Origin of the sequence: Aliivibrio sifiae (genome assembly GCF_002954705.1) — a bacterium.
Classification (GTDB): domain Bacteria; phylum Pseudomonadota; class Gammaproteobacteria; order Enterobacterales; family Vibrionaceae; genus Aliivibrio; species Aliivibrio sifiae_A.
Genome location: NZ_MSCO01000001.1, coordinates 1,446,066 through 1,503,483, shown reverse-complemented (window position 1 = coordinate 1,503,483; position 57,418 = coordinate 1,446,066). Strand labels below are relative to the sequence as shown.

The following is a 57,418-nucleotide window of genomic DNA, read 5'->3' as shown; positions in this document are numbered from 1 at the left end:
GCCGTAACTTGAGTATTGTTCGATACTGCGATTAGCATTGATGGCAATCTGATCGGTTTGAGGCGTTAGTATCTCTATTGCATGTTCGATAAGAGGTTTGTTTTGAAATGAAACAAAGCCTTTATCTTGGCCACCCATGCGACGGGCTTGTCCGCCCGCTAAAATCACCCAACTAGTTTGCTTTGGCTGGAGCATACTTATCCTTGCTAACAATCACTTTTAATGGGGTAGATTCTATCAGCTTTGCGTCTGAAATGGTCCATTGGCGATGACAAATTTCAGTTAAGGCGTTAGTTTGATGGCTAGTTACGACAATACTTGAACCGCGTTCGAGCAGATCTTTTGCCATAATAACCAATAAATCGATGGATTCTTGGTCAACGCTGGCGCTTGGTTCATCCATTAATAAAATAGAAGGTTTTAATACCCACGCACGAGCCATAGCGACACGTTGTTTTTCACCACCAGATAATACGGAAATGTGTTCATCAGCTAAGGTCTCAAGGCCTACCATACGTAGCGCATTGATCACCATGTTGCGTTTTTCAAGTTTATTCATGGTGGTGTATTTCATGCCATAAATAACGTTGTCGAAAACCGTACCATCAAATAGAAATGGATTCTGATGTAAGTAGACTATTTGATTATTTCCAGATCGTCCTAATAGGCGAGCCGTCCAGTGTGGTTGATTAAGGTTGAGCTTACCTGCCGTCGGGGTTTGTAAACCAGATAAAATCTTAAGCAGTGTTGTTTTACCCACACCATTAGCGCCACGCAAATAGACTGATTCTTTTGGCCCTAATGACAAATGCGGGATGTGGAAAAGCACACGATCATTAAATCGCATTGATAGATTATCGGCAGTAATTCTTATTGTCATTTTTTATGCCTACTAAGTACGTAAATACCCTTTACCACGAGTGATAGAGAGTAAAAAGTTTAACACTAGCGCTAAGATTAATAACACCATACCAAGAGCAATCCCTTGAGCAAATGCGCCTTTTTGGCTTTCCATAGCGATTGCGGTTGGAATGTTTCGTGTAGCATTAAAGATGTTACCGCCGACCATCATAGAACAACCAACCTCGGTAATGATCCGAGAAAATCCAGCAATAACGGCGGCTAGGATAGGGAATCGAGTTTCCCAAATTAAGCTACCAAAAGCACGCGGTAATGAAGCGCCGAGTGTAAACGCAGTTTCCCATACTCGGCGATCACTGTGTTGAAATGCACCATGCATCATAGCAACCATGATAGGGAAGCAGATAAACATTTGGCCAATGACCATTGCTTCTTGCGTAAATAGTAGCTGCCAATCTCCCAGAGGTCCTGAGCGAGAAAGCATCATATACAACAATAAACCGATAACGACGGTAGGTACTGATTGTAAGGTATTAATAATAGAGAGCAGCAGCCACCGTCCCGGAAACGAGCCATAAGCAAGCGCAAATGCCAGTAATAAAGCAGGGAGTAATACAACCGCCATTGCAAATAATGACACAGAAAATGAAACACCAACGATGCTCCATAATGCCGTATCACCACTGAACAGTAATTGAATTGCTTCGTGAGAGGTGGCTAATATACTCATGAATTATTTAGCGTCCGCAGTAAATAGTTGTTTACCGCTTAGTTTAAAGCTGTTGATCATTGCTTGGCCTTTATCGCTAACTAACCAGTCACTAAATACTTGCGCACCTTTGGTGTTTAAGTTGTTGTAACGTTCAGGGTTAATTAGGATTACTTGGTATGGGTTAAATAGACGTTTATCGCCTTCAACCATGATCTCAAGATCTAATTTGTTTTGGTAAGCTAACCATGTACCACGGTCTGTTAGTGTGTAAGCTTGCAGTTCAGAGGTCATGTTTAATGTTGGTCCCATACCTTGGCCTACCGCTTTGTAACCACCGAAATTAGGTTCGATCTTAGTTTGAGCCCAAAGATTCAATTCTTTTTTGTTTGTGCCTGAATCATCGCCACGAGAAACAAAAGTTACGTCAGTCTCTGCCATTTTTTTGAATGCTGCAGTAACATCTTTCATACCATGAATATGTGCAGGATCAGCTTTAGGACCAACAAGTACAAAGTCATTGTACATTAATGATTTTGGCTCAATACCATAACCTTTTTCAACAAAATCAGCTTCGGCTTTAGGCGCGTGAGTCATCACTAAATCAACGTCACCGTTTTCGCCCATTTTAAGAGCTTTACCAGTGCCAGCTGCAAGCACTTGAACTTCGTAACCTGAATCTTTTTTAAACTCAGGCAATAAATAATCTAATAAACCTGAGTGGTAAGTACTCGTTGTTGTTGCCAGACGGATGGTGCTTGCGTCATCTGCATATACGTTCGCAGCAGAGAAAGAACCAAGAGCCAGTGTAGCCATAACTGAAAATGTACTGATTTTATTGTTCATGTTATATCCATGTAATGAAAGGTAATATCGTTAGTAAATGTCTCAAACGAATAGACTCATTGGCATTAAAGCAATCACTATGCCAAAATTTGAATTGATGCTTTTATCTATAAAACAATGGTATATAAATAATTGAATGGCATTCTGCCATAAAAACCTTACAAAAAATGTGATTAGGACAAAATGTCTCATTAGAAAGGATACATTTTGTAGAATACAGGTTAGAATAATTAGGACATTTTGACCCACAAATCCCTGTCAGTACTCTTAATTAGGAAACATTATGGTCACGAAATCAGATTGGCACGCATTCTCAGTTCTTGTTGTTGATGATGAAATAGGTATGCAAACCATACTTAAAAAAGCATTAAGCAAACAATTCGGTCAAGTTCATACCGCGGGAACTATTGAAGATGCAGAAGCTATCCGTCAATCTCACCATCTTGATCTTATTATTTTAGATATTAATTTACCGGGTCAAACGGGATTAGAGTGGCAAGAGAGTATTGCTTGTGACTCTCGAAACTACGACGTTATATTTATGACGGGATACGCAGAGTTAGATACCGCGATCCAAGCGCTTCGTTTAGGTGCGGCTGATTTTATTTTAAAACCATTTAATTTAGAAAACATGTTGCAAGCAGTGAGGCGTTGTATGGATCGTCGCCTTGTTGAACGTACTAATTTTGCATTGCAAAGAGAAATTGAAAAGAATAATCCAATAGAGATCATTGGTAATGCAGATAAAACCTTACAACTAAAACAAATGATCGCTCAACTTGCACCATCAAATGCAGCGGTGTTAATTGAAGGGGAATCTGGCACGGGTAAAGAGTTGGTTGCACGTGGTTTACATCAATTAAGTAATCGAAATGGTCCGTTTGTTCCTCTTAACTGTGGTGCTATTGCCCCAGATCTTTTAGAAAGTGAATTGTTTGGCCATACATCTGGTGCATTTACCGGAGCCAAAAAAAGTCGGGAAGGGCTATTTAGAGTTGCTAACGGTGGAACTTTATTTTTAGATGAAATTGGTGAAATGCCGATTGGGATGCAATCATCATTACTTCGAGCGTTAGAGCAGAAAGCTATTCGACCTGTTGGATCTGAAAAAGAGATCCCCGTTGATGTTCGTATTGTTGCCGCAACTAACCGTAATTTACTAGAAGAAGTTGAAAAGGGTAATTTTAGAAAAGATTTATTTTATCGCTTAAACGTATTAACGGTTTCTCTGCCTGCATTACGTGAACGTAAAGCCGATTTAGCCTGTTTAACTGAGCATTTCTCGCACATGATAGCGAAAGAGATGGGATTAAAGCCTATTCATTGGGCACACGAAGATATCGTCGCGATGGCTCATTATGATTGGCCTGGTAATATTCGTGAACTTAAAAACATGATTGAGCGTTGTATCTTACTAGGAAAGCCACCAGTAGAGCATTGGTCTAGTTTACAAGGTGATACGCCATTGCATCAATCACCTAATCAAGCGCAGATTTTAAATCAAGAACCAACAGAATGTACTTGCATGCCAGAGATGGATGAATATCCTGAGCAGTGGACATTAAAAGAAGTTGAAAAGAAGCACATAATTACGGTTGTTGACTTGCATGACGGGAACAAGTCAGCGGCAGCAAGGCAGTTAGGTGTTGCTCGTAAAACTTTAGAGAGAAAATTTAAAGAGTGGAGTGAAGAGGTCGCATGATGTTATCTCCTCTTTTATGGAAACACAGAGTAAAAACCATGGTGAGATATCGCTTGCTATGGTTAAACTCCGTTCCTTTGTTTTTAACTTTACTCGCTTTAGTTATTATTACTGCGTTTTGGTCTGTGCATTATACGTGGCAAAACGCACTTAATGATGTTGGCAGTAAATTATCAGTTGCAGAGAATAGCATTGATTTTTTACAACAAGAGCAAGAGGCAGAGCTTCGTAGTTTTGTTGAGTCATATCAATTTCAAATAAGATTGAAAGATAATGATCCAGCTCTTCAATATTGGGCTGAGCATCAAGCAGATAATTATAATTCTGATTTCATTGTTGTTCATCCTGTTTCTTATAGTAAGCACCTTCCTGAGTCATCAGTAAAAGCCTTATCCTTAGGGATCTCTCGTACTTTTTTTCAGGTAATGACGAATAAGGATTTGTATAATATTAATCCCCAGTTGAGCACTCAGGTTCAAGTGATTAATAAGAAAGACGGCAGCATAGAAAAGCGTGGTTTAGTGAGTAGAACGCTAATTCCTATTTTTGATAAAGAAGGGGATTTAGCGTGGATAGTTGATAGCGGTATTATTCTTAATAATAGCACTCTCTTAGTTGATAGGATTCGAGATCTTATTTACCCTGAGGGAGACTTACCCGCAGATAATTACGGTACTGTTACTCTGTTTTTAGATGATTTACGCATTAGTACTAATGTTCCGTTACATAATGATTTTGCAAATAAATCGCTTAATCAAGGGCGAGCAATAGGAACCATCGTTTCACCAGAAGTAAAAAGAATTGTGGTCGAAAATGGAGAACGTTGGACTAACCGAGCCTATGTTTACAACGATTGGTATATCTCTGCGTATCAACCAATAAAAGACATGGATAATAAAGTCATAGGTATGTTGTATACCGGATATTTAGAATGGCCGTTACTTAAGCAATACTTGCAGAATTTAGTGGAAGCTGGGGTGACAATACTCATCACTCTATTACTATCGACTATTTTTGTGCATCGTGGAGCAAGAGATCTTTTTCAACCAATTGAAAAAATTCATTATGTGGTGAAATCAGTTCAGCTTGGAAAAGAAAGGCGAATTGGGGATTTAGGGCTAGATAATGGGCATGAATTAGCTAGTCTTGCACAGCAATTTGATAATATGTTGGATCAATTGCAACAACGAAATATAGAGATTCAAAGTGCTTCTAAAGAATTAGAATCTAAAGTTGAATCTCGTACCGCCAGTTTGCATGAAAAGACGATTGAGCTTGAGCAGTACATTAAATTATTGAAACAAGCACAAGATAAACTTGTGATGAGTGAAAAGCTGGCGTCTTTAGGTGAGTTAACCGCAGGTATTGCTCATGAGATCAATAACCCAACGGCGGTTATTCTTGGTAATGCCGAGCTGATTAAGTATGAGCTCGGTGACGGTGCTCATGTTATTTCTGAAGAACTCGATGCAATAATGGAGCAGATTGATCGTATTCGTAATATCACCCGCAGTTTATTGCAATACAGTCGACAGGGTGGCATTCAAGATGAGGTGACGTGGCAATACATCAATCCGATTATTGAAGAGAGCGTCACTTTAGTTCGAACTGGTTCACATAAGCGTGATATTGAAGTTGAGTTTGATTTTGAGCAACCGCCAAAAGTTGAAGTAAATCGACACCATTTACTGCAAGTTCTAGTTAATTTACAAATGAATGGCATTCATGCAATGAACAGCAAAGGTAAGTTAATTATTCGCAGTAGAACTTGGTATGAAGAAGAGATTGAGCTTGGTGCAATTATTGAGATTGAAGACTTTGGCTCTGGAATAAATGCAGAACAATTGAATCGAATATTTGATCCGTTCTATACGACTAAGCGTGATGGAACAGGACTTGGGCTTTCTGTATCCCAAAGTTTACTCAGTCAAACGGGAGGAGAAATAAAAGCACGCTCCCAGCTTGGGGAAGGGTCAACGTTTATTATTTATTTACCGACCAAATCTGAGCATCACCAGTATAATAATTTGGTTGGTTAGAAAGTAAACCGTATCTATTTAGGAAAAAGAGGGGCGGAAATGTTACCCCCCTCACAAAAATGCTGAATAGCGTGTTTTTTGTCTGTTTTTTGACCGTAATGTTATCGAAAAATGTTGAAATTTAGTCAGTCTTATTAGATAGTTAGGTCGTCCGGTTATGACCCCGAACAGTACCAAATTAAGCCACATTCTGAGACGTGTGGCTTTCCTTTTTCCTCTATTTATCTTTTCTTTATTTACTCTTATTCTAAAGTTCTAACAAATCTCTCGCATCACTATATTAGTCAATGATTACAATGCTATCAGTTTGATCTGTATGTAATTGCGCTTTGCTTTGTTCGATAAGTTGGGCTGCGTAAGAAGGCGTTACAGCATGAAGCTGACCTTTTAAACGTACGCTTGAAGCCTCCCAAGGATGATCCTTATAAACACCAGTTTGAATGTATTGAATGAGCACTTTCATTTACTTTCTCCTTAGCTACAAATGACGTAATGTCTCTTTAACCATAAGACTTACTTTTAATATGTGCTACAAGTAAAAATGGAATTTAAGATTTATAAAATAAAAGAAAGTATATTATTAAAAAACACCTTAGTTTTCTTCAATGGTATTAACTTAATATGAATAAATTATCACTATATATTAATCCCCCTCTATGTATTTTCGTTCCAAGTTAATCCATTAATATAATTTGGAGGCAGAGATGTGGGTAAGAATAACCATACTAAGTAAGTGTGGTTAGGTGTATTAAGCTATGATGAAGTAGACAAACTAATCTTGTACCAAAGGGAAGGTCAGTGTCGCTTTTAAGCCGCCCATTGAGCTCTTCTCTAATGCTAATGAACCTCGATAACTGTGTGCCATCTCATTAACTATGTGTAAACCAAGCCCTGTACCTGGTGTCGATTCATCTAAACGAAATCCTCGCTTTAAAACGTGTTCGAATTTTTCTTTTGGAATTCCGTGCCCGTCATCTTCAATAATAATGCTTATTTGGTTATTAATAGGGATAGAGGAATGAACGCGGATCATCGAGTGTGCCCATTTATAGCTATTCTCAAGTAAGTTACCTAGCATTTCATCGAGATCGGTTTTATCGACAGTTATTTTTGATTCTGTATCAAGTTCATTAATTAATAAAATTTCACGTTCTGCGTAGACTTTATCGAATGCCATTGATATTGCATCGATGCGCTCAGAAGGTGATGTAGCGACAGAAAGAATGTTCATTGCTCCGGCCATTCGAGCGCGACCAAGATGATAGTCAATGTGTTCTTGCAATTGTCTTATTGGCACTGAAAGGCGGTTTTTTTCTTCGTCTGTTAAATAAGATAACTCGTTTTTTAATACCGATAATGGGGTTTTAAGTGAGTGGGATAAGTTGCCTGCATGGTTACGAGCTCGTTCAAGCAGTTCTTGATAATGGAATAGCAGTGCATTGAGATCTGAGACTAAAGGGGAGATCTCCTGAGGGTAATGTTGACTTAAACTCTTTTGTTTGCCTTTACGTAGCATTACTAACTCTGCTTGCATTCGTACCAAAGGGCGAAGTGACCAACTGACTTGAATTCCGATTAGAAATAATACCCCACTAAATAATAAACCAAGAATGACCCAAAGCTGACCTGTGAGTTGTTGTAATGTCTTTTCTAGCGGATCTTCATCAATACCGATGGTAATTGTTACTGGATTTTTTATTTCAGGAAGATAAATTTCCTTTTGAATATAAATGAGCTTTTCATTATTCGCTCCTTTGACCTTAGGATTAAGGTGCAATGTATCTTTTTCGAATGTGAGTTTTTTATCCCATAAGGAACGAGAGCGTAGTTCTGTTTTTTTTGTACTGGCTGTCCAGTAAAGGCCACTGTAAGGCTGATTGAAACGAGGATCGGATAAAAGAGAGGGCATGGTGAGAACTCCCTTACTATTCACTTCTATATTAGCTGTAATTTCGTCCATAGAAAGAGAGAGCTGATCTTTCTCATCTTGAACTAAATAGTCACTGACTAATTTTGGAATACCAATACCTGCAGCTAAGATCATGGCAGATAGCCAAAAAGCCGCAGCAAGAAGCAAGCGGCTTTTTAAACTCAATTTTTTGAACGTACCTTTAAGGTGTCTAGGTGCTCTTTTCACAGTAGACCTTTTATTTTAAGGGTTTAATTGATAACCAAGACCGCGAACCGTTTTTATTATATTAGGGGCAATTTTCTTACGAATTCGACCAATGAAAACTTCAACGGTGTTTGAGTCACGATCAAAATCTTGCTTATAAATATGTTCAACTAAAGTGGTTCTTGAGATTACCTTTTCAGGGTTGTGCATAAAATAGGCAATAACTTTATATTCTAATGCGGTAAGACTAACGGCTTGCTCTTTCCATAACACTTTTGAGCTTCTGGTATCTAGACTTAAGTCGCCAATTTTGAGAATAGGGGATGCGTTTCCTGATGCTCGACGTAACTGAGCACGAATACGGGCGATCAACTCGACCATTTCAAATGGTTTAGTTAAATAATCATCCGCTCCGGCATTTAAGCCTTCAACACGTTGAGATAGCGTGTCACGTGCACTTAAAATAATAACAGGCGTATTAATGTTTTCGTCACGAATACTTTTTAATACGGTTAAGCCGTTTAATTTAGGTAGGCCAAGATCCAAAATAATGGCATCCCATTCTTCTGTTGTTGCTCGATATAGTGCATCTATACCATCTTGAGATAATTCAGGAACCCAATCTGCACTTTCTAATGTTTCTATAATTTGTTCGCCTAGACGAGATTCATCTTCTACAACTAAAATTTTCATTATAATTTTTATCTCTAGTGATTATGCAGGGATTGTTATTTCAAGGCTGAACGAATATCACGTCCCTTGATCTCAGTAATTGCTAAGGTTGTTGCGTTGTATTCAACTTTAATCACGTTATTATCATGAACAAGTTTTAACTCATAAGTCCATTCATCGTCATCTTCCTCCAACTCAACTTTAATAATGCGCCCATGAAAATCATTATCAACCATGGCGTATAACTCTGAGAATGGTTTCACTAATCCAGCTTGGACAGCATCGTAGACTTCATCTTGATCTTCTTCAATTTCGATTCGAGCTTCATTTTGAGGGACATCAAGGATTAATTTGTGTCCATTTTGATGTTCATCAGCAAAAGCATGTTGAGAAACTGAAAACAAGGAAAAAAGGGTTGCTAGGTATAAAGCAGATTTTCTAAGCATGATGCTTCCTAGTTAAGTCAATACATGATGCAGTATAAAACAATGAAGATGAATAGAACATGAATTTACCTTTTAAAAGGCCTACCAATAATGAGTTATTTTGATAAATGTGTAAATTATTGTGAGTGATTGTGGTATTTGATAGTGCTATTTATAAGGTGTTGATTTTAATCGATAAGTGTTATTTTTTGTGATTGAAATCATAATTATTTGACTGTTTTTTTGCCTTTTTTAAAAATATTTCACTGGTTTTACGTTTTTCAAACTGCTAGAGTCCCATACCTCACGCATCAAGTGGGATACCCATGTTTAAAAATAGCAATGAAAATAGCGATAAACTAGTTCCAACACTTACTATAGGTTTCATCCTTTTATTTCTTCTCTTTGCTCTTGTTGATCTCTCAACATTTACTGCAACGATTCAAACTGTATTCATGTCTGCATCGACAATGTTTGGTTTGTGGTGGCAGTGGTTAATGATCATCACATTTGTTCTAGCTCTTATCATCGCGATGAGCAGCTACGGCAAAATCAAAATGGGTGGTGAAGAAAAACCAACGTTCGGTACGTTTAAATGGGTCGCAATGATCATGTGTACCTTACTTGCTGGCGGTGGCGTTTTTTGGTCAGCCGCAGAACCTATCTTTCACTTCATCACACCTTCTCCAACTTTCTCAGACGTTAAAAGTGGCACTCTTGCTGCGGTAACTCCAGCATTAAGCCAAAGTTTTTTGCATTGGGGTTTTCTAGCATGGGCTGTGTTGGGAACACTCAGTACGATTGTATTAATGTATGCACACTATAACTGTGGTGTTAAATTACGTCCTCGTGCGTTGTTATACCCGATTTTAGGGACGAAACTTGAAAATCATTGGTTAGGTTCACTAATTGATGCTTGTTCAATTATAGCAGTTGCAGCAGGTACTATTGGTCCGATTGGTTTCTTAGCAACGCAGCTTAGCTATAGTCTAACTGTGCTCACAGGACTTGAAAGCTCGCTGATGAGCCAAATCGGTCTTTTATCGATAATAGTTGCTATTTATTCAGTTTCAGCCTTCAGTGGGATGGACAAGGGCTTACAGTGGTTAAGCCGAATGAATGTTATTGGTGCGGTTACTTTATTAGTTGCTATTTTGGTATTAGGCCCAACAAGCTTTATTTTTACTGAGTTTGGTCTGGCTTTTGGTAACTATATTCAACACCTTCCAGAAATGAGTTTAAGCACTGCTGATCCAGCATGGAATTCGTGGTGGACATGGTTCTTCTGGGGTTGGTTTATTGGTTTTGCACCAATGATGGCTATTTTCATTGCTCGTATTTCTAAAGGTCGCAGTATTCGTGAACTTGTAATTACGGTCGCAATTATTGCACCTATTGCGACAAACTTTTGGTTCTCTGCGTTAGGTGGCACTGGGATTTTCCTTGAGTTGCAAACGCCTGGTAGTATTTCTGGTCCGTTACAAGAAGCTGGATTACCTGCGGTACTATTAGCATCATTGGAGCAGTTACCGCTAAGTTGGTTATTAATTCCTGCATTCTTAGTACTGACGACAACGTTTGTTGCTACAACGGGGGATTCGATGGCGTATTCAATTGCAATGGCCGTTGAAGGGACAGATAAACCATCACGTTTCCAACGTCTATTTTGGGCGTTAATGATGGGTGTGGTTGCTGGTGTACTATTGATTGCTGGAGATGGTGGACTAAATGCGCTGCAATCTTTCATTGTAATCACGGCGGTTCCTGTATCAGTCTTACTAGGTTTTACGTTTATTTCAGCACCGATTGCTGTATTACGAATGAAAAAAGTAGAGCAAGAAAGCAACCAGTCTGAAGCGGTTAGCCAGAAAACAGCGACGGCATAACAGGTAAATTAATATTGAATGAAAGGCTTATCGCAGGATCTGTGGTAAGCCTTTTTTAATGCCTGTTATTTGTACTAAGTAGGTAGATGAAACATCATTAAGTGTGATAAAACAGTCATAAGTCCTAAATAAGCTTATATGATGAGGTAAGAATGAAAAACAAAACCGCTATTTTACAGCAGTTATTTTTTAGAGAGACGCAAGGAAGACCAATCATAGAGCGAGGCAGTCAATCACTAACTGATATACAAATCGAACAATATGATAAGTGGCTTTCTGAGAAACGTGATTTTTTAGTTGAAGAAATAGATGCATCTACTTGGATTAAATCATGTACTGCGGGTTACATTACAGAGCTTATTTTTAAAGCGACTGGGAGTCTAACTGAGTTTACGTTGTTTGATAGATTAAAAACAGTAGGGCATTGGGAGCTAGTTGATGGTTTATTGTACGTATCAATATTTAAAGGTGAAAACCAATACGACTTTGTTGTTGTTGCGAATTCTTGCATCAATATTCATTCTGCCATCGAATACAAAAATGATGAACTTCATTCATATCTAAAATTAGCTCAGACTAGGATCGTAGATTAATTTGTTATTCGATGTTTTTAAATAAGTCAATTACATAAATCGATATTTAATGAGTAACAATGAAATTACTCGCAGAATATTTTTATTAAAACATAAAATTGCGACAGCTATCATTTGGTATCATTTATGTAAATGAAATGTGATGTTCTTGTTTGTAAAATCTTCTTCAGTATTTTATCAAGGATAGATAACAATGAAGAAAAAATTATTTGTAATATCATGTTTTAGCTTACTTACTGCATGTGGTGGAAGTGATAGTGGAGGAAGCAATGATGTGGCCGAACCTCCTTATGGTTATTGTAGTAATGAGCAAGAAATGACATGTACATATCCAGTATCACAATTGGAGTTGAAATACACAATGTACTTGCATAATGATAATAGTATGTTGTTAAGTGGCAGTTTTTACAGTGAGTATAAGCCGCCTGTATTTCCTTATGAAATGCTCATTTCGGATATTGAACGTGTAGAAGTTCTTCAGGATGGTGTTCTACTTACAAGAAGTGATCCTTTGTCTCTTCAATATGCAGTGTTAGATACTTCAGCCTCTATGTATGAGTTTAATTGGTATCGTAATGATCATTTAGTTGGATATAGCTCAATAGACCGACTTCCTGAGCCGATTAATAATATTTCAGTATTGAGAAAGATGGCTATAAGTATCGTGTCGGTATCATGGGATGGTTTTGTAGATCATACTTATACGTTAGATGTTGGCTCTTTGAGTTGTTATAACGAGAATGCTCTTGTTGAAAATATAGCGCCGAATAATTCTGAATACGTTAGCCAAGAAGTGTCACCGTCTATATCTATTGATTTAACCTCTCAATATAACAAAACCATTCAAGAGCTTCAGGCATCATATGAAAGCTGTAATATTATAGCGAATATTAGTGGAACTAATGATTTGGCTATACCAGTTCAGCATGTTGGAAACATTACACTTGATTTTAAAGCGGAAGAAACAGTGTTGCTTAATTTATTCTAAATGAAATAGGCCGTTAATACGGCCTATTATTGTTTCTACGGTCTTTTAAACCCTTTTCCAAACTCCCCATTCGCCAGATGTCTCAGGGCTGTTACCTTGAGTCCACCACTGAGCTTGATAAGTCACGCCATTAACCGTCACTTGATCACCGGTATTATAAGCTGCCGTTGCATTCCATGTAGATGATGGATCTGTTGGCTCTACTGGTGTAGGTTCAACAGGAGCTGGTGGTGTCGGTTCTACTGGAGCAGGGCTGACAGGTGTTGTTGGAGTCCCGCTGATTACTTCCCAAACGCCAGTGGTTCCTGTTACTGGGTTTTCGCCTTGGTTCCACCATTTTGCTTGGTAAGTTACACCATCGACAACCACTTGATCGCCCGTGTTGTAAACCTTGCCTGCATCCCAAGTATTTGTTGGATCTGTCGGGTCGGTTGGTTCAGATGGATCTGTTGGTAGTGTTTCAACAACACGAGTCGCAGGCCAGTTAGCGTGTGATTCATAGAAGTTAGTTACACATTTCTCATAATCACCAGGTACAAGTGCGGAATATGCGGTTTGGAAGCCAACTAATTCACACTCGAATGAAGCGCCTTCTGGGCGATCTGGGTAGTATTTCCAGTTACCATCCCAGTTAGTGTAAAGAACATCTGTCGCGCCATTTAGGTTTAAACTACCGTAAGGCGTTTGTTGCCAACAGGTGTTTACTTCATCTGCTTCAACAGGGATTTGATAATGAGACGATAGTCCTTCCCAATAACGAATACGGTTAACAGGTTGCCCTTTGTCTTTATTTTGTTCACCACATTCGATACCACCGTTAATGACATTAATCGTTGTACCGAATCCATACCCAATACCGGCATCTGTCTCACGTTGAGATGGTGTCCAAGTGCGGTCGATAACATGAAGCATGGCAGGTTTTGGTGCTTGTGGTGTTAAGAAGAACCAAATAGCCGAGGCAAGGTTTAACCAAGAATCAGCGACTAGCCCCGGGTTATTTAGCAATACTGTGGCATCACCGTCATACATCACTTCAGAAAAAGCGCCGTAGTTAAAGTGGTAAGATAATTGTTTTGCACCACGGCCAAAGTAACCTTGTCCCGCCGCACATGGCCAACGTTTGTTTTGCCAATCGTTTTGGCCACAACCTGTGGTGTAGCCTTCTTGGCCTTCAGACCAACCCATTTCGCGAACATGTACTAAAGCTTGTTGCCATTCTTCAAGTCCTAATGGGTTATCCCATGTATTGTCTACAGCAATATGGCCACCAGTTTCTTGAGAAAAGTGTGCAAATGCGGTAACAATCGATTTTTTACAAATAGCATCAGCATCACGCCCATCGGTATAATCACCACAGAAAGCAGGGAATTTACCAATTGCTTGTAAAAAACGAGTATAAGAATATTCAGGAGCAGCCATCTGAGTTAAAAAGAACCATTCAGATGCAGGGAAAACACGTTCAACACGTTTTACGTTGGCAGGGTTTGTTGCTAAACCAGTATCAATGGCATCAACAACGGAGTTAGGTTGAGTTGCTAAGGCTTTCGCCCAAACATCATACATTGGATCTGCTGTCTTTGCGGCTTCAGCTGCATCAATTTCAGCTTGAGTAACAATATAGCCTGTTGGGTTTTCAGGATCGGGCTGAGGATTCATTGTAGTACTGTTAGCTGCAAAACTACAAGCGAGTAGTGTTGGTAATAAAGCAAGTTTAAACATTATTAACGCTCCTTGTGATAATTTTAAAATAAAATTAAGTTGGAATAACTATAGGAGTTTTTATGAGATTTGGTTATCGAGAGTTATAAATCACTTTTAACTATGCGAGTTGTTTCAAAGAGTATAAATTATAAAAAAAAGTACATTCATAGTGTGATTTACATGCTAGTAAGGGAATTATAATAATGATAGGCATCAAAGCAGCAGAAAAAAACGATTTAAAAAAGATCTATGAAATAGAAACCGAAGCCTTTGGTTCTCATGGCTATCCTTCATTTTTTATTAGGCAAGCCTTTGATTGTTGGTCAAATGGGTTATTAGTTGCAAAAGATAAAGCCCAAGTATTTGGTTATGTTCTTCAAGTACCGTCGAGCCAGTCTATAGGGGATGCGTGGGTATTGTCTTTAGCGGTTTCTAAGCAAGCTCAAGGAAAAGGATTAGGTAAGAAGCTGCTAGAGACAGCAATTAAGAATGCCAAAGAATATAAGCGACTGCTATTAACGGTGTGTCCTAAAAATACAGGTGCGTATACCTTATATCAATCGTATGGCTTTTACTTAGTAGAAGAAGAACAAGACTATTTTGATATTGGTGAAGATCGTCTTGTTCTTGCCCTAGATATTGTTGTGTCTTGAAAACATACAAGCGATACTGGATAACTCGAACTTGATGGTAACAGTTATCTGCCCCACAAGCGGAGGTTATTACTCGCAAATTAGTTTTGAAGCACACAACAGTGCGTGGGTTTTATCCGATGAAAGTCAGTTGAAGCTATTTTAAGGATAAGTCATGACATCAATAAGCGTACTTGGTTGTGGTTGGTTAGGGTTACCGTTAGCTGCACATTTGATTAGTAACGGTTTTGAGGTTAAAGGCTCTGTTAGAAGCAAAGAAAAAACAGAGTTACTGAAAAGTATCTCTGTGACTCCATTTGTATTGGATATCGATAATGAGATGATAGAACAATTATGGAAAGCATTTGTAGAGTCAGATATTTTAATTATTGCCATTCCGTCTAAGAATCAAGCAGGCTTTAGTTCTTTGATCTCTGTTTTAGAAACTTCTTCTGTTAAACAGGTGGTTTTTGTTAGTTCAACGTCGGTATATGCAGATAACAATGCTGTGATAACAGAGGAAATGGTTGAATCTGAATCTTCTGTATTATTTCAAATTGAGTCACTATTTACTCAATCGCCAGCATTCACAACAACAGTGATCCGTTTTAGTGGTTTAGTCGGCTATCAAAGAAATCCGGGACGATTTTTCCAGAAAAGTGGGCGTTCTGTGAGTAATCCAGATGCTCCTGTAAATATGATCCATCAGGATGATTGCGTTGAGTTAATTACGCAGATTATAAAGCAAAAAAAGTGGGGTGAAGTGTTTAATGCATGTGCAGATAGTCATCCAAGTAAACGTGAGTTCTATACCAAAGCAACTCAAAACATTGGTGTGAGCACTCCGGAATTTATAGAATCAGAAACTCAAACTTTTAAAATTATTAGTAATGAAAAAATTAAAAAGACATTGGGTTATGAGTTTATCTACCCTGATGTGATGCAAATTTCTTATGACATCTAAACGACATTAATTAAGGATAGAATAATGAGTAATCTATTAGACACTAATCCACTTGTAACGACAGCATGGTTAGCTGAGCATATTGATGACGATAATCTAGTTATTGTTGATGCCTATATGGCGAATGTCGTCGGTAAAGAGCCGTTAGTTTATGATGTATTTTCATGTTTACCAAGAGCTCGTAAATTAGATATTGAAGCTGATTTTTGTGACCATTCATCTTCTCAAAGTCATGCGCTACCAACTGAGCAACAGTTTACTCAAGCTGTTCAAGCATTAGGCATTAATAGCGACAGCGTGGTTGTTCTCTATGATAACCAAGGTATTTATTCTGCTCCTAGGGCGTGGTGGACATTTAAAGTGATGGGCTTTAAAGATGTCTATGTTCTGAATGGTGGCTTACCTCAATGGACAAAAGAAGAAAGAGAAACGGTTTCTGAATACACTACAGCAGTTACACAGGGTAATGCGATAGCAAAAGAAGTGAAAGGCTTAGCATGTGACTCAGACGAAGTACTTAGCGTGATAAATGGTGATGTTGCAATTCTAGATGCGCGTGCAGAAATGCGTTTTTTAGGCAAAGCACCAGAGCCACGAGAAGGGGGTCGTAGTGGGCACATTCCAAGTTCGAAAAACCTCCCGTTTTCCATCTTGTTAGATAGTTATACTTATCACGATGAAGAGACATTACGAACTATTTTTTCAGAAAGAGTACCATCAGTAGATACAAAATCGTATTTCAGTTGTGGGTCTGGTATCACTGCATGCATTTTGATGCTTGCTGCGGTATCGATTGGTTATAAAGACGTTGTTTTATACGATGGTTCATGGGCAGATTGGGGAACTAATCACACATTACCGATTGAGTAATAGAAGTAGGACCATTAATGAGAGACAGTTTACGCAAGAAAATCATTGAAGTGTGCGATAAGAAAATCGCTCAAAAGGGCGATAATGTTGGGTTGTCTTTTTATGCTTTCTTTGCCAATAAAAATGATGAACCAGAAGTATTGATGGAAGCGGCGACGTGGTGGATCTTAACTCATAAATTAGATCATTTTGAAAAAGCGTTTAAGATTAAAAAGATGATAGAGAATAAGCAATGAAGATGGAAATACGTCAAGGTACGATTAAAGATGTAGTTTGTGTCGATTGCCAAATCCCTGAATTTGATAATCGTAATACCAAGGAGAAATTGGCTTTGCGACTGAATGGTTTAGATCATCTGATCCTTATTGCATTTGAAAATGGCTTGCCAGTTGCGTATAAAATGGGTTATCAACTCTCAGGGACTGAGTTCTACAGTTGGTTAGGTGGCGTTATTCCTAATGCCCGTAAAAAAGGCATTGCAACTCAACTTAGAGTCATACAAGAAGAATGGGTAAAAGAAAAAGGCTATCAAACGATCTATGTTAAATCGATGAATAGATATCCTGCAATGTTACAACTTCTTATTTCAAGTGGTTATCATATTTCAGGATATGAAGATGAAGGCAATTCTGAAAATAGTAAGATTAAGTTTCAAAAGAATATGTCTACATAATAATAGCCTTCCCTTTTCAAAGTAGTGTGGCGTTATGGTCTACAATTGAGGTAGGCCTAATCAAAATTGATTAGTTACTCGTTCAAACAGAGAGCATAAGGATAAGCGATGGATAGAATCACCTTTCAAAAAGTGACAACGTGTGAATATCCATCATTGTTTCCGATCTATAAAAGATATATCTATCCTGCAGTTGAAGTCAGCTTTGGTTGGGATGAAGAGTATCAAATTCAGCGTTTCACAAGCGCATATAAAAAAGAATGGTTCGAATGGATCATGTTTAATGGAGAGCGCTTAGGTTTTATTTGTACTAAACAAGAAGAAGCGAGTGTTCATATTCATCTGTTGATTATTTTTGATAAATATCAGAAGAAAGGAGTGGGTTCTGCAGTTATGAAATATTACCAACGTCATTATAGTGACAAGGTAACTAAATGCTGCCTTTCTGCGTTTAAATCGAATCAACAGGTGATCGACTTTTACTTATCTTTAGGCTATCAAATTGTGAATGAAGATAAGCATTTCGTCGATATGGAACGATCACTTTGTTTTAATGGTTATATGGGCTATTAACCAAATATGATGGGATCAGAATCTATTGACCATTTCGGATAACTAACCATTGCTTTTGAGAATGTGGAGTCATTGTAATGATTGACTAGCCATGAACGTAAATAAGGAAAAGGCGCTTGCGCATACCATTTCTTATCTACTCGTGAAAACTGACGAATGAATGGTAAGATAGCGTAATCAACTAGACTTGGTGTTTCTCCCATAATGTAGGCGTGCTGAGATAAGCGCAGTTCTATTTCTCTCAACCACTCGCAACACATATCACGGAATTCTGTTTCATTATTATCATGGTAGCGAGAAGCTGCGCGATATTTTTGTAATGCCCCTACAAAATTGATGTCATTATTTTTTATTAATTCAAGCATGGCAATCAAGCTATTTTTATCGTGAGAATAGAGCAAATTATTAGGATCTGATTGAGTAAGCGCCCATACCATTACATCAATACTTTCATCTATTACTGAGCCATCACTTAATCGTAATACAGGAACCGTCCCTTTTGGTGAAATCGACAACATTTCTTCAGGTTTATTGTTCATATCAATATCACGCAGCACCACAGTTTGCTGGGCATGCAAAATAGCGAGACGGCTACGCATTGCATAAGGGCATTGTCGTAATGAATAAAGGATCGGCGTTGTCATGATAAAATACTCAAAATAGAGGGCAATAAGAGGATGGTAACTGAATAAATAATGGGATTCACCTTTATTTATTCATGATCTGGATCAATAAAAGCCGAATAAGTGGTAATGAAAGCGTGAGGCGAGTAGAATGCCCCCTCAAAAAAATTATTACATAAAAACCGAAGCGAGCAATTTCATAATGAGTAGAAAACTTGAATTATTGGCACCTGGTGGTGATGTTGAAGCGATTAAAGCGGCCATCGTTGCTGGGGCAAATGCTGTTTACTGTGGCCTAGATATCTTTAATGCCCGTAACCGCGCATCCAATCTTTCATTTGATGAGTTAAATGGCGTATTGCGATTAGCTCATGAGTACGGTTGTGAAGTATTTCTGACTTTAAACGTTGTTATTTTAGAGCATGAAATCAAATCATTAGTTAAAGTACTGAATCAGTTAGTGAATACAACTGTTGATGGCATTATCGTGCAAGATTTAGGTGTTTTTAATCTAATCAAAAAGCATTTCCCAACGTTGGATGTTCATGCTTCTACTCAGCTAACAACACACAATGAAGGCCAATTAAAGTTCTTAAGTAAAGTTGGAGCATCTCGCGTTAACTTATCTCGTGAATTGAACATTGATGAAATTAAAGAAATGACAGCGGTTGCTCATGAACATGACATGCTGACAGAAGTGTTTGTGCATGGCTCTTTGTGTATTGCATTCTCTGGTCAATGTTACTCAAGCTCAGTAAGTGTAGGTAACTCAGGTAACCGTGGTCGTTGTAGCCAAGCGTGTCGTGATGAATACGAAGTAACAAATGTTGGCACTAAGTACCCATTAAACTTAAAAGATAACTCAGCGTATTTTGATCTTCCTGAATTAGTTGATGCAAAAGTCGATTCATTAAAAATTGAAGGCCGTATTAAAGGCGCTCACTACGTATATACCGTGGTTGAAAACTGGCGTAAAAATATCAATAAATTTGTTGAGACGGGCGAGCTATATGAAGATGACTCAAATCTACATAAAGTGTTTAACCGTGGTTTAACCAACAAGTTTTTAAAAGGCAATTTAACTAAAGACATGTTTATCGATAACCCTCGTGACAACAGTGTAAATTACGCGGTTGAAAAGAGTAATGCGATTGATGTGGTACAGATCCAAGATGTAAAACAAGATCTATATACCGATAAAAATGCAATTGGCGCGACACTAGAAGAAAAAGTGAAATCGCTAAGCATCGATAAAATTGCGGTTACTATTGCTTTCAAAGCGGCATTAGGTGAACCACTAACGGTGACTGTTACACCAAAAGATGAAGCTCAAGACACATTTGAAGTGAAATCAACATCATTACTAAGCGAAGCGGGTCAAAAAGCGATCACTTCAAAAGAGTTAGAAAAACGCTTTAAAGGCGTAATCAATCCTAACTATGAACTACTAGGTTATGATTTCTCTGAGCTAGGGGAAAACTTAGCCGTTCCATTCCGTGAGCTTACAGAACTTAAAGATCAAGTTGCTTTCTTGATGAATGGTTCTAAAGAAGTGATTAAACATACTGAAGTTGCTGCATTGCCAGTATATCCAAAAGTGGAAGAGAAGCCTAAGTTATCAATGCTGATTGCTGATGTTGCTGACTTAAATGTATGTGATGCAACAGATGCGGATATCTACTTCAAATTACCAGAAAGCTTTAAAAAGCGTGATCGTAAATACATCAATATTTTCTTAGAGAACCCACGTTTGATCCCATGGTTCCCAGCGGTTCTTATTGGTAAAGATTACGATGAAGCAGTGAAAGTACTTGAAGAAGTAAAACCGGCTCGTATCGTAACCAATAACACAGGTATTGCTTACAAAGCCTTTGAGATGGGTATTGAATGGGTTGCTGGTCCATTCCTAAATACAACTAACTCACACGCGTTAGTGACAATGAAAGAAACGCTAAACTGTGCGGGTGCGTTTATTTCAAATGAGATTAATAAAGGTCAGATGAAACATATTCGTCGTCCTGAGAACTTCAAATTAGCTTACAGCATTTATCATCCAATCCTGATGATGACAAGCCGTCAGTGCTTCTTCCAACAAACCGTAGGTTGTAACAAACCAGCGATTGAAGCGGGTTGTATGCTGAAGTGTGAGAAAGCGACCACAATTACCAATGTGAAAGGCATTTCATTCGCGGTTGATAAGCAAAAAGGTGGTTACCCAAGCATCTATAATCACGAACAGTTCTTGAATATGGATATCGTGACAGATTTCTCTGATCTATTTGATGAATTCTTCATTGATTTAACCAACATCGGTGGGGGCTCCAAAGAGCAAGCCGATAAAGTTGAGTTGGTTACGCATTTTGAGAAACTGATCAATGGCGATATGAGTGTACAAGAAGAACTATTCACCATGGTTCCAATCAATACTAATGACCAATATCAACAAGGTCTGTAAGATTGACGCTTAACTAATATTACCGAAAAATATAAAGCCGTGATCACATATCACGGCTTTTTTTGTCTATAATTCAATAATAAATATGAGTTTGGTATAGCAGAAGTGCAATTATAAACAATGAGAGGAATTGGCTATGGTGACACTACAACTACTCAAAACAGAAGATGCAGAAGCGTTATTAGAGTTTGAATTGGTCAATCAAGAATGGTTTGAATCCTATATTGAAGCGCGAGATGAAGATTTTTTCAATGAAGAAGGGATCAAAGATCATATCGATTTTTATCTCTCGGAATATGAAAAAGACAGGATTTACCCAATGATATTGAAGAATGCTCAAGGAACTATTTGTGGTCGAGCCAATCTTTATAATATTAATCGAGAAAAAGAATCAGGCTTTATTGGTTATCGAATTGGTGAAGAGTTTGTTTCTCAAGGACTCGCTACTTATGCAACTAAAGTATTGATTGAGGTTGCCAGAGAGACATTAGCGCTGAGTCAGTTAATTGCTACTGCAGCAACAGATAATTTAGCCTCACAAAGGGTACTAAGTAAAAATGGTTTTAAACAAGTCGGATTTAAGCCTGAGTTTACTATTGTCGACGGTGAAATTATTGATTGTTATGAATATCGCTGCGTAATTAAGCAGTTGTCGACAGTGATATAGAGTGAGATATAGCTCTAAAGCAGGGGTTGCTATATACTTTCTTGTTTCAAAGGAATTTCTATAATGGAAATGATCATCGTCTCTTCTGAAAAACAGAAACGTCTAATAATGATCTTTGCGCGTATGAAAGCAAAGATGTCAGATAAAGCGTTACTGAAAAACTTAGATGCATACCAAATTAACTCAACGGCTTATCCTGCATTCAAGAAAGCACAAGATCTTCGTGTTGAGCGTATTCATTTACCTTTCGGTGATGATAAAACAGGTTCTCTAGATGGCGGTGACTTCTTGTTCCGTTACCTGTCTAAAGGCTATATCTGTCTTGGTGACTTTGAAGGTCAACCAAAACCAGATCTAGGTCCATGGGGCGTTCGCTCTGTTCGTCGTCAACCTAAAATCGGTTTCGGATTGTAATCGACTTATAAATATTTGATTTTTATATTAAACGGTTCTGAACGATAATTTATTCAAATTGCTATACCCCGCTGTAGGAGTGAATGCGTCAGAATTCATCGATTAACAGAAGGCTTTATATTGTTTTGCGGCTTCAAAAGTGAGCTTCATTGCTTCAATCGTCATTAAGTTAATCGGTGTATCTAAATAAGCCACTGAAAATTGCAACGGGCTTGGTGTCCAATCAGTATTAATGATCTTTAATGTTTTATTGTTAAGGGCATCGGTAATGACTTCTTTAGGTAACACTGCAATACCGACGCCACTTTCGGCTAAGCGAATACTGGCAGAGAGTGAACTTGCAGAATAGAATCGCGTGGGTTGATTGTTATGTTGTGTAAAATAACGTTCAACCTCATGATACGGCGCTGTATTTCGTGCATAAGTAATGATTGGCCAATGAGAGAAGTTGGTCGTTGCATGCAATGACGTTCGCTGTATTGTTGGGCTTGCGACCCAATGTAAAGAATAATCACAAATATGTTGGCTAACCACATTCGGTTCAACAACGTTTCCTAATAAAATCGCAATATCAATGTTGCGAGCTAACAGTTCTTTTCTAAGATTGATCGTTGAATCCACGATAAGCTCAACCTCTAAATGAGGTAAGTTTTGGTGAATTAAAGAAAGATACTGTGGCAACCATGTATGCACTATTGTTTCTGATACTCCAATCCGTAATATCCCAGAAATAGCCTCTGAATTATTAGCCAGCGCATGAAGCTGGTCTGCATTACTTAACAGTTTTTCAGCAAAAGGGAGCAGTTCTCGTCCTTTTGCTGTTAACGATATTGAACCTGTATCACGAAAAAATAGTGGCACATTTAAGGTGTCTTCAAGGTTTGAAATACGCGTTGAAATTGCAGGTTGTGTGGTACATAAGTGCTTTGCTGCCTTTCTAAAGCTGCCTAAATGCGCTATCCATACAAAGGTTTCAAGTTGTTTTAAATTTAGCACAACATACCTCTCTTAGATTTATTCTGTTGCTAGGTGATAAAAAATATTTATCAAGAATAGCAGAAAAATACGAATAGACATTATTAAAATAAGCAGTAATGTAACCTTTAATTAACGATAGAGTTACAATGATTATAAGGGAGAGTAGGATGGATAAGGATATATCGCTCAATCAACTGCGTGAAAAAATCAGAAATAACGAATTTACCAGCGCAACTTCAGGTTATGCATCAGGTTATTTACAAGCCAATCTTGTCATTTTACCAGCGCTTTGGGCTGCGGATTTTTTGCTTTTCTGCCAGAAGAATCCTGTTGCATGTCCATTAATTGATGTAACTGAACCGGGAGAGAGATACCTTCCTTCTATTGGGGCTGATATTGATTTATCTACGGACGTTCCTGAGTATCATGTGTTCTACGATGGGAATTTTGAAACCTCAGTCTCTAATCTTACCGAATTATGGCAAGACGATTTGGTTACGTTTGTTTTAGGATGCTCTTTTTCATTTGAAGAGGCATTAATCCAATCAGGTTTGTCTATTCGAAATATTGATGAAGGCAAAAATGTTTCCATGTACGACACGAACATTCCTTGCGAGTCTGCGGGCAAGTTTAACGGTAGCTTTGTGGTTTCTATGCGTCCATTTACTCCTAAGGATGCAATTCGAGCGATTCAAATTACGACTCGTTTTCCTAAGTCCCATGGTGCACCAGTGCATTTTGGTGATCCTAGCGCGATTGGCATATCAGATGTAGCTATCCCTAATTATGGCGATGCTGTACATATCAATTCAGGGGAGGTTCCCGTGTTTTGGGCGTGTGGCGTGACCCCTCAAAATGTTATTCGTCAAAGCCGTCCACCTTTTTGTATTACTCATGCTCCAGGGAAAATGTTGATTACAGATCGTTTAAGTTCCGAATTTGCAGTGCTGTAGTCAGTAAATGTTCTTTTTACATCGTTGTTATCAAGTCGCCAAAAATAATTAAGGAAATGGAATGAAAATTAATTGTGATATGGGTGAAAGCTTTGGGTTATGGACATTGGGCGATGATACCGCTGTCATGCCTGCGTTAGATATGGCAAACATTGCCTGTGGTATGCATGCTTCAGATCCCAGCGTTATGATGCAAACGGTCGCGTTAGCAAAAGAGCATGATGTAATGATTGGAGCGCATCCTGGATATGACGATTTACAAGGTTTTGGGCGACGAGATATAGCGATGAGTTCTGTTGATCTTGCGTCGTTGTTTATCTATCAATTAGGTGCATTACAAGGGATATGTCAAAGCCAGAATACAAAACTAAGCTATGTAAAGCCTCATGGCGCACTTTATAACATGATGATGAAGGATGACGCTATTCTTGAGACCTTGTTATCCGCACTTCAACGTTACGATGTCACGTTGCCATTGGTTATTATGGCAGTTCCTGATCACGCTCGCTACCAAGCATTGGCCGATAAATTTGGCATCACATTATGGTTCGAAGCATTTGTAGATCGGACTTATGACGAAGAAGGGCGATTAGTTCCGCGTAGTGTTCCTAATTCAAGCCATCATACGAATGAAGCAATTCAACGCCAAGCAGATCAACTGATTGATCAAGGTTGTGTTACAACGCTGACTGGAAAGAAAATAACGATCCATGCCGACACATTATGCATTCATGGTGATGGTCCTTTTTCTGTGCCGACAGCCGTATATTTGCATAAAAAGCTTCAGAAAAAGGCTCAATAATAATGAAAATATCAGCCGTTAATGAATCGACCGTTTTAGTGGTATTTGCCGATAGTGTTAGCCCTGAGACTGCAGATCTTATTGCTCAATCTGTTATCGTTATTAACCAACAGCCAGATTTGTTCGTTGTTGATATGGTGCCGTCATATACTTCTATTTTGCTCACTTATGATTTAACTCGAATAGAACTGCGAACGTTTATGTCTCGACTAAATCAATGCCTTCAACAGGATAACCAAGAAACTCAATTATCATCTTCTATGGTGATTGAGTTACCGGTTTATTACGGGCCAGAAGTCTCTCTTGATGCTGAAGAAATAAGTCGTCATACCGGATTGTCATTTGATGAGATTGTTTCTATTCATTCTTCTCAAGAGTATCGCGTTTACGCTATTGGTTTTGCTCCGGGTTTTGCTTATTTAGGTAATACCGATCCTCGTATTCATATTCCTCGTAAAAGCACACCGCGCTTGAAAGTCCCCGCTGGCAGTTTAGCTATTGCAGAGCAACAAACCGCCATTTATCCAAAATCTTCACCGGGAGGATGGCAAGTGATAGGGCGAACGCCTGTTAACTTGATTGATTTTAATCGTGACAACCTAACGGTTTTTGAAATGGGGGCAAAAGTGACTTTTACCCCGATTTCACGAGAAGAGTATCTAGAGATGGGGGGCGAATTGCCAGAGGCCTCATTAGTGGAAGAGGATGATAAAGCATGACATTACGAATTCACAGTACGGGCCCATTAGCATTGCTTCAAGATAAAGGTCGATATGGTCACCAATCAGTAGGAGTGACACCGGGTGGCCCAATGGATGAACATGCGTTTGATTGGGCGAATAAATTAGTTGATAACGATTTAAATGCCACTCAAATTGAAATTACACTAGGACAATTTAGTTGTACGTTTTATGCCGCAAACACAATGGCCCTGACTGGTGCTGACATGGGAGCGAAGCTTAATAATGAAGCGATCAGCCCTTGGCAAAGCTACGCGATTAATGCTGGTGATAAATTGGAAATGAGCATCGCTCAATCAGGGTTACGTGCTTATCTTGCTGTGAGTGGTGGATTTAAAGTTGAAACGATTTTAGGAAGTTCAGCGACGGTAACTCGTGATGGATTAGGTGGCAATGATGGTAAAGGCACTCCATTAACGGTAAATAGTTTGATTCGTTATTCGGTTGATGTATCACAGTTATCAACCTCTTTTTCTGAGCCAAGATTACGTAAGCAAGTACCGAGTCGGTTTATTCCTAGTTATGACCGCCATATTAATATTGGCGTGATCCCAAGCTATCAATATGAGGATTTTTTGATTGCTGATCGCGAACGATTTTTTTCATCAATTTATACGGTTTCAGCCAATATTGATCGAATGGGTTATCGTTTATCAGGTGAGGCTATTCACTGTCAGCGTAATAATTTAATTTCGGAAGGGATTGCACTTGGGGCAATTCAAATTCCGAGTGATGGCCAGCCAATTGTGCTGATGCGAGATCGTCAAACCATTGGAGGATACCCAAAAATAGGGTGTGTTGTTCATGCTGATATTAGCCGTTTAGCTCAATGTTTACCGGGTTCGACTGTGCAATTTTATGAAAAAGAACTCTACTGCTCAGAAGCCGAATTGATGATACAGCGTCAGTTTTTTACTTCGTATAGCTCTTAGAGCAACGAACCGTTAGTTTAATATTTAAGAGAAAAACATTAATACAATAATCTCGATTAACGAGAATACGCTGCAATAGCAATATGCAGAAGTGTGACCACAAAAGGAAATCGTATGTCATTAGAAAAAATTGAACCTCAGTCGTCTAGTGTGACGCAAGATGAAGGAAAACCAGCGGTGCGATCGGGCTTTAGTTGGTCATTGATTATGGGGGCTGCTTTTTTAATGGCGACCTCAGCAGTAGGCCCGGGATTTTTAACTCAAACTACCGTGTTTACTCAAACGTTAGGTGCAAGCTTTGCCTTTGTTATTCTTATTTCTATCATTTTAGATATTGGTGCTCAGCTTAATATTTGGCGAATTATCGTTGTTTCTAAAAAACGAGCACAAGATATTGCGAACGATATTTTACCCGGGCTTGGTTATGTGATTGCAGGAATGGTCGCCATTGGTGGTTTAGCTTTTAATATCGGTAATATCGGCGGTGCAGGAATGGGAATGAACGTATTATTTCCAAGCATCACGCCAATCTCAGGAGCTGCTATCAGTGCGGTAGTTGCCGTTGCTATCTTCATGTTGAAAGATGCCGCTAAAGTAATGGATCGCTTTACCATAGTCATGGGGGCTGCATTGATAGCGATGACTTTATATGTCTTATTTTCGACTTCGCCACCAGTAGGGGAAGCGTTATATCGAGCGGTATGGCCAGAAAAACTGAATGTGTTAGCCATTATCACTTTGGTAGGGGGAACCGTTGGCGGTTATATTACTTTTGCAGGTGCTCACCGTTTGATTGATGCGGGTGTAACGGGTCAAGAAGCACTACCACAAGTTAACCGAGGGTCAGTTTCAGCCATCAGTTTAGCGTCAGTTGTTCGTGTGATCCTATTTTTGGCTGCATTGGGTGTTATTAGCTCTGGGGTTACCTTAGATCCAACAAATCCTCCAGCATCAATGTTTAAATACGCTGCGGGCAATGTGGGTTACAAGATCTTTGGTTTAGTGCTTTGGGCAGCAGCGATCACTTCTGTTATTGGTGCGGCGTATACCTCAGTGTCATTCTTAAAGACATTACATCCAATTATTGAGTTACATTCACGTCGATTTATTATTGGGTTTATTGTCGTATCAACATTTATATTCTGCTTTATTGGTAAGCCAGTGATGCTATTGATTGTTGCTGGAGCTTTAAATGGGTTTATCCTACCAGTCACATTAGGGCTTATGTTGATTGCGGCAACCAAGTCATCAATTGTTGGTGATTATAAACACCCAGTTTGGATGTCGGTCTTTGGATGGTTGATCACTGTTATGATGGCAATCATGAGCATATACACTTTGTATGTGATGGTGTTTTAGTCAACCGAAATGGTTTTTGCAAAATTGAGATGTATTTTAGAATTATAGTGCGAATGAGTACTTTTTATTAGTACGGTTTTTAATATACTCATTAATGACTCCAATACGTTCAATTGAACATATTGGGGTTTATTTGGTTTTAATAAAAATAAATTATAGCGGCTCTTTATGATAAAGAGCCTAAGCAAAAAATAAGGATATATGATGATTGATTTTTGGCCTTTAATAGGGGTAGTAATCATTACTCTTGGGCTGGCGTTACGTTTAAACACGTTATTGGTTATTTTAACCGCAGGGATAGTGACAGGGTTGGTTGCAAAGATTGATTTTATTGAGATCTTATCCATTTTAGGTGCATCATTTACTCAAAACCGCTACATGTCCTTATTTATTCTAGTATTGCCTATGATTGGTGTATTAGAACGATTTGGCCTAAGGGAACGCGCAGAAACACTGATTGGCTCAATCAAACAAGCCTCTGCTGGCCGAGTTATGTTTACGTATTTATTGCTGCGTAAAGTAACGAATGCATTAGGTTTAAATTTGGGTGGGCACCCATCGATGATCCGTCCTTTAGTTGCTCCAATGGCAGAGGCGGCGGCAGAGAAAAACAGAAAACCATTAACGCATAAAGAAAAACAGCACCTTCGTGCACTTGCTGCAATGAGTGAGAATTTTGCTAACTTCTTCAGCCAATTGATTTTTATTGGCGCTGGTGGTTTGTTATTAATAAAAGGTGTACTTGAAGAGCATGGCTACCACGTCGCATTAAATGACATGTTTATGTGGGCAATTCCAACGGCGTTGGCTTCGTGTGTCGTATTTTATGTTCGCGCATGGATAGAAGATTCACGTTTGGCAAAAGCCGGTAAGCAGGAGCAAGAATAATGTTAGAGTATATTTATCAAGCGACAGGCTTACTTCTTATTGCGTTTTCTCTTCAGAGTTTCATGGATAAAAAGAACCCAAAAGCAATAGGCACAGGACTTTTCTGGTTAGCTTATGGTGTTTCTTTTTGTTTAGGCAGCGTATTACCCGATTGGGTTGTTGGCGTTTTAGTCTTAATTATGACGTTAATTGCTTCAGTGGGTTTAATGGGTATTGGGTCATATAATTCAAGTGATAATGAGTTTAGAAAAAACAGTGCCAAATCGTTACAGAACATGTTGTTTCTTCCGGCGATTATTGTTCCTGTCGGTACGATTTTATGGAGCCAAGTAACAGGGGAAAGTGCACTTATTGGCTTAGGGATAAGCTCTGTTCTTTCATTGTTTGTCGCTAATTGGCTGACTAAGTGTAAGCCTGTTCAAAGTATCCATGAAGGACGTCGATTAATTGATACTATTGGCTGGGCAGCGATTTTATCGCAATTTTTAGCGGCATTAGGATATTTATTTGGTCAGGCTGGTGTGGGTGATACAGTTTCACAAATAGTAAAAGAAATTGTGCCACATGGTAGTGTACTAGCTTATGTTATTGCATATACGTTTGGTATGGCGATTTTCACTATCGTTATGGGTAATGCGTTCGCTGCTTTTGCTGTAATTACCGCAGGTATCGGTATCCCATTATTAATTGTTGAGATGGGAGGAGATCCTATCGTAGTGGGTGTTCTAGGTATGGTTTCTGGCTATTGTGGAACATTAATGACGCCAATGGCGGCTAATTTTAATGTGGTTCCTGCGGCTTTGTTAGAGCTAGACAATAAAAACCAAGTGATTATCACTCAGTTTATTCCTGGTTTTATCATGCTATTAATTAACACTACCTTTATGTACTTTTTTGCCTTTTAGGGATTAACGATGAAAAAGATTCTAATTACAGGTTTCGAACCTTTTGGTGATGACAAAATTAACCCTGCGCTAGAAGCTGTGAGATTAATTGCTGGCCGCAAACTTAATGGCGGTGAGATCAGTATTTGCCAAGTACCAGTTGTTCGCTATAAATCTATTGAGACGGTAAAAAAGGCGATTGAAGAGCTGCAACCATATGCAGTGATTACTGTTGGTCAAGCTTCGGGTCGCGCTGCAATAACACCAGAGCGAATTGCGATTAATGTCGATGATTTTCGGATCCCTGATAATGATGGCATTCAAGTGATTGATGAGCCCGTTGTAGAGGGAGGTCCAGATGCTTATTTTACGACACTACCAATCAAAGCGATGGTGAGTGAAATACAACAAAAAGGGATCCCAGCCCAAGTCTCAAATACCGCAGGTACTTTTGTATGTAACCACCTGTTCTACGGGATTCAACATTATTTAAAAGACACTAATATTCGTCATGGGTTTATTCATATTCCATTATTGCCAGAGCAATCAGTGGATGGCTCTCAGCCAACAATGAAGTTAGAGCAAATAGCAGAGGGCTTAGCTATTGCGGCACAAGCCATTATTGATAATAGTGAAGATATTCAAGAAGGGGCAGGTACTATTTGTTGATTTAAAAACAGATAATTTCACTTTTATATTTGAACCCAACAATTATTCATACTGTTGGGTTTTTTAATGATAAACATATAAATAACCATTATGTTTCAGTAAGTTGTAAATTCGGTGTTAAGTGTGTGTATTTATGATGCTAAGTGTTTTCTTTATCAAAAATCAAGCGTAAATTTTCGCTTGTTTTTGGGTTCTGTTTGTGAAAAAGGACACATTTAAAAATGTAGATGCTGTTACTATGATTCGTAATGTAACCACTTGTTTCATTAATGAGTTATGCAGTGTGGGTGAGGTGTAGGCTCCACTGATAATCCAGCATTGCTTTATATTATTTATAATTACAAAAAAGTAGATTTATTATGCAGTTAACCTTAAAAATTAAGCTTGTTTTAACAAGTGTCGCACTGATTGTTTTAACGATCATATCGCTAGGTACTTTTTCCTACCAAACAATGAAAACACAAGCGTGGGATTCTATTCGTAGTGAAAGTGGAAATACCGCAAAAGCATACAGTTTAGGTATTGGTGATTGGTTTAAAGGTCGTCAAGATGCGATTACAGCAATGAAAGAAGCGATTGAGCGCGACCAAAATCTAGATATGGTTGCACATTTAAAACAAACGTTTACTTCTGGTGGTTTTGGTTTGAGTTATTACGGTGATGCAGAAGGCGTTATGCAACGCCAAGATCCATCGCTAAATAAAGCTGGATACGATCCTCGTACACGAGGGTGGTATAAAGAAACATTAGCCGCAAATAAAGCGATTACAACAAAACCTTATGTTAGTCACACTATGCAAGCATTAGTAGTGACGTTAACTGAACCTGTTCGTGAGAATGGCCGAATCATTGGGGTAACAGGATCCAACTTAGCACTTGGTGCTTTAATCGAAGATGTTCTTGATATTTCAGTTCCAGGAAATGGCTATGCCATGCTTTTAGATGTGAGTAACCGAATTGTTGTTGCACATCCAAATGAGAAAATGGCGTTAAAACCTATTTCAGAACTCGGTCAAGGTTTTGATGCGACCAATTTAAGCAGTGAAATTGCATCGGATGGTTTTTTCTTTACCAAGCAAGATGATAAAGAAAAAGCAGTGATGATAACAGCCGTTCCAAATACTAATTGGGCTGTTGCATTGGTTATGGACCAAGAAACTCTAGAGGCGCCATTAAATGCCATGCTTGTTAAGTTATTACTTATCGGTGGCTTGATCTTATTGTTTGTTTCCTTATTTACAGGTTGGTTAGTGACTCGTCAACTACGTGAGCTTGGTACGGTATCGGAAGCACTTGCAGATATTGCTAATGGGGAAGGCGATTTAACGGTTAGAATCAATGTTAAATCAGATGATGAAGTTGGTAAATTGGCTGAAAATTTCAACCAGTTTGTTTCTCGTTTACATACTATGGCATCGAACTTACGTGCAATTACCTTAGAGCTTAATCGTTCTGCGGCGGACTCCGAAGATTCGGCAGTTCAGCGAAGTGAGAATATTCGTCAGCAACAAGATGAAATTACTATGGTTGCCACTGCGGTAACAGAAATGGCAAGTGCGACACAAGAAATTGCAGGTAATGCTGAAAATACGGCGAAGTCAGCATCACAAGCGGTAGGTTTAACCCAAGAAGGCCATCAGCAAGTTAATCAAAGCCAATCTTCTATTGGTAACTTAGCGCGAGAAGTAAATAGCGCTGTAGGGATCATTGAAGACTTAGATGGTCATGCACAAAAGATCAGCTCAATTCTTGCCACTATTCGTTCGATTGCAGAGCAAACTAACTTACTAGCTTTAAATGCTGCAATTGAAGCTGCACGAGCTGGAGAACAAGGGCGTGGATTTGCAGTCGTTGCTGATGAAGTCCGTGTATTATCTCAACGAACTCATACCTCAACAGAAGAAATTCAATCAATGATTGAAACATTACAGTCGACAACGCAAGAGGCCGTCTCTGTTATGTCGGACAGTCATCACTTGGCAGAAACCAGTGTGAAAGATGTCGATGAAGCAGGCATGAGTATTGAAAATATAGCGACTCAAATTAATGTGATTAGCGACATGGCGACGCAAATAGCATCAGCAGCTGAAGAGCAATCAAGCGTGACCGCTGAGATCAGTCGCAATACAGAAGGAGTGCAAGAAGTTGCAAACCAAATGGCGAGTGAAGCAGAAATCGCAGCACAGCAAGCAGAGGCATTAAAATCGTTAGCTGATTCATTAGAAGAAGAGATCAAACGTTATAAACTTTAAACGCTAACAACTTAATTAAACCGTCATTTTTTGACGGTTTTTTTGTGTCAAAAAAATGTGATTTCCATTCAAAAAGAAAGAGGGAGGAACAACTTATAAAATATTTGATAAACATCTTTCATTAACTATTCCCAAAAGTAAAACAAGGTGTAGAATACGCCTCCTTACTGGCTAACACCCAATGTGTTAATTATTCTAGTGTATTGAAAATAAAGATGAATACACCTTTAGGACATAAATGAAAAACGTATTATTTGCTCTTGTTATCTCTTTAGCAACAGTTTCTTGTACTCCAATTTTCGATAGTAATTACAATCAATCAAATTCAGAACCATGCGATTGTAGTGGTGGCCTATCAAAACCAACTCAATCAGTAGAAGAGCAATTATCTAACCTTGCTAATCAAGTAAACAACAAGTGGGGCGATAAAGAGTTTTTAGAGGCGGGTAAGCATCGCTACGTTAAGTATCTTGATGGCTACCGTACACGTGCACATATTGATTTTGATAAAGGTAAAATTTACGTCTCAACCATTTCTCAATATCAACCGAAAGAAACTCTTAAAAAAGCCATTATAGGCACAGTTTTAATGCCTGCAGATCCATCACATGTGGATTTGTTTAGTGATAAGTCAATCCCTTTACGTGGCCGTCCTTTTTTACTTGGTCAAATTAAAGATCAAGAGAATAAAGACATTGAATGGCCTTGGAGAGCAGGGAAATACGCAGATTATTTAATTGAAAACAAACTGCAATCTAAAACCATTAAAAATGGTAAAGCGTATTACGTTGAGATCTCAATGGTAGATGATCATTTAGAGCAGCGTGAATTCCAATATGCAGATTTGATCAAAAAAGCATCGAAAGAATACGATATATCAATCGATTTAATTTATGCCATTATCCAGACTGAAAGTAGTTTTAACCCTTATGCAGTAAGCCATGCTGGGGCATATGGGTTAATGCAAGTAATCCCAAAAACGGCAGGGGCAGATGTATTTAAATTGGTAAAAAATAAGTCAGGTATACCAACCAAAGAATACTTGTTTAACCCCGCAAACAACATTGATACGGGTACGGCCTATTTTTATATTTTAAAGAACCGCTATCTAAGAGACATCACTCATGGGACAAATAAACATTACAGCATGATCTCGGCCTATAATGGTGGCTCTGGTGGTGTGTTTTCGACATTTGATCCGAGTAAAACGAAAGCGATTAATGAGATTAATAGTTTACAACCAAGTCAATTATATTGGGCGTTAACGAATAAACATCCAAAAGCGGAAGCGCGACGTTATCTAGAAAAAGTACTGAAGTTTCAAAAAGAATTTAATGAGAAAGCATAAATAAGATTTTTTATTGAGAAGTGTAATAAATCAAATTCAGTATGTTGCTAATATGATTTATTGCATTTCTCGTGCCTATAATTATTGCTATGGTGCTAATAAATTGAAACGAATTTTCGTTTTTATCCTATATATTTACTCTTCATTTTTATGGTCAATTGATTTAACAAAAGAAGAAGGTACATGGTTAAAAAATAATAATAATTTCATATTTTATAATGATGACTATGACTCAAGACTGCTCTTTATTGAAAATGGAGAAACGAAAGGTCTTTATAAGAATTTAATAGATGATATTAATAAGAAATTAGGCACATACTTTACTATATATGTTGAGGATGTTGACCTATTACATAATAAGTTTAAGAATTTAGATTCTGGTGCATATTTTGATTTTGCGAATACAAAAGAAAGACGTGAAAATTACTTTTTTGTACCTACTTTATATCGAGTAAGCACTAAGGTTTTCTTTAAAGATACTAAAAATATTAAAGACTTAGTGAGCTTAAACCATAAAAAAATTGGCCTTATTGATGATTGGTATTCTACAACTAATTTTGTGAATCAATACGAAGGTGAAATACACTATATACCTGTTAAGTATAAGAATTTAAATGAACTAACGTCAGCTTTACAGGTTGGAGATATTGATGCTTTTGTAGCAGATACACAGGTGATTACAGATAAAGCTTATCCAACGCTTTCTTTGCCACGACTGGAGAATTTATATACCTCATTTGCTATTTCTAAGGAGCATAGTGAGTTATATGCTATTTTAATTAAATATTTTACTGAGTTAACGTCAGAAGAAGTAAAAGAAATGGTGAAAAAGTCTCGTGAAGATTATTTCATCTATTTATTTAAAAAGAGTGAAGAGCTTAAAGGATTAGAGATCAGTGTTGGTTATGGGTTTAATGAGTTTCCAACCAGTTATCTTATAAACAATCAATATCATGGTATCGCGCCAACGCTCTTTGATAGCATTAAATTGATTTTTAAAGACGTAGTAAATTTTACAGAGCCAACTCTTGGTGACTGCAATGATTATGACATTCTACTTTCTGCATTTGAAAATAAATGCATAACCGATAATTACTTTTTAACGAAGCCTTATTATAGTTTTGAACTTTCTGTCTTTAATAAACTAGAAGGCAATTTTATATCTCGAATTGCAGATGTGAATTATTCAACCGTCGGAATGTTAAAGAATGCGTATTACTATGACTACGTAAAGAATAATACGCGAAATGTTAAAATGGTATTTTTTGATACTTTTAATGAAATTATTAAAGCGGTAAATGATGGGCGAGTAGATTATGCCTTTGGTGACCAACGATTATTGTTAAATCATACTATTAATCATGACATGTATGATCTAAAAACAGCGGGAACATTAACTGAAAAAGTCTCTGTTTATATTGCGGTAAAAAAAGAATATGAGGCATTGTTTGATTCAATCAATCTTATATCGATAAGTTCAGATAATGAACGATTAATTAAGAATATATATATAAATGAAAATGAAAAATATCAAAGAAATGACTTGTGGCTATTAATTAGTATTTTAAGTGGCAGCCTTTTCATTATCAGTCTCTTATTGGTTCGAGATTTTATCGCTAAAAAAGCACAGGCTCGCCTTCTTACTATGAATGAATCTTTAATTGGTTCATTAGAAATGGCATCACTGTACAGTGATGAGGAAACGAGTGAGCATAACAAACGGATAAATACTTATTCTGAGCATTTATCTAAGTTGTTGAATATGCCAAAGCCCTTCGTAGAGGACATTCGCATGATTGCTTCTCTGCATGATATCGGCAAAATTGGTATCCCTCATTACATTCTAAAGAAACCGGGTAAGCTTGATCCTGATGAATTCGATGTGATGAAGCAACACGTTAACATTGGTTATGAGATCATAAAGAATACCGAATTAAGTACAATCACCAAAAACATTGTGCTTTATCATCATGAAAAGTGGAATGGAAAAGGGTATTTACATCTTGCTGGTAAAGATATTCCAATTGAAGCAAGAATCGTAAGTATTGTTGATGTGTATGATGCGTTAAGACAAAAGCGAGTGTACAAAGAAGGGTTCACTCATGAGGTTGCAATCGAGATAATTGCAGAAGAGCGAGGCGTCTCATTTGATCCAATAATTGTTGATCTATTTTTACATCATCATGAAGAGTTCAGAGCTATTTTTGAGAATAATCAGTAGGTAGAAGCAGGGGCTAGTTTTTAGGGGTTAGGGACGAGTAAAAGAAAACAAATACTCGTTCCTGCTTTTCCTAGAACCTAGCCCCTAAATACTCGTCCCTTGAGACTAATCCCCAAGCGCAGCTTCGCCTTTCACATCAAAATTGATTTTTTCATGCCCAGCAAACACTTGGAAGCGCTTACCTTTAGCACGAGCAATAATGGTAATACCAAATTTCTGAGCTAAATCTAAACCCATTTGTGTTACGCCTGAGCGAGAAAGTAGAACGGGAATGCCCATTTGAGCGACTTTAATCACCATTTCAGAGGTTAAACGACCTGTGGTGTAAAACAGCTTATTGTCGCCAGTACCACGGTTTAACCATAACTCACCTGCAAGAGTATCAACTGCGTTATGGCGGCCTACATCTTCCACAAATGAAAGTACTTGGTTATTTTCGCAAATCGCACAACCATGAACGGCACCAGCGGCTTTATAAGTGTCATTGTGATAGGTCAGTGCTTCTAAAGAGGCATATAGGTCCGATTGATTAATCGTTACTTGAGGTACTTGATAATTCTCAAGTTGCTTCATTACGTTGCCATACATGGTGCCTTGACCGCAGCCAGAGGTAACCGTCTTCTTCTTTAAATTCTCTTTAACGTGCTCAGTGGTTTCTTTAGTATTCACCGCCGCTGTTTTTGTTTCCCAATCAATCATGATGGATTCTAATAGCGTCACATCACTAATAAAGTGTTGGTTTTTTAAATAGCCAATAACGAGTTCAGCAGGGCGAGCACCCAGAGTCATTAACGTTACGACTTCTTGCCAATTCAGCATAACCGTTAATGGTTGTTCGCAGGCGACTTCTTTTGTCAGCTTCTCACCGTATTCATCATAAACATCTACAGTAAGAGTTTGTTTAGGTACAGCGCCAGTAGTTATTATTCTTGGTGATTGGCTCAAAGTAAGCTCCAAATTAGTGAAATTTAAGGTTATTGGTTTATTACACGCAAAATTTATACCACAGGATAAATTAGAAATAAAACGCTGTTGGTATAAGGATTGCTTTATATTATCAATAGCGATAAAAAACCTCATAAAAAGAAGGGTAACTTGTGGAACAGAAGACAGAAAGCGTTTGGCCACTGCAATTTGAAGTAATTGAAGAGATTAAAAAAGTCGGTCGTTGGAGTGCTCCTTCTTGGCATATTGGTGATATTCACCTTTATGAACGCGCAGAAGCCGCGGCTCAAAGTAATGCCGTTTTATTTGAGCGTAATTTAGAGATTTTCCGTGACGAAAGGACCGATTATCGTTTTAACCTGAGTTCACAAGACCCTAAATTATTCTTTGCTTTTGAAAATGATAACGACGTATTAACGCCAGTAATGATCACGGTTTCGCAAAGTATGATTGGACAATATATGGATGGTGATTATGTTGTGTTATCTATTGGTATGCCATTGCCAATGCAAGCATGGTTAGAAGCCTTTATTGGTAAACATGGTGAACTGATAGAAGTTCGTAGAAAGAAACGTAAAGGTGCGGGGCGCGCAAGTGAGCAACTTCCTAAGTAGATGGTCATTAAGAAAGCGAAAAGTTCAGCAAGGTGAATCAGTTAGTGATGAAGCCTCTGTTGTTATTCCTGAAGAACATGAACTGATTTCAACTCAGAAGTTAGTAGATACGCAGGCAGAGCAAGAGGCTGTTGATCTGCTTGAACAGGAAAAAAAGGTTACAGAAAAACGTATAGATTTACCGACAGAAGATGACCTTATTAGTATTAATGGCACCAGTAATGTCAGTCAGTTTATGGCAACAGGAGTCGATAAAAATTTAAAAAAGGCCGCATTGCGTAAGATGTTTCTAAATCCAGAATTTGCGATGGAAGATGAGCCTAACTACTCAACACCACCAAAGCTAGATAGCGAAACAGCGGCTAAATTGCGCGATTGGATGGTGGAGCCCGTAGAGGAAGAAGAAAGCGAGTTAGATCCTGAACTGTTAGCTGAACAGGAAGTTGATGATGTAGAAATCAGTGATGCATTAAACGCGAATGATAATAAATATCAACAATTTGCAAGCGATAAAGAACAAGAAAGTGAGACAAAAAAGACCACCTAGATAATAGGGACATTTTGAACCAATTTGAGACAAAATGTCCCTCTGCTAAATGAAATGACCAAATTAGTGCAAAAAAACAGCATTCCTTCCTATTAATACAATTATTTATTATCCATTAAGTTGGTACGGTTATTGCGATATAACACCTAGAAACCAGTCATAGAGCTGAATAGGCCCAAATGGGGTCAAGAATAGGTGAAGCAATGTTATCTCAATTTTTAGCACAATCTGAAACAACAAATGCCAAAGCACGTCAGTTTGCTATTTCGCAAACGGTAGAGCTGAACAACTTGATCCCACCAACAGTAAGTTACGAAAGCCGTGGCAACCTTGTTATTATCGGACCTACTCGCATCATTGTTGATGTTGCTGAGCAGTTTACTGATTTAAACAGCATCACGCTTGTCTCTACTGAATCAGAAAATCAAGCACATGAATCAGAGCGTACAGTTTACTTTGCCAAAGAATTATCAGTAAAAGGCTTTTTAGGTGCATTTGATGTTGAGTGTACGCTAAATGGTGAACGCGTTAATCTAGCAAAAGCAACCATTGGTGCAACTGCATTTGATCTTGTGTTAGACATGAAACTAGACAGCGTAATGTCAGAGCAAGTGCCAGTACCGGGTTACTATCCAGTCGGTCGTGGTTATCCAACGCTAGCTCAAGTATTAGACGAGTTACCAGGTTTAGTTGGAACGTTTGATAAACCAAAATATTTCCGTTTAAACCCAGATTTATGTGCGCACAGTTCTCGTGGCGTGAAAGGGTGTGAGCGTTGTGTTGATGCATGTCCTGCTGGCGCATTAACCAGTGAAGGTACTGCCGAAAGCGGTCATCATATTCAAATTAACCCATACCTTTGTCAAGGTGTTGGTACGTGTGCCACTGCGTGTCCAACCGAAGCGATCAGCTACGCGTTACCAGAAGCTGAGAAAACACAAAACTTTGCGTCTCGTTTATTAGCGAACTATAAGAAAGAGGGTGGTGAAACACCAATTATCGCTTTCTGTAGTGATCGTCATGAAAACTTCAATGTCATGGCTCTTAAAACCATGCCAGATCATGTTATCCCTGTGGTTCTTGATGAGCTTCTTTCTGTCGGTATTGATACATGGTTCTCTGCGTTAGTTAATGGGGCTGCACAAGTTCTGTTTATTGCCAGCCGCAGAATGCCAGAAACCATTCAACGTGTATTAACGCAAGAAGTAGAAATTGCACAGACTTTCTTATCTCAACTAGAGTTAGATCCTCAACGCATCCAAGTGCTTTACATGGAAGCGTTACACGAAATGACGCTTATCGATACACCATTAGCGGTAATTGAACAACCTTTAGAAGGTAATAAACGTGCTCGCTTAATGGGGGCGTTAGATCACTTAGCTGCTGATGCGGCTTCAAATAATATCGAAATTACAGAAATTCAGTCTCTGCCTTCTCATGCGCCTTATGGCAGTGTGAGCTGTGAAACGAAAGATTGTACGTTGTGCATGGGTTGTGTCGCAGTATGTCCAACGCGTGCATTACACAGTGATCCTGATTCTCCAACCTTAAAGTTCATTGAGCAAGATTGTGTTCAATGTGGCTTGTGTGTGAATGCGTGTCCAGAAAAAGTATTGAGCATGAAAGTGCAAATGAACTGGAGCCAAGCACAGCGTCAAGAAACACAAATAATGCATAAAGAAGATGCAGCATGTTGTTTAACGTGTGGCAAACCGTTTGCTCCTGCATCAATGATTGAAATGCTAAGAACAAAGTTACAAGGTAACCCTCATTTTAGTGATGAAGCCTCAATTAACCGTTTATACATGTGTGAAGATTGTCGAGTGAAAGATATCTTCGTCGATTTATCAGCAAATCCAGAAAAACAATTAAAGGTGTAATGACCATGAATGAACAACAAGTAAGACAAGAAATCTATGGTTTATTAGCGCATTTATTTCGTATTGCACCTGATCAAATGGTGATTGATTGGTTAAGTACGCTTGAAGTGGAAAGCAATGAAAACCATGAGATGAGCCAAGCGTGGGCAGCAGTATCAAAAGCCGCTCAAGAATCGAATCAAGAAGCACTAACAGACGAATACCAAAACTTATTCATTGGCGTTGGCCGTGGTGAAGTGATGCCGTTTGGCTCATGGCATGTTGCGGGCGCATTAATGGAAAAACCATTAGTCGCACTTCGCCAAGACTTAATGCAATTAGGTTTTGAGCGCGCAGATGACGTAAAAGAGCCAGAAGATCATATCTCAGCATTATGTGAGGTAATGGCTATGCTTATTGAAGCGGGTGATGCAGAAGTTCTGCAACAACGCTTCTTTAATCGTCATATTCAACCTTGGTATGTCTCTCTATGCGAGCAAATTAATAACGCTGAAAATGCAGATTTCTATAAGTCAGTGGCGTGTCTAGTTGAGGCGTTCTTTACCGTTGAACAAACACGTTTTGCAAAAAATCCAAATGAGATTGAAGTAACGGCGATTTAAGCGGTTACTAAAAACAGAATTAAAACCATAAAAACAGACGCCCATTCCAAGTTAATTGGAAGCAAAGGAGCATTGAATGAGCAATAACAAAACGGACCTAAACCGCCGAAATGTACTGAAGGGCCTTGCAACTGCTGCAGCCGTAGGAACAGTAGCCGCTGCGGTTTCAGGGACAGCAAGTGCAAACACAATAACGGATAAAAAAGACGTTGAGAAGAAAGGCGATGGATATCGTGAAACTCAACATATTCGTGATTATTACGATAGCCTATAACGGAGCTTTATAATGAAATTGACTAAACGTTCCGATTCGGTACAAAAGCAAGAGAACCAGCTGGGCATTACACGTCGTATGTTCATGCGTACTTCAAGTATTGCTGCGGGTGCAGTTGCAAGTGCAAGTATGTTTGTTCCAAGCATGATGAAAAAAGCACAAGCGAAAGAAGTGCCAGTTGATGCACCAACAGAAGTGAAACGTACCATTTGTTCTCACTGTTCTGTAGGTTGTGGTATCTACGCTGAAGTACAAAATGGCGTATGGACTGGACAAGAGCCAGCATTCGATCACCCATTTAACGCCGGCGGTCACTGTGCAAAAGGCGCAGCACTGCGTGAGCATGGTCATGGCGAACGTCGTCTAAAATACCCAATGAAGCTAGAAAATGGCAAATGGGTAAAACTGTCTTGGGATCAAGCGATTGAAGAGATCGGTAACAAAACACTTGAGATCCGCAAAGAATCAGGTCCAGACTCAGTGTACTGGTTAGGCTCTGCGAAGCACAATAATGAACAAGCGTATTTGTACCGTAAAATGGCGTCACTATGGGGTACAAACAACGTCGATCACCAAGCGCGTATTTGTCACTCAACCACAGTAGCCGGTGTAGCAAACACTTGGGGTTACGGTGCGATGACCAACTCATTTAATGACATGCATAACTGTAAATCTATGCTGTTCATTGGTTCAAACCCAGCAGAAGCTCACCCAGTGGCAATGCAACATATTCTGATCGCAAAAGAGAAGAATGGTTGTAAGATCGTTGTTGCCGACCCACGTCGTACACGTACAGCAGCAAAAGCGGATCACTATGTTTCATTGCGTCCGGGTTCAGATGTTGCCTTTATTTGGGGCGTACTGTGGCATGTATTTGCAAACAAATGGGAAGATCAAGAATTCATTAACCAACGCGTGTTTGGTATGGATGAGATCCGCACAGAAGTAGCAAAATGGAACCCTGCAGAAGTAGAGCGTGTAACTGGCGTTACAGAAGCAGAAGTGTTTGAGACAGCAAAACTGCTTTCTGAAAACCGTCCAGGCTGTGTTGTTTGGTGTATGGGTGGTACTCAACATACTACGGGTAACAACAACACACGTGCATACTGTATCCTAGAACTTGCTCTTGGTAACATGGGGAAATCAGGCGGTGGCGCAAACATCTTCCGTGGTCACGATAACGTACAAGGCGCAACGGATTTAGGTGTTCTTTCTGATACGCTTCCAGGCTACTACGGTGTTGGTGAAGGCGCATGGAAACACTGGACTAAAGTATGGGATCTAGATTACGAGTGGGTTAAAAACCGATTCGACCAAGGTAAATACAACGGCAAAACGCCAATGAATAACTTTGGTATTCCTGTATCTCGTTGGGTTGATGGTGTTTTAGAAGATAAAGCAAACATCGAACAAAACGACAATATCCGTGCAATGTTCTACTGGGGTCACGCAGTAAACTCACAAACACGTGGTACTGAGATCAGAAAAGCAATGAGCAAGCTGGATATGATGGTTATCGTCGATCCATACCCAACCGTTGCAGCAGTAATGAACGATCGTACCGATGGCGTATACCTTCTTCCTGCAACAACGCAGTTTGAAACGCACGGTTCTGTAACCGCATCAAACCGTTCATTCCAATGGCGTGAGCAAGTGATTCAGCCGTTGTTTGAATCAAAACCTGACCACGAGATCATGTACCTACTGACTAAAAAGTTAGGTTACTCAGATCAACTGTTCAAAAACATCAAAATTGATCAGAATAACCAACCTGTAATTGAAGACATTACCCGTGAATTCAACAAAGGTATGTGGACAATTGGTTACACAGGCCAAAGCCCAGAGCGTATTAAAGCGCACACAATGAACTGGCATACGTTCCACAAAACAACGCTAGAAGCAGAAGGTGGACCTGTAAACGGTGAAACCTACGGTCTTCCTTGGCCTTGTTGGGGTACACCAGAAATGAAGCACCCAGGTACGCACATTCTTTATGATACGTCTAAACCTGTAGCGCAAGGTGGCGGTAACTTCCGTACCCGCTTTGGTGTGGAATTTGAAGGTGAAAGCCTACTTGCTGAAGACAGCTACCCAGTAGGGTGTGAAATTGAAGATGGTCACCCAGAATTCACCGACAAACTGCTTAAGCAACTTGGTTGGTGGGACGATCTGACTGCGGCTGAAAAAGTAGCAGCAGAAGGCAAAAACTGGAAAACCGATTTATCTGGTGGTATTCAACGTGTTGCAATTAAACACGGTTGTATGCCATTTGGTAATGCAAAAGCACGTGCGATTGTATGGACGTTCCCTGACCGTGTTCCACAGCACCGTGAGCCGTTATACACACCACGTCGTGATTTAGTTGCTGATTACCCAACATGGGATGACCGCGCGGCTAACTTCCGTATTCCAACGTTGTACAAAACAATTCAAGATCAAGACAAGTCAAAAGAATACCCAATTATTCTGACATCTGGTCGTCTGGTTGAGTACGAAGGTGGCGGTGAAGAAACGCGTTCAAACCCATGGCTTGCTGAGCTTCAACAAGAAATGTTTGTCGAAGTTAACCCGAAAGACGCAAACGACATCGGCTTTAAAGACGGTGACATGGTTTGGGTTGAAGGTGCAGAGAAAGGTCGAATTCACGTTAAAGCAATGGTAACACGTCGTGTTAAACCGGGCTTAGCGTTCGTACCATTCCACTTTGGCGGTAAATTCCAAGGTGAAGACTTAACGAACAAGTACCCAGAAGGTACGGTTCCATACGTTATTGGCGAAGCAGCAAACACAGCAACCACTTATGGTTATGATCCTGTAACACAAATGCAGGAAACCAAAGTGACACTATGTAAAATCACGAAAGCGTAAGGGGTGATATAAAATGGCTAGAATGAAGTTCTTATGTGACACCACGCGTTGTATTGAATGTAACGGCTGTGTCACAGCATGTAAAAACGAAAATGATGATGCACTAGAGTGGGGCATCCAACGTCGTCGCGTAGTAACACTAAACGATGGTGAACCGGGTGAAACCTCAATCTCAGTTGCCTGTATGCATTGTACTGATGCGCCTTGTATGGCGGTTTGTCCTGCGGATTGTTTTGAACACACAGAAGATGGCATTGTATTGCATAACAAAGATCTTTGTATCGGTTGTGGTTATTGCTTATTTGCTTGCCCATTTGGTGCGCCGCAATTCCCTAAACAGGGTGCTTTTGCTGAGCGTGGAAAAATGGACAAATGTACGTTCTGTGCAGGTGGACCAGAAACAGAAGCGGGATCAAAAGAAGAGCGTGAAAAATACGGCGCAAACCGTATTGCAGAAGGCAAACTACCAATGTGTGCTTCTCTATGTTCGACTAAAGCACTGCTTGCTGGTGATGCAGAAAAAGTATCAGACATCTTCCGTCAACGTGTTGTAGAGCGTGGTGCGAAAGACGCAGGTTGGACAAATGGTGAAGACTTATCGTTCGATGCGACTAAGAGCTAATCCGGTGGAGAGAGCGATGTTGAAACAACTAAAACGTCTTTCTCTTTCGTTATTGCTGCCAGTATTGGCAGCATTAACACTGACATTTGCTATGCCTAGCATGGCAAATGACAGTGTAGCCGCGAAAAGTGCAGAGAAAGAAATGACCCAACTTGGTGGTGCTGATTTTTGGCGTCAAGTAAGAGAGGGCGAAGAAGGCTATACGACCTCACAATCACCAGAGCATGGTGTGCTTATCAGTACAGCAGGTGAAACGTGGTATGTGTTAAAAGAGAAGTGGATGTCACCATTAGGTGCATTAGCGATCTTTGGTAGTTTAGCAATGGTGACTTTGGCGTATTTTACCATCGGTCCCCTAAAATTAAGTAAACCAAAAACAGGACGTCGAATTCAACGTTGGAGCAAAATGGACCGTGCATTGCACTGGAGCATGGCGTTCACGTTTTTAACACTGGCGTTCAGTGGATTATGTTTGGTTTATGGTAAGCACTTTTTAAAGCCAGTATTACCGACCGATATTTGGGGCATGATCATTTATGCCGCGAAGCAGTATCACAACTACATGGGCCCAATCTTTGGCATTCTATTAATGACTGTTTTAGTGAAATGGTGGAGAAAATCCATTGTAAACAAAACTGACATTCAATGGTTCATGAAAATGGGCGGTATGGTTGGTAAGCATAAAGGCTCGCACCCATCAGCAGGTTTCTCAAACGGTGGTGAAAAAGCGATTTTCTGGCTTCTAATCTGGTTTGGTGCAATCGCAGCGATCAGTGGGTTTGTACTAGATTTCCCTATCTTCGGCCAATTACGCCGTGATATGGAATTATCGAGCTTAATCCATATGCTTGCAGCGTTGATCTTGATTTGTGGTTTCATCTTCCACATCTACATCGGTTTATTCGGTATGGAAGCTGGACTAGAAGGCATGGTGACAGGCGATGTTGACGAAACATGGGCTAAAGAACACCACGATTTATGGTATGAAGAAGTAAAAGACTTACCAGAGAATCAGCCAAAAGACAAAAAGTAGTAAGTATCTAGTTCTTCTTAATTGATACGACATTCAAAAACCGAGCAGGGTAACTTGCTCGGTTTTTTTGTCTGTAGCTCAGCAAAAGCCGAACTAATGCAACTCAATTTGTTGTCATTATTATCAATAACTTAAGGTGTTAGCAAGTTTAGAGAACAACAACAAAACAGAAAGAAAAACATGAAATCTACCTAAGAAAGGGTATGATATACGCAAGATAAATAACCACCTCAAAGGATGACTTATGTTTACAGTGGAAGTTGATAGTGAATTGAAATTGGCACTTATTGAGCCATCTTTTGCGAAAAAGTACTTTGAAATCGTCTCAAAAGAAGAAGCCTATTTATCTCAATGGCTAGCTTGGCCGTCACACGCTAAATCTGAGGATTTCTTTCTACGCTTTGTGCGTAAATCGTTACTTGATTATGCCGAAGGTAAAGGAATGGTTTGCGCCATGATTTACCAAGGTGAGTTGGTTGGTAATGTTAGCTTCAATACGATTAATCACCAGTTAAAAATGGCTGAAATTGGTTATTGGCTTAGTGAGTCTTACCAAGGTAAGGGCATTATTACTCGTGCCGTCTCTAAGTTAATCGAGATTGCATTCACAGATTTACAGCTTGAGAAAATTCAAATTGCAGCAGGCGAGCACAACCTACCAAGCCGTAAGGTTTGTGAGCGTTTAGGCATGATATTAGAAGGCATTATTTCTAATCGAGAAAACCTCAATGGACGTATTATTAACCATGCTATTTATGGTTTATTAAAGCAGTCTTTGAACTAGCCGCATAAAGCGACAGATTGTCGCATAGCATGAATGCTGCGATGAATGTCGAATTGTTATGATGTTGATTTATTTCAGTTTAAGAAAAAGGCTAGTAAGCCTTAATAGAATAAGTAGCGACAAATCTGGTAGGGGACTATAAGACATTTTGTCGTAGAAAGAGCGTTAGGCAAATGTATGAAAAAACAAGCAAAAGTGGTAGTGTTTACATAGATAATATTAAGAGGTGTAAAGATGCGTTACCAATTAAAACTTGAATACCTGAAAGATGAAGATTTGCGTCCCGAGCGTCCGATCATTCCAGAGCATGAAGAAGCTGATATGTACATTCGCGCTTTTGTTGAAGACATTAATTTGTTCTCTTGTACTGAAATTGCTTCTGAAGACAACATGGTTGTTCAAATCATGCTAGCAGATGGTTTTCAGTTAGAAGATCTTCACAAAAATTTGAAGTCGATGAATCCAAAATATCTAGAAATGTTCAAAACTACGGGTTTGTTTTCTATCAGTTAACCGTAGGGTGTCGTGTGAGTGAAATTTCAGAGCAAATTAACTGGTTAAAAGCAGAGTTCTCGAAAGAGGCGCGTAAAGTTAGTACAGGTGCGCGTGGTACTATTAACTACAGATTTTACGAACGTGTTATTGAAAATACCAAACGCAAATACCCAACCGATCCTCTACTTGGGGACCTCGATACACTGTTGTTTGAATTTGGTATGTTAGGGCAAGACTACACGCAAGATTAGCCTAACAAAGCATTTAAGAGTGATTCGCAACGCTTGGCGTTTTCGCTTCGCTCAAGTATAGCCAAGCGTCGCTCACACCTTAATGCGGCGTTATAGGGCTAGTCATCATTCATATTGTTGTGCATGATACGACTAGGGCTCTATCAATATTTCTCATTATTAGGTAAGTACTAGCATGTCACACAAACTACTTGAACTGCCAACAAAAGAAGAAATTCCAATCTTCGTTAGTCTTCTTAAAAATAGTGGGGTTCAAGCTTACCTTGATTCTATTAATTACCCCCAGAATATGAGGGAGCGCCGAAGTTTAATTCTCGTGAAAGCTAGTGAAGCAAAGCGAATTAAAATAGGTACTGATTGGGGGAGAGGATTCTACGACTTCAAACGCGAAAAGTTTGGTGAAGAAATGGTCATATACTTCAAAGCACTACATATGGCATGCACTAGTGAGGCTGATGCTCTAGTTACAGAATGGGTCGAGAAGTCAGCTAAAACTAACAAGGAATTAGCATTATCTGTAGATTGGTATTTGTACCACTTCTGTCTTTATCGTGTTTCTAAAATGTATGGGATACAAGTTGGAAAGGAATATAATGATTTTTGTCGTAGATATGGAAAATCGGACTTTCAGAAATACAATGCTATTGCAGGTGGGTATATGTTTTCTACGTCTAACGATCCTGATATTACTATTGTCCATACATTTACAGAAAGGACTAATCGGGATGATGAGTGTACCGATTTAACTGTTGCGTTTGCGATACCACGTGATCATGCAATTAAAATATTTAGACTACTTAGAGAACTTGATGTTTAGCTAGTTAATATAATTTGTTACCAAAAGCCCTATAACAAAGCATTTAAGAGTGATTCACAACGCTTGGCAGTTTTGCTTCGCTCAAGTATAGCCAAGCGCCGCTCACACCTTAATGCGGCGTTAGGGCTCCACCTCAATTTAGAGATTTTCGAGAATGAAAGAATTAGAAATATTAGTATATTCAGAGCAGCCATTTGGTGACAAGATCGGTATTCCAGAAGATACTAGGGTGGAAATCAATGAACGGCTTTCACTTAATATAAAGCGTCAGCTTCCAGGGCTAGACTTAGAAGATTTGATTCTTAACTTAGATGAGACCGAGGAAGAGATTCATTATCAATACACTAAGCTTACTCAAAGTTGTAGAAAGTTGTGTGTAATGTGGTATGCAAGCGAGCAGGCGTTGGAAGCAGAACGTGATTTTTATTCAACAACAGTACAGGATGCTCCTGCTCTGTTCGGTGATGACGCAGTTAAAATACATTATCATTTGGAGTCATTTGTTTTACTTGCTCGTTCTGCGATGGACGTCGCTACAGGAGTGATTCATAAAAGGCTTCCTTATGAGCTGAAGAAAAATAGCTATGATAGTTTCAACTCCTTAATAAAAGATCTATCAAAAGTTGACCCAAAGCCTGAAATTGCCGTCTATTTTGAGGACTTAAAAAAAGACCCTAAATCATGGGTTTCAATAATTTCTGACTCTACAAAAGGGCGTAGCCTGCGAGATAAACTGGCACACCAGACAGATTTCCCTTTGGACTATGCAGAATTAAATCCACCATCTGAAAAAGAATCCCCAATTGTTTGGCTAGATAAAGAAAACTGGCTGCCATTGGAAAGCTTCGTTAACACTTTGCGTGAAGGCGTGATCGAAGGGTTCATGGAACTAGAAGCTGAGTGTTGTAGTTCTAAGCCCTAACAAAGCGTTTAAGACAGATTCGCAACGCGTGGCATTTTTGGTCTTAATCGGCTTTAGTGTTTACTGTACTATAGGTCAAGTTCAGTGGTTGCGTTGCTCACTACTTAACGCGGCGTTATAGCTCAGGTCAGTATAGCTTTCAAAAAATTATAACTACGTTAATAGCGTACAGTTTTGCTATCTGTACGTTACTTGCGTATACTTTGCATATGAAAAGTATATTTGTCGAATCGACCATATTTGAAAAGTACCGTAATGAGTATCTCAGCGATGAAGAGTTTAGACTTTTTCAAGCTGAATTAATGTCTAACCCGAAACAAGGTGACGTGATTCAAGGTACAGGTGGTTTGCGAAAAATTCGAGTAGCAAGTAAAGGGAAAGGTAAGCGCGGCGGATCTCGTGTTATCTACTACTTCTTCGATGAAAAGCGTCGTTTCTACTTGCTGACAATTTATGGCAAGAATGAAATGTCCGATTTAACCGCAGACCAAAAGAAACAATTAAAGGCTTTTATGGAGGCGTGGCGTAATGAGCAATCGTGACCTATTTACAGAGTTAAGTTCAGCTATTATTGAGGCTAAAGAACATTCTGAGGGTAAGTTAACCCTTAAAAATCATCAAGTTAATGATTTTAGTGAGTTAGATATTTCACCTAATGAAATCGTGAGTATTCGTGAACAATTTAATATGTCTCGTGGTGTGTTTGCGCGTTTATTGCATACATCATCTCGTACATTAGAAAATTGGGAACAAGGGCGTAGCGCACCAAATGGACAAGCGGTAACCCTTTTAAAATTGGTTCAGCGTCATCCAGAAACCCTGTCACACATCGCTGAGCTATAACAAATAAGGATCAAGCGCTGCGCAGCCAGCGTTAAATCCCGGGTGTTGAACAAGCCCGTAGCCACTTCTTTATAGTAAATTGTGCGATCTAGTTTGGTGGGCATATCGCCTTGAGTCTTTTTTCAAGGTGAGTGAGGCCAAGATAAGATTACGATGGTAATTTTATCAATGGGTTAGCTATTTTTAAAATCGTCTTATATGTTGTTTCTCCTCTGGTTTAACCTCAGCCATTATCCTTATTATGTTTGCCTTTCGGCTATCTTTGCCGCGAAGCGGCTTCGTTCAACAAAGCAATCAACACGATACTATTACACTCGGCATTCGTGGTTTAGAGTATAATTGGCTTGGTAATTAAGGCGTTCGCACGTGTTATTGCGGCGTTATAATTTTTCTTAGTATTGCTGAATATTTATACTTGCACTATAATTGGTACAAAATTAAGTACAATTAAGGTGCTATTATGACTCGACTAAGATTGGACCAAGATATTCAACCACTTTCAGAATTTAGAGCTGGCGTAGCGTCGTTTATTCGTCAAATTAACGAAACTCGTAGACCTTTAGTTATCACTCAGCGTGGTAAAGGCGTCGCTGTTGTTTTAGACGTTGCTGAGTATGAAGCTATGCAAGAAAAAATAGAGTTACTGGAAGAGGTGCAACAAGCTGAAGCACAAATCGCTAGTGGTTTAGGTTTATCAAATGACGATGCTCGTTCTAAAATCTTAGGGCGCTTACGTTAATGAATGTTATTTGGTCGCCGCTTGCTTTAGACAAAATAGGGCAGACAGCAGAATACATAGCATTAGACAATCCATCAGCGGCAGAAAAATGGGTTAACGATGTATTCGATAAAGCTGAGAATTTAGGTTCATTTCCAGAGTTGGGTCGTCTTGTCCCTGAGCTGAATAAAGCGAATTATCGTGAAATCATTTTTGGTAATTACCGCATTATTTATAGCGTAACGTTAAGCATAAATATTTTAACGGTTCGTAACTGTAGTCAATTGCTGACTATGGCTGATATATAAAATTATAACAAATAAGGATTAAGCGCTGCGCAGTCAGCGTTAAATCCCGGGTGTAGAACAAGCCCGTAGCCACTTCTTTATAGTAAATTGTGCGCTCTTTTTGAAATCTAACTTATAAGTCATGGATGTTTACCGAAATCGTTTCTTCATTCTCTCGTTCTGCGGCAAGAGATAATAGTTCAAGGTCTTCAGTGCGTTATAATTTTTTAAGGTAACAATATGATTAGTAATTCAAAGTTGAAATCTATAGCATTTACGACAACGAGACTTGAGGTTGAAAATGTTGACTCTTATTTGGCGTCAGGATTGTTGAAGTCACAGTTATTGTCTGAAATTGTTAGCTTACTTTCTCCCTCGGTTGTTGGAGCATTACCTCCATATTTTCATGATATTAATACTGAATCAGATGCTGAAGTTTGGCTTTTGAAAATGGTATCAGAAAGCCATTTGTTTTCAGTTAAACGTAAAGGTTTTGATCCGATTATTGGTTTCGTTTTCCTTTATGAATCAGATAATGCTACAGCTCATTTAGGTTATCTATTAGCTGAACCTAGTTGGCATCAAGGTTACGGTAGTGAGTTATTATTTGGTTTACTTAAAAGCTGTCGTGATAACCAATTAGTAGAAAAACTTATTGGTGGTGTAGATATTGGAAATGTAGTTTCGGAAAAGTTACTTGAAAAAGTTGGTTTTGTTGCAACTCAAGAGGGTGGCAATGGCGTCACTTTCTACGAATGTGTGTTGTCTTAACCACAAATTATAACTAATGCGTTAAGACAGATTTTCAACGCATGGCTTTTTTCATTCTATCGTTGGGTTTTGTGTTTAACGTGGCGTTAGCTGCTTTGAGGTCAACAATTAGTAAGGTGTCGTAAATGAGAATCTTGGTAACAGGCTCTGCGGGTAGAGTTGGGCGTGCAATCTATATTAAATTAATGCGAACACATGACGTAGTAGGCATTGATAAAACGCCTTGCTCAACAGCTGATTACGTCGGTGATATTCGTGATAGTGCTATGATGGATGGGGTTCTGGAAAATATCGATGTCATCATTCATACAGCGGCTCTTCATGCCCCTCATGTTGGATTAGTACCTGATTCAGAGTTTCAATCTATCAACGTAGACGCGACTGAAAAACTGGCTTTGGCTGGTGTAAAAGCAGGTATTAAGCACTTTATTTTTACCAGTACAACAGCGTTATACGGCTATGCTTCGACTCCTAAAAGTATTGCAGGTTGGGTTGATGAGGAAGTTATCCCGCAACCCAAGTCGATTTATCATAAAAGTAAAATTGCGGCTGAGACTAAGCTAGAAGAAATTTCAAATCTGTTTCAGTTTCCAGTGACTGTGCTCCAAATGTCGAGATGCTTTCCTGAGCCTGCGGATTTAATGGCAGTATTTCGTTTGACTCGTGGTATTGATGCTCGCGATGTAGCAAATGCTCATTTATGTGCAGTGGAAAAACGGCTAAGCGGTTTTAATCGTTTTATAATCTCAGGGGCAACACCTTTTCATCTTTCTGATTGCGAAGCTCTATATACTGATGCCGAAGCTGTCATCAAACGTAAGTGCCCTGAAATCGCACTAGCATTTAAACAAAGAAATTGGCAGTTACCTCAAAGCTTAGATCGCGTATATGATTCATCGTCCGCACGTGAGAAATTAGGCTGGTTACCTATACATGGTTTTGAAAGTGTTTTGGAAATGCTAGATACTGAAACAGCAGAAGTATTACCAATTTTGAAACGCAGCTAACAAACGACTATTCTGTCAATAACTCAGTTTTGGAGTTTCCCCTCAAGCTGAGACTTTTTTATTACTAATACTTCGAAGTTCAGGGAGATTGCATATTGGTGTATTCAATCTTCTATTATGATGAAATGTGGATAGGATCTTGGTTGAGAATGGGCGAGGGAGAAATCCTACAGTCTCGTTAACTGGTTCTCGGTTTAAATTAATTCACCGATACTGGCTCTAATGTCTGCAATTGTAATAAACAGTTTGTTATCAGCGTCTTTGAATGCGGTAAATCCGTATTTTTCATAGAAATACTCAGCGCCATCTTTTGCGTCAACTATGACAACAGGGAAGGCGACTGTTTTACTTGCCATTAATAGTTTTCTAAGCGCATCAATCAAAAGCCATTCACCGAAACCTTGACCTTTGTATCTATGGTCAACGGCTAAGCGAGCAATCAAACCACCAGAAGTTACACTGTGATGTTTCTTTTGTAATTTAGGAGGTAAATCCTGAATATCAATGGGTATCATTGTTAATGTGTAATAACCAATAATGTGCTCAGGACATTGTTTATCTTCAAGAACAAAGGTACGAGTATTGTCTTTCTTAGCTTGTTGGCTTGCCATAACTTTTAAGTAATTATTGAGTGGGGTAATACCACAATCAAAACGATTTCGGTCATGTTTAGTTTTTTCTAATTGGACCGTATTCATTATTGAGTTTTATCCATGTAACGTGAAGCGGCTTTTTGTAATTTGCTGTTTGGTTTAGCTGGTTGGTCTAACGCAGTCATTAAACTCATAGCATCTTGCTGACTTAGTTGTAAGGCACGTTCACGTTCCATAATAGTTTTTGCTTTTTCTACAGCCGCACTAAGCACAAATGAGTTAATGCTAGACATACCGGCAATAGCCGCAGCTTGAGACAGTAGTTCTTGTGTCTCAATATCTACACGTGCTGTAATACGAGGTAATGCAGTAGCCATAATAATCTCCATTCTGTGTCACTTTGGCACGCAGTTAGCAAATGCATTAACACAACTTACCACGCTCGGGGAAATCAAAAAGGGGTACGAAATGAATCAGCATGAAAAACATAAATTATGTAGAGTTTGGTGCAAAGGACTTAGAATCAACCAAATCATTGCAAGAGAGGTTCTATGGTTTTAATAAGACATTACACTGAAAATGATGCGGAAGCTCTCTGGCACATCTTTTTTAATACAATCCGAATTATCAACTCTCGTGACTATTCTCAATCACAAGTTGAAGCATGGGCTCCAGAATCATTTGATTTTTCAGTTTGGAAAACAAAATTGAGAACGATAAACCCATTTGTCGCAGAAATTAATGGTGTAATTGTTGGATATACGGATTTGCAAAGTAGTGGCCTAATAGATCATTTCTTTTGCCATCATGAATATCAAGGTAAAGGTGTAGGTCGTGCTTTAATGGATCACGTAATGTCCCAAGGAAAAGATCTAAACATTACTCGTTTTTATTCTGAAGTTAGTATTACAGCCAAACCATTTTATGAGCATTTTGGTTTTACCGTGGTTAATGAGCAAACTATTGAAGTTCGTGGTGAAAAGCTTGTTAATTACGTGATGGAGAAACTCAGTTAAGTCTATGTCGCAGTAAACGTGTGATTGCGGCGTTATACCAAATTTTCACCAACGAAAAGGGGATATATCTCAATCCCCTAAATATCACATTACCCTTGAGTTTCTTGCTTTAAGTAGGTAATGCACATTTCTTGTGCTTGTATGTTTCTTTCTATTTGTTCATTTTCTCTAAGCTCTAAGTAAAGCTCAATACATTTATTAGTGGCAATAATTAACGATTCTTTTTCTGGCTTTGCTACTGTAAGTTCTATTGCATAGAAGTAGACGTGGAAAGTCGTAATTTCGACGTAAATATCAAAGCTCAGAGGCTTGATTTGATGATGGATAAGGCGACAAAGTTTGCGGTAAATGAGATAGTTGAAAAGTATAATCCTCATACTGTAATCGTTTATGGCTCATGAGCTAGAGGAGATGCCTCGGCTGAAAGTGATGTGGATCTTGCATGTTTTGTTGATGGCTCGGAAATGTTCGAACATACGAGAAGTCATCATGGTGTATTTATTGACGCTTGGGTATATCCAACGGAGTTGATGAATGAGGCTGTTGAGTTTATAAAATTGCATAAAGCGCACTGTGTTATAGATAAACGCGGTCTTTGTCAAACGTTAGTTTGTGAAGTCGAGAAAGAATATCAAAAAGGCCCGCTACCATTAAGTGATTTAGATAAAGCGAATTTTATCGAATTAAGGCAAAAAATCTTAAAGCAAGTATGTAAAGGTGGACTTGAGGGCAACTATAAAAAAGCGTGGCTTCAATCTGATCTTTTACAAGCGTACTTCACCTTACGTGGACTTTGGTATCTTGGGGCCAAACAAAGTTTTTCATGGCTTAAAGTCAATAATGAGGCTGCATTTGAACTATTTTCAGAGGTATATGAAGAACCGCAAAATATTGAAAAATTGAAGAGATTGGCTGCATTTGTCATAAACGTATAACAGTGTTTAAGACGGATTATCAACGCTCGGTTTTTTGTGTGTAACGAATTACTGTGGGCATTAAAAACATACTAACTATTGGTAATAGTTATCATTCAGTGTTATTGTTCTGTTAATTTTATAATAAGAAGGATGGCTAGGATGAAAATTAGAACGATCGCAGTGTTTTGTTTGGCAACAATGGCTCCACAATCATATGCTGATGCATACAATATTAATGATTGTAATATATTAAAATTAGGGAAGTACTATAGTTTAGACACGAATGATGGGTACTGCTTGCAGACAAAAGTTGATAAGGCGGTATTTATTAACTTATCGTCCGCTAAAATTGAAAGTATAGATTTAAAGCAATCGTCATACATTGTATATCCAAAAGAATATTTAACGACTACGGGTAAGTTTGCACTTAATAATGCAAAAGGTGTCGTTATTGGCTTGGAAGGAAAAGGGCTTATTGTTGCTCGAGACTTGGATAAAAAGAAGGTTACTTTAAAGATCGCTCCTGCTGTGATCTATGCTGGAGGCGGAGCTGTTGTTGGGGCAATGGCTGTGGTAGGAAGTAACCCTGATGCTGGTTTTAGAGAGGTAGCGATTGGCGCTTTTTCTGGTGCAGTTGGTGGAGGATTAACTCCTATTATGGGAGCTGGAGTTTTTGGTACTGTTGCCGCCGGTGGGTTAGGAGTATCTGCTTCAGGTGGTTGTTCATCATGCCACAATTAGCTTTTCTTTTTGTTATTGCTGAATTTGTTATCTTAATATTATTAACTACAAATACATGGCCACATCGTATTTCGTTATTTTTTTTATGTTGTTTTAGTTTTTGGATAAATAAGAATGTGGAACTTACTTTATGGGTATATATGTTAAGTGCTCCAATCATTTTTTTGTTTGATTTCTATCTTAAAAAATCAAATGATGAATTATCATTTAGTTTTATGCTAATTATATTTATTATACTTTTTCTTTATCCTGTTTTTTTAGGGAGCTAAGAATAAGTAAAGATAATCTGATTGTTTTTTCCATTTTTCCGAAATTGTCTAATTCGATGAACGTATTTAGGGTGAAATTTGAGAAAGATAAAGAACCAGAAAACGATTATTTAGGTGACATGCTCGTAAGTTATGGTTTTGAAGTCCATGAACAGAAAAAGGCTTCATCAGAGGAGACCTAAGACCCGTAACATACGAGAAGGTTTATACGCATGAACCGAAGAATGAGTATGGTTATGCTGATCTTTTATTTGTAAAGTATTATTAACTAATAAACATGAGGGCTCTGTTATAAAGTTTGATTTACACGTGGCAGTACCTTCTTACAGATAAAATCCCCCTGTGAGCGCATAAAACCGTTCACAGGTAATTGGGATAACAGGAATCGCTTTATGGTATAAGTGATTAGATACAGGCGAATTCAAATGCCTAATTTAGCATATCCAGAAAAGACTTAATGAGGATATGCTATGTCTTCATTTTTCACTTATAAGTAAACTACGAAATAAAATCTTTTTATGGAATAAAACAGTGTATAAAATACTTCCTTTACTTGTAACCGTGTGTTCATTTTCAACATTTGCACAAGAAACTAATGACAAATATCAAGATGTCTATATTGCTGCTGGTTACTCCTCTCATGAGTTATCAGATAAAACGGGTGATGCATTTGAAGGGTACTTTGGCGCTAGAAACATCTATGAAAATTCATTTTTTGTTGGTGGAGAACTAGAAGGTCAGATAATTCAAAACTCCTCTCTTCAAGATTCAATTGGCCTTAAAGAGAAATACGCATTATCAGCAAATATTCCACTAGGAAAGAGATTTGAATTGTCTGAATCTATTGATCTTGATGCTTATGGTCTTATTGGCTACTCAATGCTTAAAACAGATCCATCAATGGACGATACATCGTATGGTTTTAAATATGGAGTAGGGGCAGACCTTAATATGACAGATTGGTTTATTGGTATTCGCTATACTGAGGTTGATTTACACTCTGATTTAGACCAAAAAGATATCTCACTGCTTGTTGGTTATAAATTAAATTCATTGTTTAAATAACGTTTATATTTGACTCTATAGTTTATTGGAATTACTGGATTTATATAAATAGTATTATCTTTAAATTATATAATTGCTAATGGTCCGAGTAGAGTAATAGTT

At 38.7% G+C, this 57,418-nt stretch carries 63 protein-coding genes and 1 pseudogene (1 of these 64 running past the window's edge); 49 read left to right on the top strand and 15 right to left on the bottom strand.

From position 1 onward, the window contains the following. The 4 genes in view from mobA to BTO22_RS06720 are tightly spaced (at most 12 nt apart) and all read right to left on the bottom strand, a layout consistent with a single transcriptional unit that may run on beyond the window. On the bottom strand, positions 1-195 hold the start of the coding sequence (gene mobA, locus BTO22_RS06735) for a molybdenum cofactor guanylyltransferase MobA (RefSeq protein WP_105054820.1). Its footprint begins 390 nt before the window's first position; the window shows 195 of its 585 coding nt (coding positions 1-195); it begins with the start codon at positions 193-195; its stop codon lies off the left edge, out of view. Next, complete coding sequence (locus BTO22_RS06730; protein ID WP_105054819.1) at positions 173-880, bottom strand: energy-coupling factor ABC transporter ATP-binding protein; 708 nt, start codon at positions 878-880, stop codon at positions 173-175. Before BTO22_RS06730 ends, mobA begins: the two co-directional genes overlap by 23 nt. Before the next feature lie 12 nt (positions 881-892). Beyond that, entirely contained in the window at positions 893-1,591 is a 699-nt protein-coding gene (locus BTO22_RS06725) for an ABC transporter permease (protein ID WP_060991093.1), read from the bottom strand. Between the two features lie 3 nt (positions 1,592-1,594). Continuing rightward, positions 1,595-2,416: a substrate-binding domain-containing protein gene (locus tag BTO22_RS06720; protein ID WP_061002463.1), complete on the bottom strand. Its 822-nt coding sequence runs from the start codon at positions 2,414-2,416 to the stop codon at positions 1,595-1,597. A 283-nt stretch (positions 2,417-2,699) separates the two neighbouring features. Here BTO22_RS06720 and BTO22_RS06715 point away from each other — a divergent pair, with 283 nt between their 5' ends. Both BTO22_RS06715 and BTO22_RS06710 read left to right on the top strand, forming a co-directional pair. Next, positions 2,700-4,118, top strand: coding sequence for a sigma-54-dependent transcriptional regulator (locus BTO22_RS06715; protein ID WP_105054818.1), 1,419 nt, complete (start codon positions 2,700-2,702; stop codon positions 4,116-4,118). Further along, entirely contained in the window at positions 4,115-6,157 is a 2,043-nt protein-coding gene (locus BTO22_RS06710; protein WP_105054817.1) for a sensor histidine kinase, read from the top strand. Before BTO22_RS06715 ends, BTO22_RS06710 begins: the two co-directional genes overlap by 4 nt. Before the next feature lie 280 nt (positions 6,158-6,437). Here BTO22_RS06710 and BTO22_RS06705 read toward each other — a convergent pair whose 3' ends face one another. The 4 genes from BTO22_RS06705 to BTO22_RS06690 form a co-directional block, all read right to left on the bottom strand. After that, positions 6,438-6,620 (bottom strand): hypothetical protein, encoded by a 183-nt coding sequence (locus BTO22_RS06705; RefSeq protein ID WP_105054816.1) that lies wholly within the window; start codon positions 6,618-6,620, stop codon positions 6,438-6,440. Between the two features lie 309 nt (positions 6,621-6,929). After that, on the bottom strand, positions 6,930-8,294 hold the full coding sequence (locus BTO22_RS06700) for an ATP-binding protein (RefSeq protein ID WP_105054815.1): 1,365 nt from the start codon (positions 8,292-8,294) through the stop codon (positions 6,930-6,932). Between the two features lie 15 nt (positions 8,295-8,309). Then, complete coding sequence (locus BTO22_RS06695) at positions 8,310-8,966, bottom strand: response regulator transcription factor (RefSeq protein WP_105054814.1); 657 nt, start codon at positions 8,964-8,966, stop codon at positions 8,310-8,312. Positions 8,967-9,001: 35 nt separating this feature from the next. Then, positions 9,002-9,391: a PepSY domain-containing protein gene (locus BTO22_RS06690; protein WP_105054813.1), complete on the bottom strand. Its 390-nt coding sequence runs from the start codon at positions 9,389-9,391 to the stop codon at positions 9,002-9,004. A gap of 305 nt (positions 9,392-9,696) precedes the next feature. Between BTO22_RS06690 and BTO22_RS06685 the strand changes: the two genes are divergently transcribed. The 3 genes from BTO22_RS06685 (at position 9,697) to BTO22_RS06675 (ending at position 12,837) form a co-directional block, all read left to right on the top strand. Further along, positions 9,697-11,256, top strand: a complete 1,560-nt coding sequence (locus BTO22_RS06685) for a BCCT family transporter (protein WP_105054812.1) — start codon at positions 9,697-9,699, stop codon at positions 11,254-11,256. Between the two features lie 152 nt (positions 11,257-11,408). Further along, positions 11,409-11,849 carry a hypothetical protein gene (locus BTO22_RS06680; protein WP_105054811.1) on the top strand — a complete coding sequence of 147 codons (441 nt, stop codon included), beginning with the start codon at positions 11,409-11,411 and terminating at the stop codon, positions 11,847-11,849. A 193-nt stretch (positions 11,850-12,042) separates the two neighbouring features. After that, positions 12,043-12,837 carry a hypothetical protein gene (locus BTO22_RS06675; RefSeq protein ID WP_258132483.1) on the top strand — a complete coding sequence of 265 codons (795 nt, stop codon included), beginning with the start codon at positions 12,043-12,045 and terminating at the stop codon, positions 12,835-12,837. A gap of 45 nt (positions 12,838-12,882) precedes the next feature. On the opposite strand, the gene BTO22_RS06670 is transcribed toward BTO22_RS06675, so the two are convergent. Further along, positions 12,883-14,556: a chitinase gene (locus tag BTO22_RS06670; protein ID WP_105054810.1), complete on the bottom strand. Its 1,674-nt coding sequence runs from the start codon at positions 14,554-14,556 to the stop codon at positions 12,883-12,885. Between the two features lie 185 nt (positions 14,557-14,741). Here BTO22_RS06670 and BTO22_RS06665 point away from each other — a divergent pair, with 185 nt between their 5' ends. The 6 genes from BTO22_RS06665 (at position 14,742) to BTO22_RS06640 (ending at position 18,250) form a co-directional block, all read left to right on the top strand. Next, complete coding sequence (locus BTO22_RS06665; protein ID WP_105054809.1) at positions 14,742-15,191, top strand: GNAT family N-acetyltransferase; 450 nt, start codon at positions 14,742-14,744, stop codon at positions 15,189-15,191. Between the two features lie 154 nt (positions 15,192-15,345). After that, positions 15,346-16,134 carry an SDR family oxidoreductase gene (locus BTO22_RS06660; protein ID WP_105054808.1) on the top strand — a complete coding sequence of 263 codons (789 nt, stop codon included), beginning with the start codon at positions 15,346-15,348 and terminating at the stop codon, positions 16,132-16,134. A 24-nt stretch (positions 16,135-16,158) separates the two neighbouring features. Beyond that, positions 16,159-17,004 carry a sulfurtransferase gene (locus BTO22_RS06655; protein WP_105054807.1) on the top strand — a complete coding sequence of 282 codons (846 nt, stop codon included), beginning with the start codon at positions 16,159-16,161 and terminating at the stop codon, positions 17,002-17,004. Between the two features lie 17 nt (positions 17,005-17,021). Then, positions 17,022-17,240, top strand: a complete 219-nt coding sequence (locus tag BTO22_RS06650; RefSeq protein ID WP_105054806.1) for a DUF6500 family protein — start codon at positions 17,022-17,024, stop codon at positions 17,238-17,240. Beyond that, entirely contained in the window at positions 17,237-17,677 is a 441-nt protein-coding gene (locus BTO22_RS06645; protein ID WP_105054805.1) for a GNAT family N-acetyltransferase, read from the top strand. Before BTO22_RS06650 ends, BTO22_RS06645 begins: the two co-directional genes overlap by 4 nt. Before the next feature lie 108 nt (positions 17,678-17,785). Beyond that, on the top strand, positions 17,786-18,250 hold the full coding sequence (locus BTO22_RS06640) for a GNAT family N-acetyltransferase (RefSeq protein ID WP_105054804.1): 465 nt from the start codon (positions 17,786-17,788) through the stop codon (positions 18,248-18,250). Here BTO22_RS06640 and BTO22_RS06635 read toward each other — a convergent pair. Next, entirely contained in the window at positions 18,247-18,894 is a 648-nt protein-coding gene (locus BTO22_RS06635) for a glutathione S-transferase (RefSeq protein ID WP_105054803.1), read from the bottom strand. The two genes, BTO22_RS06640 and BTO22_RS06635, sit on opposite strands and share 4 nt — an antisense overlap. Positions 18,895-19,075: 181 nt before the next feature. On the opposite strand from BTO22_RS06635, the gene BTO22_RS06630 reads away from it, so the two are divergent. The 3 genes from BTO22_RS06630 (at position 19,076) to BTO22_RS06620 (ending at position 22,409) form a co-directional block, all read left to right on the top strand. Next, positions 19,076-21,328, top strand: coding sequence for a peptidase U32 family protein (locus BTO22_RS06630; protein WP_105055572.1), 2,253 nt, complete (start codon positions 19,076-19,078; stop codon positions 21,326-21,328). 136 nt (positions 21,329-21,464) lie between these two features. Beyond that, positions 21,465-21,995, top strand: coding sequence for a GNAT family N-acetyltransferase (locus BTO22_RS06625; RefSeq protein WP_105054802.1), 531 nt, complete (start codon positions 21,465-21,467; stop codon positions 21,993-21,995). Positions 21,996-22,058: 63 nt separating this feature from the next. Beyond that, positions 22,059-22,409 carry a hypothetical protein gene (locus tag BTO22_RS06620; RefSeq protein ID WP_061002434.1) on the top strand — a complete coding sequence of 117 codons (351 nt, stop codon included), beginning with the start codon at positions 22,059-22,061 and terminating at the stop codon, positions 22,407-22,409. 102 nt (positions 22,410-22,511) lie between these two features. Here BTO22_RS06620 and BTO22_RS06615 read toward each other — a convergent pair whose 3' ends face one another. Beyond that, entirely contained in the window at positions 22,512-23,405 is an 894-nt protein-coding gene (locus BTO22_RS06615) for a LysR family transcriptional regulator (protein WP_105054801.1), read from the bottom strand. Positions 23,406-23,554: 149 nt separating this feature from the next. On the opposite strand from BTO22_RS06615, the gene BTO22_RS06610 reads away from it, so the two are divergent. From BTO22_RS06610 to BTO22_RS06560, 11 genes are all read left to right on the top strand, one after another. Then, on the top strand, positions 23,555-24,340 hold the full coding sequence (locus BTO22_RS06610) for a putative hydro-lyase (RefSeq protein WP_105054800.1): 786 nt from the start codon (positions 23,555-23,557) through the stop codon (positions 24,338-24,340). Between the two features lie 61 nt (positions 24,341-24,401). Continuing rightward, positions 24,402-25,142 (top strand): 5-oxoprolinase subunit PxpA, encoded by a 741-nt coding sequence (locus BTO22_RS06605; RefSeq protein WP_105054799.1) that lies wholly within the window; start codon positions 24,402-24,404, stop codon positions 25,140-25,142. A 2-nt stretch (positions 25,143-25,144) separates the two neighbouring features. Beyond that, positions 25,145-25,861, top strand: a complete 717-nt coding sequence (gene pxpB, locus BTO22_RS06600) for a 5-oxoprolinase subunit PxpB (protein ID WP_105054798.1) — start codon at positions 25,145-25,147, stop codon at positions 25,859-25,861. After that, complete coding sequence (locus BTO22_RS06595) at positions 25,858-26,814, top strand: 5-oxoprolinase subunit C family protein (RefSeq protein WP_105054797.1); 957 nt, start codon at positions 25,858-25,860, stop codon at positions 26,812-26,814. The genes pxpB and BTO22_RS06595 overlap by 4 nt, the downstream gene beginning before the upstream one ends. Positions 26,815-26,928: 114 nt before the next feature. After that, positions 26,929-28,173: an NRAMP family divalent metal transporter gene (locus BTO22_RS06590; RefSeq protein ID WP_105054796.1), complete on the top strand. Its 1,245-nt coding sequence runs from the start codon at positions 26,929-26,931 to the stop codon at positions 28,171-28,173. A 204-nt stretch (positions 28,174-28,377) separates the two neighbouring features. Continuing rightward, positions 28,378-29,061 (top strand): DUF969 domain-containing protein, encoded by a 684-nt coding sequence (locus tag BTO22_RS06585; protein ID WP_105054795.1) that lies wholly within the window; start codon positions 28,378-28,380, stop codon positions 29,059-29,061. After that, the gene (locus BTO22_RS06580; protein WP_105054794.1) at positions 29,061-29,966 is read left to right on the top strand and encodes a DUF979 domain-containing protein; all 906 of its coding nucleotides are present in this window, start codon (positions 29,061-29,063) and stop codon (positions 29,964-29,966) included. The genes BTO22_RS06585 and BTO22_RS06580 overlap by 1 nt, the downstream gene beginning before the upstream one ends. A 9-nt stretch (positions 29,967-29,975) precedes the next feature. After that, a complete protein-coding gene (pcp, locus tag BTO22_RS06575; RefSeq protein WP_105054793.1) occupies positions 29,976-30,614 on the top strand; it encodes a pyroglutamyl-peptidase I in 639 nt (212 codons plus the stop codon). A 359-nt stretch (positions 30,615-30,973) separates the two neighbouring features. Beyond that, positions 30,974-32,866: a methyl-accepting chemotaxis protein gene (locus BTO22_RS06570; protein WP_105054792.1), complete on the top strand. Its 1,893-nt coding sequence runs from the start codon at positions 30,974-30,976 to the stop codon at positions 32,864-32,866. Between the two features lie 238 nt (positions 32,867-33,104). Next, positions 33,105-34,214 carry a membrane-bound lytic murein transglycosylase MltC gene (gene mltC, locus BTO22_RS06565; protein ID WP_105054791.1) on the top strand — a complete coding sequence of 370 codons (1,110 nt, stop codon included), beginning with the start codon at positions 33,105-33,107 and terminating at the stop codon, positions 34,212-34,214. Between the two features lie 103 nt (positions 34,215-34,317). Beyond that, positions 34,318-36,435 (top strand): HD domain-containing phosphohydrolase, encoded by a 2,118-nt coding sequence (locus BTO22_RS06560; protein WP_258132481.1) that lies wholly within the window; start codon positions 34,318-34,320, stop codon positions 36,433-36,435. 105 nt (positions 36,436-36,540) lie between these two features. Here BTO22_RS06560 and BTO22_RS06555 read toward each other — a convergent pair whose 3' ends face one another. After that, positions 36,541-37,380 (bottom strand): formate dehydrogenase accessory sulfurtransferase FdhD, encoded by an 840-nt coding sequence (locus tag BTO22_RS06555; protein WP_105054789.1) that lies wholly within the window; start codon positions 37,378-37,380, stop codon positions 36,541-36,543. Positions 37,381-37,532: 152 nt separating this feature from the next. Here BTO22_RS06555 and BTO22_RS06550 point away from each other — a divergent pair, with 152 nt between their 5' ends. The 19 genes from BTO22_RS06550 (at position 37,533) to BTO22_RS06455 (ending at position 52,715) form a co-directional block, all read left to right on the top strand. Next, positions 37,533-37,994 carry a DUF3305 domain-containing protein gene (locus BTO22_RS06550; RefSeq protein ID WP_105054788.1) on the top strand — a complete coding sequence of 154 codons (462 nt, stop codon included), beginning with the start codon at positions 37,533-37,535 and terminating at the stop codon, positions 37,992-37,994. Next, positions 37,975-38,541: a DUF3306 domain-containing protein gene (locus BTO22_RS06545; protein ID WP_105054787.1), complete on the top strand. Its 567-nt coding sequence runs from the start codon at positions 37,975-37,977 to the stop codon at positions 38,539-38,541. Before BTO22_RS06550 ends, BTO22_RS06545 begins: the two co-directional genes overlap by 20 nt. Positions 38,542-38,744: 203 nt before the next feature. After that, complete coding sequence (locus BTO22_RS06540; protein WP_181044573.1) at positions 38,745-40,421, top strand: 4Fe-4S dicluster domain-containing protein; 1,677 nt, start codon at positions 38,745-38,747, stop codon at positions 40,419-40,421. Between the two features lie 5 nt (positions 40,422-40,426). Beyond that, positions 40,427-41,023 carry a TorD/DmsD family molecular chaperone gene (locus tag BTO22_RS06535; RefSeq protein WP_105055571.1) on the top strand — a complete coding sequence of 199 codons (597 nt, stop codon included), beginning with the start codon at positions 40,427-40,429 and terminating at the stop codon, positions 41,021-41,023. 76 nt (positions 41,024-41,099) lie between these two features. Beyond that, complete coding sequence (locus BTO22_RS06530) at positions 41,100-41,297, top strand: twin-arginine translocation signal domain-containing protein (RefSeq protein WP_105054785.1); 198 nt, start codon at positions 41,100-41,102, stop codon at positions 41,295-41,297. 12 nt (positions 41,298-41,309) lie between these two features. Beyond that, entirely contained in the window at positions 41,310-44,165 is a 2,856-nt protein-coding gene (locus BTO22_RS06525; RefSeq protein WP_105054784.1) for a formate dehydrogenase subunit alpha, read from the top strand. A 13-nt stretch (positions 44,166-44,178) separates the two neighbouring features. Continuing rightward, positions 44,179-44,787, top strand: a complete 609-nt coding sequence (fdh3B, locus tag BTO22_RS06520; protein ID WP_105054783.1) for a formate dehydrogenase FDH3 subunit beta — start codon at positions 44,179-44,181, stop codon at positions 44,785-44,787. Positions 44,788-44,803: 16 nt separating this feature from the next. Then, positions 44,804-45,820, top strand: a complete 1,017-nt coding sequence (locus tag BTO22_RS06515) for a formate dehydrogenase subunit gamma (protein WP_105054782.1) — start codon at positions 44,804-44,806, stop codon at positions 45,818-45,820. A 244-nt stretch (positions 45,821-46,064) separates the two neighbouring features. Further along, a complete protein-coding gene (locus BTO22_RS06510; protein ID WP_105054781.1) occupies positions 46,065-46,604 on the top strand; it encodes a GNAT family N-acetyltransferase in 540 nt (179 codons plus the stop codon). A 234-nt stretch (positions 46,605-46,838) separates the two neighbouring features. After that, complete coding sequence (locus tag BTO22_RS06505) at positions 46,839-47,117, top strand: hypothetical protein (RefSeq protein WP_105054780.1); 279 nt, start codon at positions 46,839-46,841, stop codon at positions 47,115-47,117. 14 nt (positions 47,118-47,131) lie between these two features. After that, positions 47,132-47,350 carry a hypothetical protein gene (locus BTO22_RS06500; protein ID WP_105054779.1) on the top strand — a complete coding sequence of 73 codons (219 nt, stop codon included), beginning with the start codon at positions 47,132-47,134 and terminating at the stop codon, positions 47,348-47,350. 175 nt (positions 47,351-47,525) lie between these two features. Further along, on the top strand, positions 47,526-48,167 hold the full coding sequence (locus tag BTO22_RS06495) for a hypothetical protein (protein WP_016789468.1): 642 nt from the start codon (positions 47,526-47,528) through the stop codon (positions 48,165-48,167). 154 nt (positions 48,168-48,321) lie between these two features. Continuing rightward, the gene (locus BTO22_RS06490; RefSeq protein WP_146107521.1) at positions 48,322-49,089 is read left to right on the top strand and encodes a hypothetical protein; all 768 of its coding nucleotides are present in this window, start codon (positions 48,322-48,324) and stop codon (positions 49,087-49,089) included. 209 nt (positions 49,090-49,298) lie between these two features. Further along, positions 49,299-49,631 carry a type II toxin-antitoxin system RelE/ParE family toxin gene (locus tag BTO22_RS06485; protein WP_105054777.1) on the top strand — a complete coding sequence of 111 codons (333 nt, stop codon included), beginning with the start codon at positions 49,299-49,301 and terminating at the stop codon, positions 49,629-49,631. Further along, positions 49,618-49,932: a helix-turn-helix domain-containing protein gene (locus tag BTO22_RS06480; protein ID WP_105054776.1), complete on the top strand. Its 315-nt coding sequence runs from the start codon at positions 49,618-49,620 to the stop codon at positions 49,930-49,932. Before BTO22_RS06485 ends, BTO22_RS06480 begins: the two co-directional genes overlap by 14 nt. A gap of 460 nt (positions 49,933-50,392) precedes the next feature. Beyond that, positions 50,393-50,671, top strand: coding sequence for a type II toxin-antitoxin system Phd/YefM family antitoxin (locus tag BTO22_RS06475; RefSeq protein ID WP_105054775.1), 279 nt, complete (start codon positions 50,393-50,395; stop codon positions 50,669-50,671). Beyond that, positions 50,671-50,958 carry a type II toxin-antitoxin system RelE/ParE family toxin gene (locus BTO22_RS06470; protein WP_060994190.1) on the top strand — a complete coding sequence of 96 codons (288 nt, stop codon included), beginning with the start codon at positions 50,671-50,673 and terminating at the stop codon, positions 50,956-50,958. The genes BTO22_RS06475 and BTO22_RS06470 overlap by 1 nt, the downstream gene beginning before the upstream one ends. A 219-nt stretch (positions 50,959-51,177) precedes the next feature. Then, a complete protein-coding gene (locus BTO22_RS06460) occupies positions 51,178-51,708 on the top strand; it encodes a GNAT family N-acetyltransferase (RefSeq protein ID WP_105054774.1) in 531 nt (176 codons plus the stop codon). A gap of 125 nt (positions 51,709-51,833) precedes the next feature. Continuing rightward, positions 51,834-52,715 carry an NAD-dependent epimerase/dehydratase family protein gene (locus BTO22_RS06455; protein ID WP_105054773.1) on the top strand — a complete coding sequence of 294 codons (882 nt, stop codon included), beginning with the start codon at positions 51,834-51,836 and terminating at the stop codon, positions 52,713-52,715. A gap of 194 nt (positions 52,716-52,909) precedes the next feature. Here BTO22_RS06455 and BTO22_RS06450 read toward each other — a convergent pair whose 3' ends face one another. Together BTO22_RS06450 and BTO22_RS06445 are read right to left on the bottom strand one after the other, a co-directional pair. Next, entirely contained in the window at positions 52,910-53,416 is a 507-nt protein-coding gene (locus BTO22_RS06450; RefSeq protein ID WP_181044615.1) for a GNAT family N-acetyltransferase, read from the bottom strand. Further along, a complete protein-coding gene (locus tag BTO22_RS06445) occupies positions 53,413-53,685 on the bottom strand; it encodes a type II toxin-antitoxin system TacA family antitoxin (protein WP_105054771.1) in 273 nt (90 codons plus the stop codon). The genes BTO22_RS06450 and BTO22_RS06445 overlap by 4 nt, the downstream gene beginning before the upstream one ends. Positions 53,686-53,776: 91 nt before the next feature. On the opposite strand from BTO22_RS06445, the pseudogene BTO22_RS20405 reads away from it, so the two are divergent. Together BTO22_RS20405 and BTO22_RS06435 are read left to right on the top strand one after the other, a co-directional pair. Beyond that, positions 53,777-53,870, top strand: a pseudogene (locus BTO22_RS20405) (VOC family protein); the annotation flags it as partial. Beyond that, positions 53,860-54,324: a GNAT family N-acetyltransferase gene (locus BTO22_RS06435; protein ID WP_105054770.1), complete on the top strand. Its 465-nt coding sequence runs from the start codon at positions 53,860-53,862 to the stop codon at positions 54,322-54,324. The pseudogene BTO22_RS20405 and the gene BTO22_RS06435, both read left to right, overlap by 11 nt. Before the next feature lie 89 nt (positions 54,325-54,413). Here the strand turns inward: BTO22_RS06435 and BTO22_RS20140 are convergent, their stop codons facing one another. Beyond that, on the bottom strand, positions 54,414-54,701 hold the full coding sequence (locus tag BTO22_RS20140; RefSeq protein WP_258132474.1) for a hypothetical protein: 288 nt from the start codon (positions 54,699-54,701) through the stop codon (positions 54,414-54,416). Positions 54,702-54,788: 87 nt separating this feature from the next. On the opposite strand from BTO22_RS20140, the gene BTO22_RS06425 reads away from it, so the two are divergent. From BTO22_RS06425 to BTO22_RS06410, 3 genes are all read left to right on the top strand, one after another. Next, positions 54,789-55,259, top strand: a complete 471-nt coding sequence (locus BTO22_RS06425; RefSeq protein ID WP_146107520.1) for a nucleotidyltransferase domain-containing protein — start codon at positions 54,789-54,791, stop codon at positions 55,257-55,259. Positions 55,260-55,538: 279 nt separating this feature from the next. Continuing rightward, positions 55,539-55,982, top strand: coding sequence for a hypothetical protein (locus BTO22_RS06420; protein ID WP_146107519.1), 444 nt, complete (start codon positions 55,539-55,541; stop codon positions 55,980-55,982). Between the two features lie 800 nt (positions 55,983-56,782). Next, a complete protein-coding gene (locus tag BTO22_RS06410) occupies positions 56,783-57,316 on the top strand; it encodes a porin family protein (protein WP_258132472.1) in 534 nt (177 codons plus the stop codon). Positions 57,317-57,418: the final 102 nt, after the last annotated feature.

Excerpts from the sequence above, each read along its gene's own strand:
- BTO22_RS06730 (WP_105054819.1), bottom strand. The coding sequence starts at position 880 with ATGACAATAAGAATTACTGCCGATAATCTATCAATGCGATTTAATGAT.
- BTO22_RS06725 (WP_060991093.1), bottom strand. The coding sequence starts at position 1,591 with ATGAGTATATTAGCCACCTCTCACGAAGCAATTCAATTACTGTTCAGT.
- BTO22_RS06720 (WP_061002463.1), bottom strand. The coding sequence starts at position 2,416 with ATGAACAATAAAATCAGTACATTTTCAGTTATGGCTACACTGGCTCTT.
- BTO22_RS06715 (WP_105054818.1), top strand. The coding sequence starts at position 2,700 with ATGGTCACGAAATCAGATTGGCACGCATTCTCAGTTCTTGTTGTTGAT.
- BTO22_RS06710 (WP_105054817.1), top strand. The coding sequence starts at position 4,115 with ATGATGTTATCTCCTCTTTTATGGAAACACAGAGTAAAAACCATGGTG.
- BTO22_RS06705 (WP_105054816.1), bottom strand. The coding sequence starts at position 6,620 with ATGAAAGTGCTCATTCAATACATTCAAACTGGTGTTTATAAGGATCAT.
- BTO22_RS06695 (WP_105054814.1), bottom strand. The coding sequence starts at position 8,966 with ATGAAAATTTTAGTTGTAGAAGATGAATCTCGTCTAGGCGAACAAATT.
- BTO22_RS06690 (WP_105054813.1), bottom strand. The coding sequence starts at position 9,391 with ATGCTTAGAAAATCTGCTTTATACCTAGCAACCCTTTTTTCCTTGTTT.
- BTO22_RS06685 (WP_105054812.1), top strand. The coding sequence starts at position 9,697 with ATGTTTAAAAATAGCAATGAAAATAGCGATAAACTAGTTCCAACACTT.
- BTO22_RS06680 (WP_105054811.1), top strand. The coding sequence starts at position 11,409 with ATGAAAAACAAAACCGCTATTTTACAGCAGTTATTTTTTAGAGAGACG.
- BTO22_RS06675 (WP_258132483.1), top strand. The coding sequence starts at position 12,043 with ATGAAGAAAAAATTATTTGTAATATCATGTTTTAGCTTACTTACTGCA.
- BTO22_RS06670 (WP_105054810.1), bottom strand. The coding sequence starts at position 14,556 with ATGTTTAAACTTGCTTTATTACCAACACTACTCGCTTGTAGTTTTGCA.
- BTO22_RS06665 (WP_105054809.1), top strand. The coding sequence starts at position 14,742 with ATGATAGGCATCAAAGCAGCAGAAAAAAACGATTTAAAAAAGATCTAT.
- BTO22_RS06660 (WP_105054808.1), top strand. The coding sequence starts at position 15,346 with ATGACATCAATAAGCGTACTTGGTTGTGGTTGGTTAGGGTTACCGTTA.
- BTO22_RS06655 (WP_105054807.1), top strand. The coding sequence starts at position 16,159 with ATGAGTAATCTATTAGACACTAATCCACTTGTAACGACAGCATGGTTA.
- BTO22_RS06650 (WP_105054806.1), top strand. The coding sequence starts at position 17,022 with ATGAGAGACAGTTTACGCAAGAAAATCATTGAAGTGTGCGATAAGAAA.
- BTO22_RS06645 (WP_105054805.1), top strand. The coding sequence starts at position 17,237 with ATGAAGATGGAAATACGTCAAGGTACGATTAAAGATGTAGTTTGTGTC.
- BTO22_RS06640 (WP_105054804.1), top strand. The coding sequence starts at position 17,786 with ATGGATAGAATCACCTTTCAAAAAGTGACAACGTGTGAATATCCATCA.
- BTO22_RS06635 (WP_105054803.1), bottom strand. The coding sequence starts at position 18,894 with ATGACAACGCCGATCCTTTATTCATTACGACAATGCCCTTATGCAATG.
- BTO22_RS06630 (WP_105055572.1), top strand. The coding sequence starts at position 19,076 with ATGAGTAGAAAACTTGAATTATTGGCACCTGGTGGTGATGTTGAAGCG.
- BTO22_RS06625 (WP_105054802.1), top strand. The coding sequence starts at position 21,465 with ATGGTGACACTACAACTACTCAAAACAGAAGATGCAGAAGCGTTATTA.
- BTO22_RS06620 (WP_061002434.1), top strand. The coding sequence starts at position 22,059 with ATGGAAATGATCATCGTCTCTTCTGAAAAACAGAAACGTCTAATAATG.
- BTO22_RS06610 (WP_105054800.1), top strand. The coding sequence starts at position 23,555 with ATGGATAAGGATATATCGCTCAATCAACTGCGTGAAAAAATCAGAAAT.
- BTO22_RS06605 (WP_105054799.1), top strand. The coding sequence starts at position 24,402 with ATGAAAATTAATTGTGATATGGGTGAAAGCTTTGGGTTATGGACATTG.
- pxpB (WP_105054798.1), top strand. The coding sequence starts at position 25,145 with ATGAAAATATCAGCCGTTAATGAATCGACCGTTTTAGTGGTATTTGCC.
- BTO22_RS06595 (WP_105054797.1), top strand. The coding sequence starts at position 25,858 with ATGACATTACGAATTCACAGTACGGGCCCATTAGCATTGCTTCAAGAT.
- BTO22_RS06590 (WP_105054796.1), top strand. The coding sequence starts at position 26,929 with ATGTCATTAGAAAAAATTGAACCTCAGTCGTCTAGTGTGACGCAAGAT.
- BTO22_RS06585 (WP_105054795.1), top strand. The coding sequence starts at position 28,378 with ATGATTGATTTTTGGCCTTTAATAGGGGTAGTAATCATTACTCTTGGG.
- BTO22_RS06580 (WP_105054794.1), top strand. The coding sequence starts at position 29,061 with ATGTTAGAGTATATTTATCAAGCGACAGGCTTACTTCTTATTGCGTTT.
- pcp (WP_105054793.1), top strand. The coding sequence starts at position 29,976 with ATGAAAAAGATTCTAATTACAGGTTTCGAACCTTTTGGTGATGACAAA.
- BTO22_RS06570 (WP_105054792.1), top strand. The coding sequence starts at position 30,974 with ATGCAGTTAACCTTAAAAATTAAGCTTGTTTTAACAAGTGTCGCACTG.
- mltC (WP_105054791.1), top strand. The coding sequence starts at position 33,105 with ATGAAAAACGTATTATTTGCTCTTGTTATCTCTTTAGCAACAGTTTCT.
- BTO22_RS06540 (WP_181044573.1), top strand. The coding sequence starts at position 38,745 with ATGTTATCTCAATTTTTAGCACAATCTGAAACAACAAATGCCAAAGCA.
- BTO22_RS06535 (WP_105055571.1), top strand. The coding sequence starts at position 40,427 with ATGAATGAACAACAAGTAAGACAAGAAATCTATGGTTTATTAGCGCAT.
- BTO22_RS06530 (WP_105054785.1), top strand. The coding sequence starts at position 41,100 with ATGAGCAATAACAAAACGGACCTAAACCGCCGAAATGTACTGAAGGGC.
- BTO22_RS06525 (WP_105054784.1), top strand. The coding sequence starts at position 41,310 with ATGAAATTGACTAAACGTTCCGATTCGGTACAAAAGCAAGAGAACCAG.
- fdh3B (WP_105054783.1), top strand. The coding sequence starts at position 44,179 with ATGGCTAGAATGAAGTTCTTATGTGACACCACGCGTTGTATTGAATGT.
- BTO22_RS06515 (WP_105054782.1), top strand. The coding sequence starts at position 44,804 with ATGTTGAAACAACTAAAACGTCTTTCTCTTTCGTTATTGCTGCCAGTA.
- BTO22_RS06510 (WP_105054781.1), top strand. The coding sequence starts at position 46,065 with ATGTTTACAGTGGAAGTTGATAGTGAATTGAAATTGGCACTTATTGAG.
- BTO22_RS06505 (WP_105054780.1), top strand. The coding sequence starts at position 46,839 with ATGCGTTACCAATTAAAACTTGAATACCTGAAAGATGAAGATTTGCGT.
- BTO22_RS06495 (WP_016789468.1), top strand. The coding sequence starts at position 47,526 with ATGTCACACAAACTACTTGAACTGCCAACAAAAGAAGAAATTCCAATC.
- BTO22_RS06490 (WP_146107521.1), top strand. The coding sequence starts at position 48,322 with ATGAAAGAATTAGAAATATTAGTATATTCAGAGCAGCCATTTGGTGAC.
- BTO22_RS06485 (WP_105054777.1), top strand. The coding sequence starts at position 49,299 with ATGAAAAGTATATTTGTCGAATCGACCATATTTGAAAAGTACCGTAAT.
- BTO22_RS06480 (WP_105054776.1), top strand. The coding sequence starts at position 49,618 with ATGAGCAATCGTGACCTATTTACAGAGTTAAGTTCAGCTATTATTGAG.
- BTO22_RS06475 (WP_105054775.1), top strand. The coding sequence starts at position 50,393 with ATGACTCGACTAAGATTGGACCAAGATATTCAACCACTTTCAGAATTT.
- BTO22_RS06470 (WP_060994190.1), top strand. The coding sequence starts at position 50,671 with ATGAATGTTATTTGGTCGCCGCTTGCTTTAGACAAAATAGGGCAGACA.
- BTO22_RS06460 (WP_105054774.1), top strand. The coding sequence starts at position 51,178 with ATGATTAGTAATTCAAAGTTGAAATCTATAGCATTTACGACAACGAGA.
- BTO22_RS06455 (WP_105054773.1), top strand. The coding sequence starts at position 51,834 with ATGAGAATCTTGGTAACAGGCTCTGCGGGTAGAGTTGGGCGTGCAATC.
- BTO22_RS06445 (WP_105054771.1), bottom strand. The coding sequence starts at position 53,685 with ATGGCTACTGCATTACCTCGTATTACAGCACGTGTAGATATTGAGACA.
- BTO22_RS06435 (WP_105054770.1), top strand. The coding sequence starts at position 53,860 with ATGGTTTTAATAAGACATTACACTGAAAATGATGCGGAAGCTCTCTGG.
- BTO22_RS20140 (WP_258132474.1), bottom strand. The coding sequence starts at position 54,701 with ATGAGGATTATACTTTTCAACTATCTCATTTACCGCAAACTTTGTCGC.
- BTO22_RS06425 (WP_146107520.1), top strand. The coding sequence starts at position 54,789 with ATGTTCGAACATACGAGAAGTCATCATGGTGTATTTATTGACGCTTGG.